Genomic DNA, 56,696 nt, shown 5'->3' with positions numbered 1-56,696 from the left:
CGACTTGAGAGCATTGGGGCCGGCAACGACAATGGAGTTGAAGATGAAACCCGCTGTGTCCGCTGCCCTGGCGGCAGCATTTTTCGCCGCGACGAGCCTCTCTGCCTTCGCTCAGTCCGGTAAAGCGCCCACCAACGACCCTTCGTCGAACGTGGAAAGGTGCGATCCCGGCAGTGCAAACTGCAAGATGGATTCAAGCAAAGATAAAGCGGTCTCCCGCGAGACCACCGGCAGCGTGAGAAGCGATGAGAGAAGCGCCTCTGATGAGGCGCAGGACGACATCAGCAACAAGGATTGCCCGCCCGGCCTCGCCAAACAGGACGTGAACCCGAGCCAGGGGCGGGATACCACCGGCTGCTGATCGCGCGCTTCGAAAGGTCGTCGATCGATCGGCATGAACACGGCCACCCGAAGGTGACAGGAGATGCCGCTCGGGGGTGGCCGCGCGATCTTCGCTCAGGTGCTCTTGATCGCGCCGTTCATGCCGTTCGGATAGAAGCCGCCCTTGTTCGTGCCCGGCTGATCGGTGAGATAGACAATCCGCAACACTTCTTCGGGCGTTCTCGTGAAGGCTACCGCGTCCGGTGTCGAAGGAACGACGTTGGCCTTTTCATCCATCCGGATGCCTTGATCCTTGTCGTCCGATCCATCGATCTTGTCACGCGCGTCGGAAACGGCGTTCGCCGCCTCCCATGCCTTTTCGCCCATTCTGTAGAGCGTCGAGCGAGCCATGCCCATGTGGTAGGCCTCGACGGCAAGAATGCCCGCGGCAGCGGCGAGAAAATCCTTGTTCTTCAAGACGGTTGCGGCGCCCGCATAGGCGGTCACGCCAACGTCTTCGAACAGCATTCCGCCGAGCACGAAATTCATCTCATTGCCGAAGGGGTCGAAGTCCTCGCCAAGGCCAGCGGCTTTTGCGACCGCGGCAAAGCCGGCGTCGAAATCGATCGCCGGCCGCGGCACGGCCTGGTCCCCAAGTGTCTTGCGGTAAAACTTGACATGCGCGAGTTCGTTGTCCGCCACCTCGCGCATGAACTCGCCTACGGCCGGCGTGTCGAAGGTGACCTGCTTGCCGCCGGTGACGGGGCCCGCGTCCGTACCCGCATCGGCGTCGTCGATTCCTTTGCCGGTCGTGCCGCGCAGATAGTACTCGGCTTCCATGTATTCGAGGTTGAGCGCGAACTGGAAAATATCCTCGTCCGCGGGGCCGCTTGGCTCGTCGGCGCGCGCAGGCCGAACGAGGCCTGACGTCGAGGCGATCGTCACACCGATGCCTAACTGCAAAAGGGGCGCGGCAGAAGAAGTGACGGAGTCGCACGGATCATGGCTTCCTCCCTTAAGCCCACCCGGCGTCAACTTTGGCACCTCCTTGAAGCGGGCCAATAAGGACCAACCCCGCCCCCGGTGAAAAGTTCCGCAACCCTCGGCCGCGCCGCCGCCTCGAGGATGTCCGGTGAATGCTGCACTGCGGCAGAAATCCCCCGATCGGCCATGAATTCACCAAAACTTCGCGACAGAACGCATTTGCTGGTTGTCCGTCGAGGACAGAACGTAACTTGCAGGCGGCAGGTCGGCGCTACCTTGCATGTCTTCAACAGCTTTCACGGGGATGACGGAACATGAAGGTCGTGGTCGAGAATACCGTCTGCTTGAACACCGGAGATGCGGCAATCCTGCTCGCCATCAGGCACATCCTGAAATCGGTGGCGAACGAGAACCTGGAATTCCTGGTGTTCGACAGCCAGCCGGAGATCGCGGCGCGGCTCTATCCGAAGGAGCAATATCCGGACATCGAGCTGCGAAAGCTCCCTTCTGAATCGATCTTCAAGTACAAATACGACGACAACACCGTCAAGAACGCCTTGAAGCAGGTCTACAACCAGGCCGTCTTCCAGGCCTTGCGCCATCTCGGCAGCGGCAATTATCTCGACAGGCGGTTCTTCAGCGACGCGGACCGCGAGAGCCTGGCGCTATACAGGGACGCCGACATGGTGATCACCACCGGCGGCACCTATCTCGTCGAAAACTACTCGCTCGAGCGGCGCATCAACCAGTTCAGGCTCGCGGAGATGCTCGGCAAGAAGACGATCTTTTTCACCCAGTCGCTCGGCCCCTTCGCAAAGCCTTACAACCGTCGCAACCTGCCCCCGGTCTTCGCCCGCAGTCCGCTGATCCTCCTGCGCGACGTTCGCTCGCGCGACCACATCCTCGATCTCGTCGACGATCCGTCGAAGTGCCATGTCGTCGCCGATTCGGTCTTTGCGCTCGCCGACGTCGAAAGGATCAGGGCGCTGCTGACGATCGGCCGCCTGGCGCCGACCGGCCGCGTCGGAATTTCCGTGCGGCATTGGCACTATGTGCAGGGCGGCGGCGACGGCATGAACCGCTACATCGATTCGGTGCGCGAGATTGCGACGAAACTCGTCCGCGATCATGGCAAGAAGGTCACGTTCATCTCGACCTGCCAGGGCGTGCCGGAATATGCCCATGACGATTCCAAGACTGCGAACCTGATCGTGTCGGGTCTGGCGCCTGAAATCGCCGAGCACGTCACCGTCGACGCCGCGTTCCATACCCCGGAACAGCTGATGGCGGTCGCGAAGGACCTCGATTTCGTTGTCGCGACGCGCATGCACATGATGATCATGTCGCTTTGCGTCGGCACGCCGGTGCTGCCGATCGCCTACGAGTTCAAGACCAAGGAAGTCGCCAAGCGCATTGGCGTGGAGGACGTCCTGCTCGACATCGATACGGTCACGCCGGACGAGGCGCTGGGCAAGCTCGGGCGCTTCGTCGGCGATCTCGATCGCTATCGCGACACGAGCCTCAAGTCAGTGCTCGAGGAGCATGCCTCGGCGATGTCGGCGGCGGATCTCATCCGCCCTCTCGTGGAGCGCTCATCGGCGAATGGCGCCGACGCCCTTGGAAAGGATGTCGAACAGGACCTGGCGCGGCTGGCGTAGGGCGAGGGCGAGGAGCAGCGCCAGCCCGTAGTTGAGGCAGACCGCCGAGGCGAGGGCGAGCAAGTCCGAGCCCCCGGTCAGCATCTCCGGGAGCAGCCGATAGCCGATCCAGGCGGCGAGCGCCGACAGGAGAAAGAGACCCTGCACGAGCAGGAAGTCGGCCGCCGAGACCGGCCCGAGCCTGCCGAGGAGCCAGGCAAGCACCGGCACGCGCAGGATGTAGCCGCTGACGGCATAGGCGGCCGCGACGCCGATCGCGCCCCATTGCAGCCCGACGACGAAGGAAAGCACCGTCGTCAGCGAGGAATAGACGCCCCAGCGGAACATCGTCTTCGTCTCACCCTGGCAGATGAAGAGCCAGCCGGTGGTGCTCGAGACCGGCTGCATCAGGCTCGCGATCCCCAGCCACGCGAAGATCGGCGCGACCGGCAGCCATTGCGCACCGAAGAGGAGGCTGACGGTCGGCTCGGCGGCGAGGGTCAGCGCCGCGATGCCGGGCATGGTCACCATTGCCAGCAACCAGTTGGTCCGCATGTAGATATCGCGGAAGCGGGGCTTGTCCTCCTGGATGCGGCTCATCAACGGGATCATCACCCGCGACAGCGGCTGGGTGATGTTCTGCAGCGGAAACAGGAGCAGCTTGTAGGCCCGGTCGTAGTAGCCGAGAGCGACCGGGCCCGAAAACCTTCCGATCAGGATGTTGTCGAGATTGCGCGCGAAGAAATTGACGAGATTGAAGCCGGTGAGGTTGGCGCCGAAGGAAATGATGTCGCGATCGATCCTCAAATTCGGCCGGCCCGGCATCCACCGCGTGGCGCACCACGCCGCCAGAAGCACGATGGCGGCGGAGGCCGCAGGCCCGATGACCAGCGACCAGTAGCCCATGCCGAAATAGGCGGCCGCGGCCGTGACGACCAGCCCGACGACCGCCGCATAGACATCGTTCAAAGCCAGTTGGCCGAACTTCAGGTGCCGGTTCAGGAGAGCAAGCGGCAGGGCGGCAAGGCTGCCGAGCAGCAGCGGCGCGGCCGCGGCAATGGTGATCGCGGTCATGCGCGGGTCGCCGTAGAAGACGGCAACGGCCGGAGAAAGCGCGACGACGAGAAGCGTGCAGGCGAGGCCGACGAGCGTGCTGATCCAGAACACCTGGTTGAGCTGCGCCTCGTCGATTTCCTTGCGCTGGATGACGGCCTGCTGCAGCCCGAGATTCTGGAAGAGCCCGACAAAGGCGACAATCGGGCTCACCGAGGCTACGAGGCCGAAATCCTCCGGCACGAGCAGGCGGGCAAGGACGACGACGGAGACGAACTGGATGAGCATGCGCACCGCCTGCGCGCCGCCCGTCACAAGGCCGCCGCGCAAGGCAGTGCGGCCGAACTGGATTTTTTCCGCGCTCAAGCGACCCGCCTCAATTCTGCGAACCGGCCGAGCATGGCGGCGAAATCGTCATCGAGCCGCTCCATGTCGAATTCGGCCTCGACTTTCCTCCTGGCGGCAAGCGCTATGCTCTCGCACTCGTCCGGGTGTTCGGCGATGAAGCGCAGCCGGTCCGCGAGCGTGTTCACGTCCCGCTCGGCGGCGAGAAAGCCTGTCTTGCCGTCTTCGATCAGCTCCGGAATTCCGGAATGACAGGAACTGACCACCGTCAGCCCGGCGGCCATCGCCTCCATCAGCGCCACGGGTATTCCCTCGACGTCGCCATTCGCTGCGGTGACGCTCGGCAGGACGAAGGCATGCGAACGCTGCAGCCATTCCTTCACGTCGCCGTGGGGGAGACTGCCGAGGAACGAGATATGCTCCGCAATGCCGAGTTCCGAGGCAAGCGCCTCGAGCCCCTGCCGCAATGGGCCATCGCCGATGATCCGGTAATGCCAGGCGAGGTCCGGCGCGTCGGCGCGGAGTTCCGCAAGCGCCCGCAAGGCGTATTCCACGCCCTTCTTCTCGGCGAGCCGGCAGACCGAGATCAGTTGTAGGGGCGCGCCGCGCCAAGACTTCCAGTCATAGGGGATTTTTTTCAGGTCGATCCCCATGTGGTGAACGGCGACCTTCTCGGCCGGTGCGCCGGCCTTCACCAGCACGTCGCGAAAATAGCCGTTCACGGTGAGGTTCAGCGTCCCGTGCCGGAAGAGGTCACCATAGCGGCCGAGGTCCCGCTCCTGCAGCGGCACACCGACATCGTAGCCGTGGAAGATCGTGATGATCGGCGGCGTCAGCCGCTTCCATTTCTTCAGCCGCGCGGCGCGGGCGCCGTTGTGACCGAAATGCGCGACGATGACGTCGCAACGATTGAGGCTTGCGGCCGACGAGATGTCGAGCGCGGTGGAGACCTTGTCGCGCAGCTGCGCCGGCAGCCCTGCGACCGCGGGGCGAAGACGCGCGGCCGCTCCCCACCAGTCACGGGTTCGCGGAAGCAGGGTCCTGAGCGGCTCCTGCCTGCGGTCCGGAAAGTCGTAATGGATCCCGTTGCACACCACCTCGACCGAAAAACCGCGCCGCAAGAGGCCGGTCATCTGGCCGATGACGAATGTCTCCGAGAGCTGCGGAAACTGACCGACGACGAAACCGATGCGCATGCCGTCTCAGGACGCCTTGAGTGCTGCGGGGCGGCTCGCCGCGGCGCGCTCGAGGACCTCGAGGAAGGCCGCAAACTGCCTTGCCGGCTGCATCAGCGGGCGCTCGGCAAATATCGATGCGGCTGCGGACAGCCTTTGGTACTCCGCCTCGTCGCTCCACAGCCGGCGGATCGCGCCGGTCCATTCTTCCAGAGGCGCATCGTAGTCGAGGGTGATGCCGCCTTCGCCGATCGCTTCCGGCAATCCGCCGCGGCTCGAGCCGACCACGGGAATGCCGCTGCAATGGGCCTCGGAGGCGACGCGCCCCCAGGCTTCCTCCCACTTGCTCGGCGCCAGCAGGATCTTCGTGCGCCCGTAGACCGTCTTCATGTCGCTGGTGCGGTTTTCCAGCCTCACGTTTTTCAACGGTGCGATGATCTTCTCGATCTCCGCGCGATGGTCGTCGGCGAGCTTCCAGCTTTCGAGGAACAGGAAGGGAATCTCCGGGCACTGCTCGGCGATCCGGACCGCGAGCTCGAACCCCTTTTCCTTATAGGGATTGATGAAGGTGACATATTCCCGCGTCGTCTCGGTCCTGTAGGCCTCGGGATTGATCGTGGGCGGGATGACGATCGAATCAATGCCGAACTTCTCCTCGTAGGCGCCGGCGGTGAATTCGGAATTGGCGATGTAGAGAGCGGAGGTCAGCTCCCGGAGGTCGCCGGCGAGCTCATGAAACTCCACGTTCCTCAGATAGACGACAAGCGGCACGTTGTGCACCTGCAGCGCCTTGCCGATCGGCACGGATTTGTGGCACTGCACAACGGCAACGTCGGGCTTCAGCTTCTCAACCGCGAACGGCGCCGCTTCCCAGGGATGCCAGGCGCGCACGACGGGATATCCGGGAAAGTTGTCGAGAACACCGCGTCCGCCGGATAATTTCAGCCTCACGCGTGCCTTGAAGCCGAAGAAGCCGTCGCCGAAAAGGGAGGCCAAAACACCGGCCTCGTGACCGCGGTCGCGCAATTGCTGGACGAGGTGATGGGTGCTCGACTGAACACCGCCGCTGAATTCGGGATAGTAACCGTTTCCGCCGGCAAACAGAACCTTCATACCGCTGTTTCTCCTTCATAGAGACGTTTTCGCCTCGACCGCTTCCGTCTTCCCCAAATGGTTAGGCGACGCGCATCAACGCCAGAATGACGGCAATTGTTGGGTCAGCCGGAAATCGGCCGGCTCAACCTGAGATATTGGCGGCGTCCCGGGCGAGGACGCGCGCCCGGGGCAGCCCGTGCCCGCAAACGTCCGGTGCAAGTTGAGCATTCAGCCACGGAAGTCATCCTCCATGGAGCAGGAAACAGCACGAAGCAGGCGCAACATTGCTGCACTGCAGCAGAGTGTCACGGCCAGCCCGAGCCGTCAACCGACGGTAATTCGACGGATTAGCCCGAAAGGCGTAGCTCTTATGCACTCCGGCCGCTTGCTTGACGCGGCGACGTTCCAAGGTCAGGCTCTACAATTAAAAAAAGAAGCGACGGGTGCATTATGAATGAGAACGAGCAGGCGCCGGAAACCAAGCTCACTTCCACCAAACGGCGCTGGGCGCAGGCAGGCAAGTTCCTGACCGGCCGTATCGCCCGCCCCGAGACCGATCGGCTCCCGCCGGGGCAGCGCCTCGTCAAGAACTGGCCGGTTCTGGACCTGGGGCAGCAGCCGCATCTCATCCTGGAGACCTGGCGGCTCGACGTGACCGGGCTTGTCGAAAACCCGCTGTCGCTCGACTGGAATGCGTTTCAGGCTCTCCCGCAGAGCGACAGCTCTTCCGATATCCACTGCGTGACCAGCTGGTCGCGCTTTGACAACCGGTGGCACGGTGTCCTCACGCGCGACCTGCTCGACCACGTCATGCCCAGGTCCGAGGCGGCCTATGTCATGCTGACGAGCTATGATGGCTACAGCACCAATCTGCCGCTGGCCGACTTCGCCGCCGAGGACGCAATTCTCGCGACGAGCTGGGAGGGCGAGCCGATCACCCGCTCCCATGGCGGACCGATGCGGCTCGTGGTGCCGCATCTCTATTTCTGGAAGAGCGCCAAATGGCTGAGGCGCATCGATCTGCGTGCCGCCGATTCGGCCGGCTTCTGGGAGCGGAACGGCTATCACATGCGCGGCGATCCCTGGCGCGAGGAGCGTTATTCCGGCGATTGAACGCCGCGATCCCTGACTGCAACTCCTGATCTTTGATGCTACAGTCCTCCCGGGTCGAGGGGGAATCATTGACCGGCAGCGTTCCTGCCGCAGGAGGAGAGCATGCGCAGCCCCAGCCTGAAGACCTTATCCTTTACCCTGATGCTCGCGCTCGGTGCGCTCGCGCCGTGGCGCGGCCAAGCGGCCTCGCCGGCGCCGGTCAAGGCCGAGCACGGCATGGTCGTCACCGCCCAGCATATCGCCTCGGACATCGGCGTCGAGGTCTTGACGAAGGGCGGCAATGCGGTGGACGCGGCGGTTGCCGTCGGCTACGCGCTCGCCGTCGTCTACCCGACCGCGGGCAATATCGGCGGCGGCGGCTTCATGACGATCCGCTTCAAGGACGGCAAGACGACCTTCCTCGATTTCCGCGAACGCGCGCCGCTTGCCGCCACGAAATCCATGTATCTCGACGACAAGGGCAACCTCGTCAAAGGCTTGAGCACCGAGGGCTATCTCGCCGTCGGCGTGCCGGGGCCGGTGGCAGGCTTCGAATTCGCCCGCAGCCGCTACGGCACGCGGCCGCTGAAGGAGCTGATCGAACCGGCGATAACGCTTGCGCGCGAGGGCTTCGTGCTGGAGCAGGGAGATGTCGCCTCGTTCGACGGGAACACCGAAAAACTGGCCAGGGACCCCGCCGCCGCTGCGATTTTCCTGAAGCCGGACGGCAAGCCCTTCGCGGTGGGCGACAGGCTGGTGCAGGCCGATCTTGCGAACGCGCTCGCAAGCATCGCCGAGAAGGGGCCGGACGCCTTCTACAAGGGCGCCATCGCAGACGCGATCGTCAAGGCGAGCGCGGAGAAGGGCGGCATTCTCGCCAAGAAGGATTTCGAACAATACCAGGTTCGCGAGCTCGAGCCGGTCAAGTGCAATTATCGCGGCTACGACATCGTCTCCTCGCCGCCCCCCTCGTCGGGCGGCGTGATCATCTGCGAGATCCTCAACATCCTCGAAGGCTATCCGCTCTCCTATCTCGGTTATGGTTCGGCCGAGACGGTGCACGCGATGATTGAGGCGATGCGCCACGCCTATGTCGACCGCAACACGGCGCTGGGCGATCCGGCCTTCGTCGAAAACCCGGTCGCAAAGCTCGTCGACAAGGGCTATGCGGAGGAGATCCGCGACAAGATCGACCCGTTCAAGGCCGGCACCTCCGAGGCGCTGATGCCCGAGGGCTTCGCCGAAAGCAAGGAGACGACCCACTACTCGATCATCGACGACGAGGGAAACGCCGTCGCCGTCACCTATACGCTGAACGGTTCTTTCGGCGCGGGCGTGGTGGCGCCGGGTACCGGCATCCTGCTCAACAACGAGATGGATGATTTCACCGCCAAGCCCGGCGCACCGAACCTTTACGGCCTCGTGCAAGGGGAGGCGAATGCGATCGCGCCCGGCAAGACGCCGCTTTCGTCGATGAGCCCGACCATCATCTCCAAGGACGGCCAGCCCTTCATGGTCATCGGCAGCCCCGGCGGCGCACGCATCATCACCATCACGCTGGAGGCGATCGTCAACGTCATCGACCACGGCATGGATATCCAGGAGGCCGTCGATGCGCCGCGCATCCACCATCAATGGCTGCCGGACAAGGTGTTCATGGAGCCCTACGCGCTCTCGCCCGACACGCGGAAGCTTCTCTCGGCGATGGGCCATGACGTCCAGGTCGACGAGAACTGGCCCATCTGGGGCCAGGCGACCGGCATTCTCATCGGCGGCGAAAACCTCGCCGAGATCGAGGCGGGTACCGGCGCCCGCTACAACGGCGCCGCCGACAGCCGCATCGGCGCCGGCGCGGCGAGGGGGTATTAGAGCATTTTGCAGTCAGGTGGAATCACCTGACGTCGCACAAATGCGGCAAACAAGCAGATAGAGCGGTGGCGCGAACGCATGTGAGTGCATTCCGCTCTAAATGCATGTCGCCCAAAAGTGCGCAGCGGTTTTGGGATAACGACATGCATGAAACAAAGATGCATGTCGCCCAAAGTGGGCAGCGGTTTTGGGCCAACGACATGCAGTAGGTCATGCCCCGAGCCTCTGCCGTTCGGCGACCCGCCAGGCGCGGGGCGTCATGCCGGTCCGGCGCAGGAAGAAGCGTGAGAAATAGGCGGGATCCGAAAAGCCCAGGCGCAAGCCGATCTCCTGGACGCTTTCGCGGGTGAAGACGAGTTCGTGCTTCGCCTCGTCGACGAGTTTGCCGGCGATGACTTCATGTACGCTCCGCCCGGTCATTGCCCGGACGACGCGGTTGAGATGGGTCGGCGAAAGTCCGAGTTCGCGCGCATAGAAGACGGCCGGCCGGTGCGAGAGATAATGCTGGCGCAGGAGCGCCTCGAAGCGTTCCAGGCGCCGCTCGTTCTCGCTCTCCCCGGCCGCGTCTCCATCCGCCGGCGTCTCCGCCAGCCGGGCCGTCAGCGTGAGCGCGGTCGTCAGATAGCCGTCGATGAGGCCAATCCGGTGGCTCCGCCGCGTTTCCCATTCCTGCGCGAGGCGCCGCAGCGTCTCGGCGATATAGCGACCGTCCTCGCTCCCGCCGATCCGCGTCAGGCACGGTCTTGCCATCCAGGCGCCAAGCCTGCTCCTTTCACCCGACGGAACCGGCAGATGCGAGGCCAGCACGGTGAAGACGAAGCCCTCGATGTCCTCCGAGAAACGGAAGCCATGGTTGATCGCCGGCGGGATGGTGATGACGGCGGGCGGCGCGATCGCGTGGGTCGTTCCGCCGAAGACCGCATCGCCCGCGCCGCCACCGATGTACAATATCTGAAAGAAACTCTCGTGCCGGTGCAGGCCGATCTCCCAGCGATAAAGGCTGCTGCGAGCGGAGATCGTTTCGCAATGCAGCCAGAAATCCGGCCTGCCGCCGGTTTCCTCGCCGTATAGCTCGTAGGTCGGCACGGTCCGTTTCATCTTCTTCACCCGGCGCTGGTGTTCGATTAGTGCAATTTCCTGGTGGAAATGTCCATTGAGAGGAGCGCCGGCGGCGCGCAGAATTCCTGACAAAAGACAGTTTCCGGAGCGGCGCGGCGGTGAAGCGGCCGCATGCGGCTCCGGGCAGGATCGAGGGAGGACATCATGCGTACCCAGGTTGCCATCATCGGCTCAGGGCCATCGGGCCTGCTGCTCGGGCAGTTGCTCAGTCTGGCGGGGATCGACAACGTCATCCTCGACCGGGCAAGCAAGGACCATATTCTCGGCCGGGTGCGCGCCGGCGTGCTCGAGGAGGGGACCGTCCGGCTGATGGACGAGGCGCGATCCGGCGCTCGCATGCATGCCGAAGGCCTGCTGCACGATGGTATCTCGCTCGCCTTCGACGGCCGCGATCACCGCATCGACCTCTTCGACCTCACCGGCGGCAAGCGGGTGACGATCTACGGCCAGACGGAGCTCACTCACGACCTGATGGATCACCGGGAGCAGTCGGGGATGCTTTCGATTAATGAGGCGGCGAATGTGACGCCGCATGATTTCGACGGCAATGCCCCCCGCGTCACCTATGAGCGGCACGGCGTCACCCACCGCATCGACTGCGATTTCATCGCCGGCTGCGACGGCTTTCACGGAGTGAGCCGCCGCTCGGTGCCGGACAAGGCGATCCGTACGTTCGAGAAGGTCTATCCCTTCGGCTGGCTCGGCATCCTTGCCGACGTGCCGCCGGTCAACGACGAGCTGATCTATGCCAACCATCCGCGCGGCTTCGCGCTTTGCTCGATGCGCTCGATGAGCCGCAGCCGGTACTACGTCCAGTGCCCGCTCGACGAGAAGATCGAGGAATGGGACGACCGGCGCTTCTGGGACGAACTGCGCCGCCGCCTGCCTGCCCATCATGCCGAACGGGTGGTGACGGGGCCGTCCTTCGAAAAATCGATAGCGCCGCTCAGGTCCTTCGTCGCCGAGCCGATGCGGTTCAACCGGCTGTTCCTGGTCGGCGATGCCGCCCATATCGTGCCGCCGACCGGCGCCAAGGGGCTGAACCTTGCTGCAAGTGACGTGCACTATCTCTTCGAGGGGCTGCGCGAACATTACCGGGACCGCTCGAACGCCGGTCTCGACGCCTACTCGCAGCGCGCCCTCGCGCGCGCGTGGAAGGCGGTACGCTTCTCCTGGTGGATGACGACGATCCTTCACCGCTTCCCGGGCACGGGCGCCTTCGACCAGAAGATCCAGGAGGCGGAGCTTGACTACTTGACCCATTCGCGCGCGGCCGCGACGGCGCTGGCGGAGAACTATGTCGGGTTGCCGTTTTGATCCGGCTGCGAAGCATCGCCGGCGGACGCTCAGCCCTGTCGAGGTTTGACCCGGAGATTGCAAGCGTGTTGGGTTGAAGATGCGGCAGGTCCGTAAACGACGATTCGGCCGCGGACCGTGAAGGGAGTTCTGAGCTCGAGATGAGGGTGATCTTCGGCGGACCGACATTCCATGGCGCGAACCTTTCCTCCAACTCCGACTATCAACTGCGCCCGCCGGCGAGGCAGGGCGACATTTTCAAGACGGTCGAGGAGGGCGCCAATGTGATCGGGCTCGTCGACGGGGTCTATGAGTACGTCCCCGCCGTCTGGCACAAGGAGATCCTCTTCGGTCTTGCTCAAGGCGTGCATGTCTTCGGAGCCGCAAGCCTCGGCGCCCTGCGCGCGGCCGAATGCGCACCGTTCGGGATGGTGGGCGTCGGACAGATCTATCGGGAATTCGCAAGCGGCGCCCTGGAGGATGACGCGGAGGTCGCGCAGTCCCACGGGCCCGCCGAGCTCGACTTCCTGCCGTTGAGCGAAGCGCTCGTCAATGTTCGCGCAACGCTGGCGCGCTGCCTGCAGCAAGCGCTCATCACGCCCGCCGAACATGATCTATTGCTGGCCGCGGCGCAGGCGACCTTCTTCAAGGATCGAACCTATAAGCGGCTGGTGTCGTCAGCGATTGCCGAGCGGGGGAGGGCCGAAGCGCTGCTTGCGATCCTGCGCGAAAACCGCATCGACCAGAAACGTCGCGACGCCGAAATGCTCATCGACGCTGTCGTCAGCACGCCCGACAGCCGCCATGTGCCGCAATGGCCCTGGCGTTTCGAGAAGACGAGCATTTGGGAAGCGATGTTCCCGTCGCGCTGATCGAGCGCCGGTCCTATGCAGTATCAGGTGGCCCCCGTAGCGGATTGACGATATCGAGCCCGACGAAATCTCTCGCGTTATCCGTTACCACGGCGCATTCGTTTGCGAGCGCCACGGCGGCAATGATCATGTCGAGCCCGCTGCGCGGACGCCCCGCGCTCTTTCCATCCGCCATGAGCTGCGCCCAAATGAGCGCCGCCCTGTCGTCAAATGGCAGGATACGGCCAGCAAACAGCGCCTGGGGACCCTCGGGACCGGAGAACCATCCGTCGAGCGCGTCGCGCCTTTTGCCGTGTGGTTTTTCCAGTATCCCGCGTTGGATTTCCGCCAGAGTCAGCGACGCGATGAACAGGTCTTCGTCGCGCTGCGCCGCCATCCAGGCGAGCAGCGACTCCGATGGCTGTGGCTTTACGATGTTGCTGATTATGTTGGTGTCGAGGAGATAGCGCGTCAAAGATCGACCTTGCGCCCCTCTTCACGGCCGCGGGAGAGATCGAGATCGGCTCCGACCAGGGGGGAGCGGCGAAGCGCGGCAAGAATGCCCCCGGGGCTGCTCGGCTTGCCGGCTACCGCCGTCTTCACGGCCGCCCGCACCTGCTCGGCGCTTGACCCGCCTTCGGCCAAGCGACGGGCTAAGGCGCGGATGAGCTCACGGTCGGCTTCGGGTGCCATGACCTCGAACCGCTTGACGCCGCGCCGCGTCAGACGGGCGCGATAGTTCTCAACCGCCTTCTTTTGTGCCGCATTGGTCATCAGCCATCCTCCAGATTATATCTGGATATATAATCCGGGCACTTGCCTTGAACAAGGGAGCGCACCACCGGAATCAGGTCTTCGCCATTGTCGCCCCCGCCGCCTCGCGGATCGTCTGCATCAGGATCGAGAGCGGCAGCGACGGGATCGCGTCGGTACGCATGGTGAGGCCCACCGGCCCGCGGGTTTCGCTGGTGTCGATCGGCAGGGTGGCGAGCAGCCCGTCCTCGATGTCGGTGGCGACGACACCGGTCGAGATGATCCAGATGGCGTCGCTGGAGCGCACGAAGGCCCGGCCGAAGGAATCGGAGACGGTCTCGACATGGTTCGGCAGGCCGGGGATGCCGTTGGCAATCAGGAAGCGCTCGACGAAGGGGCGGATGATCGAGGCGCGGGTCGGCATCAGCACGGGATAGTCGCTCAGATGCGCGAAGACCGATTGCCTGCCGGAGAGCAGCGGGTGGCCGGCGCGCACGGCGAAGACCACCTGCTCAGAATAGAGGTGCTCGAAGGAAAAGCCGGTCATCCTGTCGGGCGCGGCGAGCCGGCCGACGACGAGGTCGAGGTCGCCGACGCGCAACTGTTCGAGCAGTACCGCGTTTTCCCCGGTGACGATCTTGATGCGCGCGCCGGTCTCCTCCTTGAGGAAGAGCGTCATCGCGCGGGGCATGATGCGCGTCGAGACGGTCGGAAGCGCGCCGATGCGCACGGGCGGGCCATCGCCGGAGCGTTCCTGGGAGACGGAGTCGAGACCTTGCCGCAGCGCCGTCAGCGCCGCGCCGGCATGGCGCAGGAAGACCTCGCCGTAGCGGGTCAGCCTGATGCCGCGCCCCTCGCGCTCGAACACGGCTACGCCGAGCACCTCCTCGAGCTCCCGGATCGTCTTGGTGACCGCCGGCTGGGTGACATGCAGGAGCTCGGCCGCCTTGACCACGCTCTTCTGGCGCGCGACCTCGACAAAGGTCTGGAGATGGCGAAACTTGACCCGGGCGTCGATCATGGATGCATAACCTATGGGTTAATGAAAGACCGGAAAATATCATTTTACCTAACCAGATGAAACATCCAAATTGGCGAAGGAGGAGATTGGCCGTGCAATTCACCCGCATCAACGACATCACGATCCACTACCATGTGATTGGCGCCGTCGCGGACAAACCTGTGCTCGTCTTCATCAATTCGCTCGGCACGGATTTCCGCATCTGGCGCGACGTGGTCGTGCGCCTCGCCGACGATTTTGCGATCGTGCTCTATGACAAGCGCGGCCACGGCCTCTCCGATATCGGCCAGGTTCCCTATTCGATCGAGGATCACGCAACCGACCTCGCCGGACTTCTCGACCGCCTCGCAGTCAAGCGGACCTTCGTCTGCGGCCTTTCGGTCGGCGGCCTGATTGCGCAGTCGCTCTATCAGCGCCGGCCCGATCTCGTGCGGGCGCTCGTGCTTTCCGACACTGCCCACAAGATCGGCACGGCCGAGATGTGGGATGCCCGCATCGCGGCGATCGAGGCGGGCGGCATCGAGGCGGTCGCCGACGGCGTGCTCGAGCGCTGGTTCACCCCGGCCTTCCGCCGGCCGGAAAACCTCGCCTTCGCCGGCTATCGCAACATGCTCGTCCGCCAGCCGACGCCGGGTTACGTCGGCACCTGTGCGGCGATCCGCGACGCCGATTACACGGAAGCGGCCAGGAAGATCGCCGTGCCGGTGCTCTGCGTCGTCGGCGATCAGGATGGGTCGACGCCGCCCGACCTGGTGCGCTCCACGGCGCGGCTCATTCCCGGGGCGCGGTTGGAAGTCATCCGCGATGCCGGCCACATACCCTGCGTCGAGCAGCCGGAGGCGATGACCCGGGCGCTGCGCAGCTTCTTCGATTACGTGATGCAGGGAGATCCCCCCAATGAGTGATGCCTTCGCGCCGTCCGACCGTTACCGGCAGGGCATGGCGACACGCCGCGCCGTTCTCGGCGACGATCACGTCGACCGCGCGCAAGCGGCCTCGACGGATTTCGACCGGCCGTTCCAGGAACTGATCACCGAGGCGGCCTGGGGGCACGTCTGGTCGCGCCCGGGCTGGACGCTGCGCGAGCGGTCGATCGTCACCATCGCGCTGCTTGCCGCGCTTGGGCAGGACGAAGAAGTGGCAATGCATGTGCGCGCCACGGCAAACACGGGCGCGACGCGTGAGGATATTCGTGAGGCGCTCCTGCATGTGGCGATCTATGCCGGCGTTCCGGCGGCCAACCATGCCATCAAGATCGCCAAGCGGGTCTTTCGCGAAATGGATGCCGGCAAGGCCGCATGACGGCAAAGAGGTGAGGGGAGAGATAATGTCCGACAGGCAAGACACCAGGCCCGAGACGGGCGCCTTCTTCGCGCGCGACCGGAACCTGCACCCGCCGGCCCTTGCGCCCGGTTACAAGACCTCCGTCCTGCGCTCGCCGCAGCGGGCGCTGCTTTCGCTTGATGGCACGATCTCCGAGATCACCGGTCCGGTCTTCGGCCATTCGATGCTCGGCGAACTCGACAACGACCTGATCCACAACTTCGCCAAGGCCGGCGAAAGCGCAATCGGCGAGCGCATCATCGTCCATGGCCGGGTGCTCGACGAACGCGGCCTCCCGGTTCAGGGGGCGCTGGTCGAATTCTGGCAGGCGAACGCCGGCGGGCGCTACCGGCACAAGAAGGAAAGCTATCTCGCGCCGCTCGATCCGAATTTCGGCGGCTGCGGCCGCACGATCACCGACGAGAACGGCTATTATTTCTTCCGCACCATCAAGCCCGGCCCCTATCCCTGGCCGAACGGCGTCAACGACTGGCGGCCGGCGCATATCCATTTTTCGATCTTCGGCCACGGCTTCGTACAGCGGCTGATCACGCAGATGTATTTCGAGGGCGATCCGATGATCTGGAAATGTCCGATCGTCAATACGATCCCCGACCGGGGCGCGATCGAGCAACTGGTCGCGGCACTCGACTGGGCGAACACCATCCCGATGGATTCGCTCGCCTACAAGTTCGACATCGTGCTGCGCGGCCGCCGCTCGACGCTTTTCGAGAATCGTCCGGAGGGCAACTGATGGTCCAGGAGCTGAAGTATCTCAAGGAAACCGCCTCGCAGACCGCCGGGCCCTATGTCCATATCGGGCTGACGCCGAACTTCTGCGGCATCGGCGGCGTCTATGAAAGCGACCTCGGCGCGTCGATGGTCAACGACGAGACGCTCGGGCAGCGCATCACCGTGACGGGCCGGGTATTCGACGGCGCCGGAGCGCCGCTCAAGGACGCGCTCGTCGAGATATGGCAGGCGGATGCGGCCGGGCTCTACAATTCGCCGTCGGAGATGCGCGGGACCGCCGACCCGAACTTCACCGGCTGGGGCCGCTGCCCCACGAGCGCCGAAGACGGCGCCTTCGTCTTCGAAACGGTGAAGCCCGGCCGCGTGCCTTTCAAGGACGGACGCCTGATGGCGCCGCACATCACCTTCTGGATCGTCGCGCGCGGCATCAATATCGGCCTACATACGCGCATGTACTTCCCGGAGGAGGCGGCGGCGAATGCGGAAGACCCGCTGCTCGCCCGCATCGAGCATCGCCAGCGCGTCGAGACGCTTGTCGCGGGCGGCGAGCCGCCTAATTATGTCTTCGACATTCATCTCCAGGGCGAGAGGGAAACAGTCTTCCTGGATATATGATCGTTCGGCAGCCGTTCCCCCGCGTTGCCGCGTACTTGTGAGCGCTCGTTCCTCAAAAAGCGGCGCGAGACCTGGAGATGCGGCATGACCTATTCGGCCTTCGATCACCCCTATCTTTCCGGACTGCTCGGCGACGAGGCGGTGGCGGCGGAGTTCTCCGTCGCCGCCGATATTCGCGCCATGCTGGCCTTCGAGGCGGCGCTGGCCCGCGCCGAGGCGCGCCACGGCGTGATCCCTGCCGCGGCCGCCGATCGTATCACCGAGACCTGCCGCGCCTTCTCTCCGGACGTCGCGGCGATGCGCCGTGCCACCGCGTCGGACGGCGTCGTGGTGCCGGAACTCGTCCGGCAATTGCGCGCCGCCGTCGGCGAGGCGGCGGCGGAGCACGTCCACTTCGGCGCCACCAGCCAGGATGTCATCGACACCAGCCTGATGCTGCGGCTGAAGGCGATCGTCGAGCTCTTCTCCGGCCGCCTTGGCGGCGTCATATCGGCGCTCGAGGAATGCGACCGGCAATGGGGCGAGCGTTCGCTCACCGGCCGCACGCGGATGCAGGCGGCGATCCCGATCACCGTTTCGGACCGGCTGCGCAACTGGATCGAGCCGCTGCTCGAGCATCAGGACAGCCTCGATGCCATCGATCACGACCTCTTCGCCGTCCAGTTCGGCGGCGCTGCGGGCACGCTCGAAAAGCTGAAGGGCAAGGCGGATGCGGTCCGCGAGACGCTTGCCGAGGAACTGGCGCTGGTCGACTGCCCACAATGGCACAGCCAGCGCGCGGCGATCGCCGACTTCGCCCATCTCCTGTCGCTCATCACCGGCAGCCTCGGCAAGTTCGGCCAGGATGTCGCCCTGATGGCCCAGGCGGGCGACGAAATCGTGCTTGCCGGCGGCGGCGGCTCTTCCGCCATGCCGCACAAGCAGAACCCGGTCGGGGCGGAGGTGCTGGTCACACTGGCGCGATTCAATGCCACTCAGGTTTCGGGCGTCCACCAGGCACTGGTGCACGAGCAGGAACGCTCCGGCTCCGCCTGGACGCTCGAGTGGCTGATCCTGCCGCAAATGGTCGGCGCAGCCGGCGCGGCGCTCAGGCTTGCGACCGAGCTCGCGGGCAATATTCGGCGCCTGGGCGCTGCCTTTCCGGCGGAAAGCAGCCGAGAAGGCTGACCCCTTCGGCCGAAGCCGGAAAAACGTGCCCCTGTGCCACGCGTCCGAGCCTGGGCAGGGAACAGGGGGATTGCTTCCGCGTTGCTATAGACGCCGCATGCCGCCGGCCATCACCTCGGTCGCAAGGCATGCGGATGGCAACACCGCTGGTTTCTTTTGATGAGCGCGGAGCAACTCGACTTGGTCAAGAGCCTTGAGGCCGCGGAGCCGGGAAGGGGCCGCAGCGCCGATCGCCCGGAGGGGATACCGGCGAAGGGCCTGCGAGACGTCTTCTGGCGGGTCGTTTCCGAAATCTCCGAGGAGCGCGTGCTCCTGATCGCCGCAGGGGTGAGTTTCTATCTCCTGCTCGCCCTGTTCCCCGCGCTCGGCGCCCTGGTGTCGCTCTACGGCTTCTTCGCCGACCCGTCCGACATCGGCGAACACATGATTATTCTGGACGAGCTTCTGCCGCCCGGTTCCTATAGCCTCATTGCGGACCAGTTGCAGGCCCTTACGACGCAGAAGGCCGCGACGCTCAGCCTCGGTTTCTTCGGCGGCCTGATCGTCTCCGTCTGGAGCGCTGCCAACGGGATTGCCGCGCTCTTCGATGCGATGAACGTTGCCTATGGCGAAAGGGAAAAGCGGAGCATAGTGAGGAGGACACTGTTGTGCCTTGCCTTCACCGTCGCCGCACTCCTCTTCGCCATTGCCCTGATCATAGCGGTCGGGGTGATCCCGGCGGTTCTTGCCTATCTCTGGGTCGACCGCTGGGTGGAGGTCGTGACCCGAGTGGCGCGGTGGCCGGCCATTCTCTTCCTCGCGACGATCGGCACGGTGCTCATTTACCGTTACGGGCCCAGCCGGGAGCGGGCAAAGCTGCGCTGGCTCAACTGGGGTGCCGTGTTCAGCACCCTGCTATGGATCGCCGCCTCCTGGCTCTTTTCCTTCTACCTGGAAAATTTCGCAAACTACAACGCCACCTACGGCGCCCTCGGCGCCCTGGTCGGCCTGATGATGTGGGTATGGATTTCCGTCGCCATATTGTTGATCGGCGCTCTTCTCAACGCCGAACTCGAGCACCAGACAGCGGTGGATTCCACGACCGGGGAACCGCAGCCCATGGGCGAGCGCGGGGCCTACGTGGCCGATACGCTCGGGAAGGCGGCCGACTGACGCCGTCACGCGTCGACGAGCAAGGCGACCGGAAAGTCACGCAACATCTCGGCGATGGGCAAGCGCGTCCACGGCTCGATGGTGGCGCCCGTAAGAATATCGCGCAGGCGCCTCGGCGGGCAGTCCGAGGGCCAGGTGACCCGGGTGTCCCGCCAGAGATCCGCCCGGACGGAGAGCCTGGTTTCGTCCACATGGCCGAAGACGAGCCGCGGGACGATCGTGATCGACAGTCCGCCCACCCCTGAGCGCATGAATGCGGCGGCGTGGCGGGAGCCAGGCCCTTGGACCTCGAGGGGGCGATAGTCGCCGCCCGCCAAGAGCTCGGCGCCCCGGTCGCGGCGAAAGTGGAGGCATGTGCCGATCAGCCATTGCTTGCAATCTTCAAAATCGCCGGCGGTCGGAGTTCGCGGAAGCGCGGCCGGCGACGCGAGGGCCGAGAAGCTGCGGCGGTTGTCGGGATCGACGAGCGACAGGTCGAGACGCTCGCTGCCCTGATAGATGTCCGGGATACCCGGCGCGGTCAGCTTCACCAGCGTTTGCGCGAGGCTGTTGATCAGTCCGGCTTGAATGAAGGGCCGGGCCGTCCTGTCGAAATGCTCGATAAATGCCCGATCGCGCCGGTCGAGAAGCGCACCGACAAACGCCTCGATCGCCGTTTCGTATTGGTCGTCGGGAGAGTCCCAGCTGGTGCTCAGCTTTGCTTCCCGGACCGCCTTGATGGCAAAGCCGATCATGCGCTCGCGCAGCGAGGAGAGGACGGCGTCATCGCGAGGAGGTTCGACCGGCCAGACGCCGAGCAGGCTCTGGTAGAGGAATTGCTCGGCTGATGGTTCCGGCGCATCGCCACCGGGAAGATGGCGGATCCGGCCGGCGTTCATCCCGTGCCATCGCCGAACCGCATCCGTCCAGGCGTCCGGCGCCTCGCTGAGCGCATAGAGACGGGCGCGCGCATCCTCGCCGCGCTTGGTGTCATGGGTCGACGTTGCCGAAAGGCCATTCGGCATTTTCTCCGCGCGCTCCTGCATCGTCCGATGAAAACGGTCGACGCCGCCCGGCCGCCAGCATGGGTCGGCACCCACCTCGTTTGCCGCGAGATAGTCGCCCCGCCGGTAGAAGAAGGTATCCTCGACCGCCTTGGCCGTCACGGCGCCGCTCTGTTGCTGAAAGCGTGTCCGGAATGCGGATTGCGGTTCACTGCCGGCGAGCTCCCCCTTCAGCGCGGCAACGAGCAAGGCTATCTCGGCGCGGGCGGCGGGCACGAGCGCCGATGCTTGCGCTCCAATCTCGTCGAGGAGCCTCCGGTCGCGCTCACTCGCACCGCGGTCGCTCACATAGGTCCGGTAGACGGGCAGCGCCGTCATCAGTTGGCGAATGGCTTCCGCGGTGTGGTGGCGCGGTCGAACCTCGGCGTTGCCGAGCCGGGCGGCAAGCCTGGCGAGCCGCATGACCTCCGTGTTGAAGCCATGGTGGAGCGCCTGCAGCTTGCATTCCCTGACGGCATCCTGCGCCGCGGATATTCCGTCCTCGTGCCAAAGTCCGGAGGTCTCATCGGTCAGGAGCTCCGCCAGCGCCGAGATGAACTCGTAACCCGTGGTGCCGTCGACGGGCCAATCCGGCGGGAGCGCTTCGTTCGGCTGCAATATCTTCTCGACGACGATATAGGCGCGGTCGCCGGCCCCCTCCCGCAACCGACGGAGATAGGCTTCGGGATGGGCAAGACCGTCGATGTGATCGATCCTCAGCCCGTCGATAAGACCATCCCTGACGAGGGAGAGGGCGAGCCGATGCGTGTCCTCGAAGACGGCCGGGTCTTCGACGCGCATGCCGATGAGACCGGCGACCTCGAAGAACCGCCGATAGCTGAGATGGTCGCGCGCGGTCCTCCAGCTCGTCAGCCGCCAGGGCTGTATCACGTGCAGGCGGCGCATACGCTCCGTGTCGGCGGAGAACCGCGCGAGGAGATCCTCGAGCTCGGCCGAGGCCGCCGGAGACGGGAACGCAGCCGCGATCTCGGCGTGAAGGCGTGCGGCATCTTTCGGCTTCGCGGCGCCGGCCGTGGCGGCGATTCGTTCGAGCACCGGACCCCCGTCCCTGAGAATTGCCGCATAGGAAGCGGGGTTGAGCGGATAGGGAGCGTCATGATAGCGCAGCGACAGGCAATTGCGGGTGCGGTTCAAGGCGAGCCGCACGTTGCCGGCCGCAAGTTCCTCGTCAAAGGACCGGTCGAGGAAAGGAAGGGTCAGCGGGCCGTTCCAGTCTATGTCGAAATGCCCGGCAAAGGCGCTGGCGCGCCCCCATTCGACCACGCTGTGCCACCAGTCATTCTCGAGGTGAGCGGCCATGTGGTTCGGGACGATGTCGAGGATGATGCCGAGACCCTCGGCCTTGAGCGCACGGACGAGGCCGAGAAAGCCATCCTGGCCGCCGAGCACGGGGTCGATTTCGTTATAGTCGGTAATGTCGTAGCCATGCGTCGAGCCGCGCACCGCCGTGAATACGGGCGAGGCATAGAGATGCGATATGCCGAGCTCTACCAGGTGAGGGATCAGCGCCACGGCCTTCGCGAAGTCCATGCCGTTTCGAAATTGCAGTCGGTAGGTCGAGTCGGGCGGGCGCATGGCGGCGTGCTGGATTGTCTACCCGGTTCAACACGATGGGCGAGCGCTTTGTTCCCGGGCGTTCGCTCTTGCAGCCGTTCGCAGCGGTGATTGCCTTCGCGGCAATGCCGCGCCCTGATGAAGTGCGCGGCATTGCGACGGAGTCGTCAGGTTATCAGGTGGCGCGGGCGATGTTCCAATCAAGCCGGCGCACGTCCCGCTGCAAGTCCGTATAGGACCGGTACGGTAGCATGCCGTGATGGCGAGCCGCCACCTGCATCGCGCCGGCACGGATGCTCGCTTCCTCGCGACGCAGCCTGTTGAAGGCGACGCCGCTGAGCTTGCCCTGCGAGCGTTCCGCGTCCATGCGCCGATCAGCCGCGCGAAGCGCATGGAGGATGCCGGCGAGCCGGGGTCGCTCAACGACCGCAGCCGACGCTTCGGTCGCGATGATGGGCACTGGAGCGCTCATCGCGCCGTCATTGGGATAAAGACCCTGGTAATAGTCGCCGTTTTCGACTCGGTCCGACGACGGCATGTGCGTCTCGTGGCTTTGGGCGGCAAATGCGCCGCCGGCGGCGAACGCCAGGGCGAGGGTTGCAACTACGGATGTCTTGATGAGCGAGCGCATTTTTGCGTCTCCCTGATTTGCGGAAGCGACCGGCTTCCCGTCGAGGCCGTCTCATACCGTCGCGTCGTGGCCGTTCGGTCACCGGCAGTATTCAGCCTCGGCGATATAAATAACCAGGCAGATCGTCTGCGTCATGTTAAAAATGGTTAATGTATTTCTCGGACTGTTCTTCCGAAACCTCTAGTGAAATACGAATTTTCTGGGAATTCGATTTGAAAACAAATGAGTAGTTCATCCTGTTGTTGCGCTGGTTATGCTGCTGCTACACTCATGAAACTATTGTAATGTTTTTCGCCACAACTCTGCGCGGGACAATCCTCGGCGAGGACGTACGAAGCCGCCGCCCTCGGGCAGCGCGGCCGCAGAGGCCGGCATGGCCGCGAGCGCGCCTGTTTCGTTCGGCTTGGCCTGCGGGCGATTGCGTCGAACGCGACCATTGCGATAGCGGTCGGACGCGGCCGCTTGGGAATCCATAACCTGGCGATTATGGATTTCCGCCTATATTTCATTTCTGCATTACCGTTTGCCATGGCAGACTGGCCGCCGTTCAATCGCGATTGATCTTAAAGCGATGCCGGGTGGGAGTGGCCGGGCGTCGCGGGGAGGACAGATGAAACGGACCATCCTGGCTGCGCTCGCGGCCTTGGCAATGAGCGGTGCGGCCTGCGCCGACACGATCAAGATCGGCGTCATCGGGCCCTTTTCCGGCCCCTTCGCGCTGCAGGGTAAGAACTTCAAGGCGGGCATCGACGCCTATATGGCGATGAACGGCAGCAAGGTGGGTGACGACGACATAGAGGTCATCTACCGCGACGTGCCGCAGCCCGATCCGGCGCAGTCGAAGGCGCTCGCGCAGGAGCTGGTGGTCAAGGAAGGCGTGCAATATCTCGCCGGCTTCTATTTCACGCCGGATGCGATGGCGGTCACGCCGCTGCTCGAGCAGGCGAACGTGCCGCTCGTGATCATGAATGCCGCGACATCGGCGATCGTCACCAAGAGCCCGCTCGCCGTGCGCACGTCGTTCACGCTCTGGCAGACATCCACGCCGATCGCCAAGGTCACAAAGGATGCCGGTGTCTCGAAGATCATCTCGGTCGTCAGCGACTACGGCCCCGGCGTCGACGCGGAGAACGCGTTCAAGCAGGGTTTTGAAGCGGTAGGAGGCGAGATCGTCGAGGCGATCCGCATGCCGCTCTCGACCAACGACTTCTCGCCGATCATGCAGCGCATCAAGGACTCGGGCGCGGAAGGTGTCTTCGCCTTCCTGCCGTCCGGCCCGACGACGCTCGGCTTCGTCAAGGCCTTCAACGAAAACGGCCTCAAGGACGCCGGGATCAAGTTCTTCGCGCCGGGCGACCTGACGCAGGAATCGGACCTGCCGGCACTCGGCGAGGCCGCGCTCGGCATTCGCACGACCTTCCACTACGCCGTCTCGCACGACTCGCCCGAAAACAAGGCCTTCGTCGAGGCGGCCGCCAAGGCGATCGGCAATCCGGCGGAGCTCTCCTTCCCGGCGGTCGGCGCCTATGACGGCATGCATGTCATCTACAAGATGATCGAGGCGACCGGCGGCGAGCAGGATGCCGCCAAGGCGGTCGATGCGGTCAAGGGCCTCTCCTGGACGAGCCCGCGCGGGCCCGTGTCGATCGATCCGGAATCGCGTCACATCACGCAGAACATCTATCTGCGCGAGGTGGCCAAGGCCGATGACGGCACCTATTACAACAAGGAGATCCAGACCTTCGAGAAGCAGGGCGATCCCGGCCTTGCGGCGCTGAAGTAGGATCGATCGCCGATCCGGAAAAGGGGGCAGACCGGCCTCGCACCCCTGAAGGAACAGGATGGGCTGATGCAAACCATCTTCAGCATAGCGGTCGATGCGCTCGCCTACGGCATGGTGCTGTTCGTGATCTCGATCGGCCTCTCCGTCACCATGGGCCTCATGCGGGTCGTCAACCTCGCCCACGGGGCCTTCGCGATGATCGGCGGCTATATCGCCTCCTACGCGGCGCGCGATCTCGGCCTCGGCTACGGGTTGGCGGTACTGATCGCGGTCTTCGGCACGATCGTCATCGCCGTGCCGATCGAGCGGCTCCTCTACCGGCGCATCTACGGAGCACCGGAACTGACGCAGGTCCTGATGACGATCGGCATCACCTTCTGCATCATCGGCATCGCCAATTATGTCTTCGGCCCGACGCTCAAGACGATGCCGCTGCCGCCGGGCCTCAGGGGCTCCGTCGACCTCGGCTTCCGCTCGATCGCGACGCACCGGCTCTTCGCGATCGCCTGCGGCCTCGCCGTTGCCGTGGGCCTCTGGTACGCGATCGAGAAGACCGCCTTCGGGGTGAAGCTCAGGGCTTCCGTCGACAATGCGGCGATGGCGGCGGCACTCGGGGTCCGCACAGAGATCGTCTATGCGGTGAGCTTCGCCGTCGCCGTCGGGCTCGCCGCGCTCGGCGGCGTCGTCGGTGCCGAACTCTTGCCCGTCGAGCCCTATTATGCGCTGCGCTACATGGTGACCTTCCTCGTCGTCGTTTCCGTCGGGGGCGCGGGGTCGATCCCGGGAGCGTTGCTTGCCTGCCTGCTGCTCGGCGGGATCGACACGGCAGGGCGCTACCTGATGCCGGAGTTCGGCGAGTTCTTCTTCTATCTCGCCGTCATCGCCATCGTCTGCGTCTTCCCGCGCGGCCTGGCGGGAAGGACGAGATAATGACCATGGCGACGATGAACGACACGGTCGCGACGACGACCGCTCCGGTGAAACGGCGCAGCTTCGGCCGTGACCTGGCCGGCCTCGCGGTGATCCTCGCGCTCGCCGCGATCGGTTACCTCCTGTTTCCCAACAACCTGGCGCTTCTGACGCGCATCACCGCGATCGCGCTCCTGGTGCTCTCGCTCGATCTCGTCACCGGCTATTGCGGCGTGGCGACGCTCGGCCAGGCGGCGCTCTTCGGCAGCGGCGCCTATGCCGCCGGCATCGCCGCGGTTCATTTCGGGATCACCGATCCGCTGCTGATGCTCGTCTCAGGCGTCCTCGGCGGTGCGTTCGCAGGGCTCGTCTGCGGCGTGGTCATCCTGAGGGCGCATGGCCTTCCGCAACTCGTGCTTTCGATCGCCCTCATCCACCTGTTCCACGAGTTCGCCAACAAGGCCTCGTCCTGGACAGGCGGCAGCGACGGGCTTGCCGGTATCGCGCCCGATCCGCTGCTCGGTCTCTTCGCGTTCGACCTCTGGGGTCGCACCGCCTATGGCTTCGGCATCGGGCTCCTGGCCGTCGTCTTTGCGCTTCTGCGCCTGATCGTGCGCTCGCCCTTCGGCATGCTCTGCCGCGGCATCAAGGAGGACCCGATCCGTATCCGGGCGATGGGTGCCTCGCCGCGCGTGGCGATCGTGAAAATGTACGTCCTTTCCGGCGCGGTCGCGGGCGTCGGCGGGGCACTCAACGCCATCTCGACACAGGTGGTCGGCCTCGATAGCCTCTCCTTCACACTCTCGGCCGAAAGCCTGGTGATGCTCGTCCTCGGCGGCACCGGCTCGCTGTTCGGCGCGCTCGCCGGCACCATCGTCTTCATGTTCTTCGAGGACATCGTCTCGGCCGCCAATCCCTTCCATTGGCTGACCATGGTCGGGGCGCTCCTGATCGCCGTCGTCTTGTTCGCGCCGCGCGGTCTTTACGGAACGGCGGCCGCCTTCGTTGCGCGCCGGCGGGAGGCAGGCCGATGAGCGCGATTTTCGAAGTCAGGAACCTGAAGCGCTCCTTCGGCGGCCTCGCCGTCACCGACGACGTCAGCCTGTCGATGGCGCCCGGCGACCGCGTCGCCTTGATCGGCCCGAACGGCGCCGGCAAGACGACCTTCGTCAATCTCGTCACCGGCAATCTCAAGGCCGATGCCGGCGACGTCCGGATCGGCGGCGAAAGCGTCACGCACATCGATGCGATCGGCCGTGTCCGGCGCGGGCTGGTGCGCTCGTTCCAGGTGACGCGGCTGTTTCACGAGATGACGCCGGCCGAGCACGTGGCGCTCGCGGTCCTGCAGCGCGACGGCCGGGCGGGGCGTCTGTTCGGTCATTTCCTCGCCATGCCGGACGTCATGGCGGAGGTCGGCGACCTCCTCGGCAAGCTCGGCCTGCGCGAGCTGATGCACCGGCGCGTCAGCGAGATCGCCTATGGCCAGCAGCGGCTCCTGGAGATTGCGGTGGCGCTGGCGCTGAAGCCAAGGGTGCTGCTGCTCGACGAACCGGCGGCCGGCGTGCCGCAAAGCGACACCGGGCGCATCGAAGAGGCGCTCGCCGATCTTCCGGCGGATCTCGCCGTGCTGATGATCGAGCACGACATGGATCTCGTCTTCCGTTTCGCCAAGCGGGTCATCGTGCTTGCCGCCGGCGCCATCATCTTCGACGGCACGCCGTCGGAGGTGACCAGGGACCAGCGCGTGCGCGAGGCCTATCTCGGGAGCTATGCCAATGCCAGCCACGCCGCTTGAGGTCGAAAATCTCTCCGCCGGCTACGGGCCGACGCGGGTGCTCGAGGGGATCTCCTTCTCGGTGCCGGCCGGCGCGCGCCTTGCCGTGCTCGGCCGCAACGGCATGGGCAAGACGACGCTGCTTGCGACGCTCGCCGGCCAGACCCGCCGCTACGACGGGCGCATCCGCATCGGCGAGACGGACGTCACCACGCTGCCGAGCGCGTCGCGGGCGCTGAGCGGCCTCGGCTTCGTGCCGCAGGCGCGCTGCGTCTTCCCGACGTTGACGGTCGAGGAGAACCTTTTCGTCGGCCTCAAGGGTCGGCCGAAGACCGCGGTCGCGGAAGCCTACGAGATGTTCCCGCGCCTGTACGAGCGGCGGAAGAACCTCGGTTCGCAGCTTTCCGGCGGCGAGCAGCAGATGCTTTCGACCGCCCGCTCGATCCTCGGCCGGCCGTCGGTGCTGCTCCTCGACGAGCCGCTCGAAGGCCTTGCGCCGGTGATCTGCGAGGAGCTGATGAAGGCCTTCGCCGAGCTTGCAAGAACCGGGGACATGACGATCCTGCTCGTCGAGCAGCGCATCCAGAGCGCGATCGATTTCGCCGACCATGTCATCATCCTGGAGCGGGGCGGGCTTGCCTGGAGCGGCACGCCGGCGGCGCTCGCGAAGGATCAGGCGGCGGTCGAGCGGCTGCTCGGCGTTGGCGGGTTGCATTAGCCTTATAAGCGGCGCGGATGCGCCCCTCATCCGGCCTGCCGGCCACCTTCTCGCGCGAGCGGGGCGAAGAGACGAGCGGCGCGCGTCTGCTCCTCACTTCAGCCCGCAGGCGGGAGAGAAGGTCAGGGTGGGTGCGGCATTGTCCCTTCTCCCCATCACGATGGGGAGAAGGTGGCCGGCAGGCCGGATGAGGGGCGCATCCGCTCAGCCCGAGAGCCGCTGGCGTTCGCGCTCGTAATAGCGCTCGAGCGATGGCAGTTCCTCTTTGAGCGCGTCGAGCAAGCCGTCGTCGAGAGTGATTTCACCTTTATATTTTCGCGCGACATAGGCGTGATGGCGTTGGAGCGCCGCGTCCGAAGCGCCTTCGGCGACCGTAAAGACGGGCGAGACCGCGTTGCGCCCCTTGACGGTGATCCGGTCTAGCTCGGCGATCGGGAATTTCGGCGCGGCAAGTACGGCCGTCCGCTCGCCGAGGAGGAGGGGCACGCCGTAGTCCTTCGAGGCACCTTCGAGGCGGGAGGCGAGATTGACGGCGTCCCCCAGCGCCGAATAGTCGAAGCGGCGGGCGGAGCCCATGTTGCCGACGACGCATTCGCCGGTGTTGATGCCGATGCCGATGCGGAGCGTCTTCGGCGGGCGTCCCGCCGCCCTAACTTCGGCCTCCAGTTCTGCGTTCAGCCGTTTGAGCGCGGCGAGCATGTCGCGCGCCGCCGCAACGGCATGGACCGCATGGTCGGGATCGTCGAGCGGCGCGTTCCAGAAGGCCATCAGGCAGTCGCCGATATATTTGTCGATCGTGCCGCCTTTATTGAGCACCGCCTCCGACAGCGGCGTCAGCAGCCGGTTGATCAGCGTCGTCAGCCCCTCCGGGTCGTCCTTCATGTCCTCCGAAATCGTCGTGAAGCCGCGCACGTCGCAGAAGAGGATCGTCAGCGTGCGCCTTTCGCCGCCGAGCTTCAGCTGCGACGGGTCCTGCGCCAGACGCTCGACGAGGGCCGGCGAGAGATATTGCGAAAAGGCGAGCGTGATCTCGCGTCGCCGCCGCCGCTCCTCCGCATAGTCGAGCCCCGCCTGGCCGATCGCGACGCCGAGGAAGGCCAACCCGGGACCGAGCGGCGAGACGAACACATGGCCGACGCGCATCAGCCCATAGCTCGCAAGAAGGATGAGCGTGAGCGTGAGCGCGCCGTATCCGAGGGTCCGCCAGTTCGTCGACTTGCGAACGGTCAGCGCGGCGGCGAGCGCGGCCAGAATGATCGCCGGTATGATGACCGCGCCGCGCGCCTGGCTGATGAAGAGCCGGTGCACGAGATTGTCGTAGATGCTCGCCTGGATTTCCGCGCCGGCGACGAGCCCGCGCGAAAAGACCGTATCGGAGGTGGCGAAGGCATCCGCGCCGCCATCGGCGATCGACGGTGCATTCTGCAGGCTCAGGCCGACGATGACCACGCGATCGCGGAAGGTGCCGTCCGGCAGGAAGTTTTCGGGATCGAGCGCCTGGTAGTAGGAAACCGTCGGATAGGTGCGCGCCGGGCCGAAGGTCTGGATCAGGGCCCTGCGCGGCGGCGGCTCCGGGTCGGCTCCGGCGACGGTCGCAAGCGTCAGGGCGAACCCGTCCGGATAGGGTGGGATCTGCCTCAGCGTGCCGTCGCCGCTGAGATTGACCGAGGCGATGCCCACTTTCGCGCCTTTGTCGGTGAAGAGCGGCAGCGGCTCCGTGCGGACGAACTGTTCGGCTTGCGGCGTCTGGATCACCGTCTGGTCGCCGGCAAGCACCACGTCCGGGCCGAGAGCCTTGGCCAGAGCCTCATCGTTTTCGGGCGCTGCTGCCGGCTCCGCGAAGATGACGTCGAAGGCGATCGCCTTCGCACCGGCCTTCCTCAGCGCCTCGATCAGCCGGCCATGGAGCGCCCGCGGCCACGGCCACTGGCTGCCGATCTCGGCCATTGACGGCTCGTCGATCGCGACGATGACGGGCCCGTCCTGAGGCAGCGCCGGGCGGCCAATGATCGAGAGATAGTCGTAGGCCCTGAGGTCGGCGAGCGACCAGGAGCCGGTGAGCGACGCAAGCGAGACGAAAGCGGCGACGAATGTGGTCAGGGCGGCGAGCTTGGTTCGCCGCCTGGAGAGGCGAAGTCGATCGATCACGGCAAAGGCGTGTCGACGGGCGAGCGCTGGACGAGGGGCGTTCATCAGAACCGCACTTTGACCGTGCCCTTGACGGTGGGACCCCAGCCGGGAAGGCCATTGCTCAACTCGAACTCCTCGTCGAGGAGGTTATAGCCCGCCAACTCGACCTCGATGCGCTTGTCGAAGGGCTCCCATTGCAGCGCGGCATCGAGGGTCCAGAAATCGTCCAGCGTAGCCGCCCCGTCGCGTCGCTCGCCAATATAGTTTGCCGCGATAGTCGTCTTTATGTTCGCCGTATTGACCCAGGTGAGTGCGACCTGGCCGGAGTTCTCGGGGAGCAATGGTAGATCGCCGGCTGCGTTGTTGCGAAACTCCGAGAGGTCTTCGCTTTCGGTGCGCGCGAAAGTCGCGGAAAGACCGAGGCCGTGGCCGAGTGCCAAGTTGGCAGTGAAGGCGACGCGATCGAGACGGGCCTTGTCGAACCTGTACTCGTTCGCCGACAACGGAAAGTCGACGATGCCGTCGCGGATCTCCTGATGCTGATAGTCGACCGCGGTGAAAAGCCAGTCGTTCCATTCTGCATCCCACCGAAGAGCCAGCGTATCGGCATAGCCACTGGTGCTGGTCAGGAATTGGTTCGGCTGCAGCCCGACGATGCCGACGGGCGCAAGCGTCGCCGCGCCAAAGTTGTAGCCCTCGCGCTGGACGGCTGCCCTCAGCCAATGCCCCGAGATTGGCGCCCAGGCGATGCCGAGCTTCGGTTCCAGTCGCACGTTGTTGTTGTGGACATCTTCGATGTAGCGGGCGAACAGCGCGCCTTCGACCTTGAGGTCGGGCGTGATCTCGTAAAGACCATCGATATAGGCCTTCATGACGGCCTGTTCCGCCGACGCGGATATCGAAGTTATGGTCGGCGGACTGGAAACGTCCTCAAAATAATCGAAGCGGGAATCGGAGACGATCGCGCCGCCCTCGATCCCGTAGCGCCAGGTCAAGTCTCCTTCACCGTAAAGATGGTTGACTGCGGCGACATAGCTCTTCTGCTTCGACTCCTGCCTTATGCTTTCCCTGTTCTGGAACGGGCCGCTGGTGAGGACGGTGTTCTCGTTGTAGGTCTGCTGCTCGTCACCGTAAAAGAATGCCGCGTTGACGATGTTGCGGTAGCCAAAGGTATGGCTCCAGGCGATGCCACCCAGTAGACCTGCGGAATCATTGCCGATCGAGATGTCCGACGTGAAAAACGGTGTGGGCGCCCTTATCCATTTCTGCAGGTCGTCGCCATCCGCGTAGTTGACATAGGCGACGATGCGGTCATCGGGCGCAGGCGTCGCCGTCAGAAAGCCATTGGCCTCGATCAAGCGGATGTCGCGTTCGATACGATTGCCCGCACCCTGATCAATGGTGTCGCGCGGCTCTTCCCATTGGAAGTTGCCGAAGACGCTGATCGGGAAGGGCGAAACGGTAAGCCCGCGAATCTCCGCTTCCCCGATCCAGCCGGTGTGGTCATCATCCGCGATGACACCACCGCCGAGTTCGGCCTCGAAGAACGGGGATTGCAGCAGATTTGCCGTGCGTTCCCGACCGGCGAGCATGTGGGGCTCGATCAGGAGCCCCTGGAAAAAGGCGGAGAAGGTCGACGGATTGCGCGAGTTGACGATCGAGCTGACAGTGAAATCATAATTGCTGAAGAGCGGATTAACGCTGCCGCGTACCGCTTGGTCGATGTAGCCGGCGCCGGTGAACGCATCGAAAACGACGTCCCCGTAATATTGCCCCCAGGCATCGAGGCCCTGCAGACGGAAGGCGTCGTTTAGGGTCGAGCCGGCAGTCTGGTTCGCTCCGAGCGCCGCGTTGTCGCCGCCGCGCGCCCGTGTGCGACGCATGGCTTCCTGGGCGTTGAGGATGGCGCCGTCCGCGTCATAGGCATCAATGGCGATGGCGGTACGTACCGTCGCCACGACCGGATCGTTCGGATCGAGCCTATCGGCATTGTCGAGCGCCTGGGCGGCGGGTACCCGGTCGCCTTTTTCGTAATGTGCTGCCGCGAGCAGGGTCTGCGCACCGGCATAGCCCGGATTGGCGGTCGAGCCGGCGAGCAGGTCTTCGACCGCCTTGTCCACGTCGCCGTTCTGCAGGTGATAGCGGCCGCGCGCGACCAGCATCAGGTCGAATGAGGGATCGATGGCAAGCGCCGCGTCGATCTCGCGCTTTGCCTCGGCGATTCGCGACTCGTCCAGGTACTGGATTGCGAGATTCGCGTGATAGAGCGGATCACCCGGATCGAGTTCAATCGCCCTCTTGAAGGCCCTCTCTGCGGCACGATTGTCGCCGCGGTCGCCCTGGACGAGGCCGATCGCGTTCCAGAGGGATGGGGAGCCCGGTGACGTCTCGAGCGCGCGTTCGAGATCGGCGAGCGCGTCGTCCTTGTCGTTGTCGATGAGGAAGCGGTAGCTGGCGCGCGCTTCGAGCGCGGTCGGATTGTCGGGGTCGATCGCTAGTCCCTTTTCGATGCCGTCGCGCATCTCGTCGCGATCGTCGAGCAGCATGGCGAAGTGTGCGCGGGCGGCGGGCAGCGTCGGATCGTCCGGATGCTGCCGCTCCGCCTTCGTGATCGTTTCGATCGCCGCTCGGATATCGGTGCGGAAGCCCGCCGTCCAGGCCTCCGCCAATGCGCCGTAAGCGCCGGAGGCTTGGGCGGGTGGGCTTTCGACACGGTCGGGATTGGCGAGCGCGCGGGCAAAATATCCGCCATAGGCAGCAATGGAGCGGCGTTTGGCGTCCAGTCCGCGGGCGGCCTTGGCAAAGAGCTTCGCTGCCTCGCCGTAGCGGTTCTCGGAACCGGCGATGAGCGCCGCAATGAGGTCTGCCCGGGCCGCTTGCGATCGATCGAGGCCGTGCCGGCGGGCTTGCTCCAATGCCGTGTGAGCTCGCTGCCGGCCGTCGAGCGTGAGATAGATTTCGGCAAGCGTCAGCCAGTCTTCGGCAGTACGGGAGGCTTCCGGTTGTGCCTCGATCCGCGCGCGCTGGCGGCGCATGTCGGGCATCTTCAGCGTTGTCGCCGGCATCCACACGAAGGCGTCGCGGAGCGCCAGGTGGAACAGCATCTGCTCGCGGTCCTTGGGCGTGACGATGACGATTCTCGTCGGCGCCTTGCCGATCGCGGCCACCGCACCCTCGCCCTGCTTCACCGTCACGCTGCCATAGGCATTCTTGAGTTCGACGACCCCTTCGAGGACGATCAGCGACGTCTTGCCGTCGCCACCGACAGTCAGCGTCCAATCCGTGCCGCGGATGGCGGCGGCTGCGGCCGGCGTGTCGATCACCAGGCCCTTGCCGCCGCGTTCGGCGCGCGCCCAGATCGTGCCCGATTGCAGTTCCAGCCTGGAGTCGCCCGCTCCGATTTCCTTGACGCGCAGGGCCGTGTTTCGCCCGAGCCGAATCTGTGTGTGATCCCGAAACAATACGGCGAGCGCCCCGGTCGCATTGGTGCGCAGCACGTCGCCGGGCAGCAGGTCCTGGGCGAGGTCGACGATCCGCCAGTTGGAGACGTCGACGAAGCGCACTTCCTCGCCGGACTTGCGGGCGATGACGGAGCCGGCGGCGGGCGCCGCGCGCTCTACCGGTTCGCCGAACGCCGGCCACGGCGCAAAGAGCGCCATTGCCGCAAGCAATGCTCCGGTTCTTGGTCTCCGCATCGCGCGATATGCCCCTCGTTACCGATGAATCCAGTGAATTTCGGGGGAAGAAAAGTCAAGAGCCCACTTTTGGGCGGATTTTGTTGCCCGCCCATGTAGTAAAGAGGTGGCGAGAGGGAAGGGGACGCGAGATGGACGCCGTGGGAAATCTGCACAAGTTCGAGCCGCCAGGCGAAGGAGCCGGGCAAGCCGGACCGCCGAGCGCCTATTACGACCATATCCGCAAGATCAATGACGTCTTCTACGATCAGATCAAGATGTCCGACCAGAAGGCGGCCTATATCTTTACCTTCATGTTCGCTTTTCTGGTCACGTCGCAAGAGGGGCAGGGCGTCTTTACCTGGCATCGCTATGTAGAGGGGGATGTTCTGCCGGTGATATTCTCGGCCGCGGTGGCGCTCGCTTCGATCTTTTCGATCATATCGGCGATCCTGGTGGTCCTGCCGAGGAAGAGCGCTACCTCGACGACGCTTTTCTGGGGCGCCTGGCTTGCGCATCGCAACAGCTTTTTCGAGGCGGCCGCTGCCGGCGATTCCAGCTATCTTTTCCGCCAGTACGCGGAGAACGCGGACGCGCTGTCGGCGATCGCCTGCGGCAAATACCGCTGCGTCACTTACGCCTTCCGCGGACTGCTCGCCACCGTGCTTGCCTATATTTGTCTCCTGGCGGTGAAGTGACAGGCGGCGCCTTGCGTCGTCGCGGTGAACGGATGAACGTTGCGATATTGCGCGGCCGGCCGTAACCGCGTCGCTCGCTTCGCTCCCGCCGGCTCAAAAACGCCGTGGAGACGTCGCAACCGGTCTGGCGAATCGCACCGCGGCCGTGCTCTACTCATGAGCGCTTGAGGTGCTGACCGGTTCATGCGACCGGTCGGAGAATTGGGAAGCCGGTCACGAATCCGGCGCTGCCCCCGCAACGGTAGCAGAACTGAAATGCGACAGAACCCACTGGGCAAGATGCCTGGGAAGGGGTCGCATGGGTCCGAAAGGACGGTTCTGGAGCCCGGAAACCAGCCTCGGGATTTTGAACTCGACTGATCGCGGTGGGCGGTCAAGAGGCGGATGACCGTGTTCGTCGGCGCTTCCAGTCCGAGGAGCATGGGCGCACGTTTCCCTTCATGTCCGCCATGCCCAGTCCTTGGAACCGACGAGGACCGACCATGGATATCCCCTCCGATATGCTCAGGCGGCTGAGGAACTGCAAGCCCGGCCACTGCCTGGACCAGCCCCTCTTGCTCTGCTCGCGACCAACGCCTGCCGTGAATATGGAGGCGTGACATGGAGCCGAGAGCAAGGATGCAAAGCCTCGGCACCCCGGAAGACATGTTCCTCGCCTGGTTCTTCGGGCTGCCCGATGGAGCCAATGTCGGACATGCGGCGCAGTCAGAGATTGCCCGGATCGACGGCATCGCCACACCCACCGGCTTGCTCCTGTCGTTCAGGAGCCTGCTGCACCAGGCCACGCTCAACATAACCCATCAGACGCGGCGCCGCCGCCGTCGCCATTGAGCCACGTAGCGGGAATGACGACGGCTCCGAGCAGGAGCCGCCGCGCGATGGGCACTCAGAAGAGCGCCGCAGTCTTCTGCAGGGTCTCCCAAACGCCCCAGAGAATTGGGATCACAACCACGGCCCAGGCCAGCAAAACCGTACCGTCCAGGCGGTCTCGACCAATGCCGAACGAGCCGGTGGGCCCCGACTGGGCGGTGGCGGATTTCGCTTGCAATGCCGAGATTTCCTCCGGTTGTAGAATGCTCTAATCCGACGCGCTTCCGCTCGTTATTCGTAGATGTCGCCCCAATACCAGGCGCTTTGGGCGCCTGCGTCAGTCCTTTTTTGTTGGCGTACCCTCAAGCGGATTCGAAAACCATCCCTTGTGATTTTCGAAGATGCAAGTCAATCGGCCCGCTCTCTAACTCGGGCTGGCGGCGAGAGCGCCGTTGGGACGGCCTTGCCCACGCTCAAAGCGAGCTGATCAGGCGGAAGATCTCACCCGGCGCATCGGTGGTGATCTGGCGCACCTTCGCCTCCACCAGCGTGCGCAGAATTGAATCGGTGATGTCGCGGCCCGGATTGACGGTCCAGGCGTCGGTCTCGATGCCGAGGTCGAGGAGGCGCCGGACGAGCGGGAAGCCCTGGTTTTCCGCTGCAACGACGGCATCGAAGCGGAGATAGGCGAGGCTCACGCTCACGCCGGTGCTGTGCCGCTCGATGTGGCGCAGCAGCCGTTCCGGATCGCGCAGGTCGGGCCGGCGGGACGCGGCGAGCATCGGGTCGTAACCGAGCCGGGCCGCGGGAATGGCGGCGGAGAGGCGGCGTGCATCGTCCAGATAATGGGAACCGATGACGATCGCCTCCTCGATCCCCGCGACGGCGGCGGCCGCATCGGCAATGGCGCTATCGGGAAGCCCCTGTCCTTCGAGGAGCTTGAGGTCGAGCTGAAGGCTGGCCGAGACCGCTCGCGGCAGCTTTCGCAGCGGAGCCACGAGTTCGGCGAGCGAGAGGACCGGTGCGTCGGGATCGGCGGCCCCCCTGGCGTCCCGGTGGAAGAGCCCGCTCATCGACGCGATCGGCATGCGGGAAGCGCGGCCGCGCCCCGTCGTCGACGGGCCGAGCGTCGCATCGTGGAGAACGGCGAAGCGCCCGTCGGCGGTCGCGAGTATGTCGACCTCGAGGCTCGCGCCGAGCCGCCAGCCGAGGGCGAGGTTCGAGCGCTTGAAGGGCGCCTCGGCGAGGTGCCTGCGCAGTTTGTGCCACTTGAGCCGGACAGGCCCATGCGGACCCTCGACTGCCACCGGCGTTTCGGGCCCGCCGCTCGTCTCGAATGCTGTCATCCGCGCCTGTCCTCTCCGCCTTCAGAAAAGGGCGGCTTTCGCTTGCCTTGTCAATCCGGCGCGCGGACATGGGCGCCCGCAATGAGCTTCTGCCGCTCCGTCTCGAACACAAGCGAGTTTTCCGGCAGGAAACTGACCTTTACCTCTTCGCCCGTCGAATGCCCGGCGGACGACCCCTGCTCCAGAACGCGAACGGCGCCCATGCCGGTTTCGACGACATAGAGGATTTCGCGGCCCATCGGCTCGATCTGCGCGATACGGCCGGGGAAGCCGGTGTCTGCGAAGCGGAGGTGCTCCGGCCTCAGCCCGACGGTGAGCCGACCCGACGCGCCCTCGACCGGAAATCGGGCCCCGTTCACCGCGACCATGCCGCCCTCGGCGTCGCCGGCGATGAGGTTGATCGGCGGCGAGCCGATGAAGCCGGCGACGAACAGGCTCGACGGCCTGAGGTAGAGGTCGTCCGGCGTCCCGACCTGCTCGATCCGGCCGGCGCGCATGCAGATGATGCGATCGGCCATCGTCGTTGCCTCGATCTGGTCATGGGTGACGAGGAGTGTCGTGACGCCGAGCTGGGCGTGGAGGGACTTGATCTCGGTGCGCATGGAAAGGCGAAGCGAGGCATCGAGATTGGAGAGCGGCTCGTCGAGGAGCAGGAGCTCAGGCTCCTTCACCAGGGCGCGGGCAAGCGCCACGCGCTGCTGCTGGCCGCCGGATAGCTCGCCGGGGCGACGGTCCAGGAGTTCCTCGACCCGGACAAGCTCGGCAACGGCCTTCACCCGGGCGAGCGCCTCGTCGCGCGGCGTTTTCTTGAAGCGCAGCGGGAAGAGGATGTTGTCGCGCACGCTCATGTGCGGGTAGAGCGCGTAGGATTGGAAGACGATGCCGACATTGCGGTCGCGCGCCTCCACCTCGTTGACGACGCGGCCGTCGAAGAGGAGTTCGCCGCCGCTCGGCAGATAGATGCCGGCGAGCATGAAGAGGCTCGTCGACTTGCCGCAGCCGGAGGGGCCGAGAAGGGCGACGAACTCGCCGTCGTCGATGACGAGGTTCATGTCGGGGATCACATCGACGGCGCCGAAGCGTTTCACCACGTGCCGGAATTCGATCTTCGCCATCGCCTCAGCCCTTCACGCCGCCGATCGACATCTGCATGAGATAGCGTTGCGCGGCCATGTAGAGGATGAGACTCGGGACGAGATAGAAGACGCCGACCGCGGAGACGACGCCGTAGTCGACGCCCATCACATCGTCGCGCACCCAGTACATGTAGAGGCTCATCGTCCAGTTGCTGTTTCGGATCAGGAAGGTGAACACGAAAATATATTCCTCCCAGCCGCGGATGAAGGTGAAGACCGCGATGGCGAGGATGCCGTTCCTGACCTGCGGTAGCACAACGCTCACGAATGCCTGCCGCCGTGACGCGCCGTCGGTCAGCGCGCTCATCTCGATGTCCCACGGCACCGCGTCGAAGAAGCCCTTCATGATGAAGATCGCGAAGGGCAGCTCGAAGGCGACGAGCACGAGGATGACGCCGAAAAGCGTGTCGAGAAGCCCGATCCAGTAGAGCATCAGGAACATCGGCACGATCAGCGTCAGCACCGGGAAGGCGTGGAGCACCAGGAGCGAGCGCAGCATCGCCGAGCGCCCGGGGAAGTGGAAGCGCGACAGGTAGTAGGCGGCCAGTGAGGCGACGGTGACGACGATGGCGGTCTGCGCGCCGGCGATCAGGATCGAATTGGCGAAGGCGTGCCAGACATTAGGAAACTGGACCGCGCCTCGGACTTCGCCCACCCGCGACCGCACCACCGAGGCGAAGTCCGGTTCCCAGAGGAAAATGAAATTGCCGAGGTGCAGGTCGGGCCCGACCAGCAGCGCGAAGGCGAGGCTGGCGATGACGGCGACTGCCGTAATGCCGGTCCACAGCTGCCGCCGGCTTTGCGCGAGCGCGGCCGTGAGCCAGAAGGCGATGACGGCGGGCACCACCACGCCCATCGAGCGCCACAGGACCGCCGTCTCGGCAACGCCGGTCCGGGCCGAGAAGGCGATCGTGACGAGCCAGAAATAGGGAAGGATGATCGGCAGCGACACGGCGATCAGGAAGGCATAGAGGACTGCCGCCTTGCTGCGCCGGACGAGGCGCGCCCGCGCGGCCAGTGCATCCCAATCGGCGGTCGCCGGCGCCACCATCTCACTGCACCTCGATGCGTGGGCGCTGCAGCAGGCGCTCCATGTCGAAGAAGCGCCAGCCGATGAGCGCGACGACGACGCCGATGACGATCAGGAAAAGCGCCAGCGCGGCCCCGTAGCCGTATTGGCCGCTCTCGAAGGCGCGGCGGTACACGTAGAGCGCATAGACGGTCGTGTCGTAGAACGGACCGCCCTTGGTGAGGAGCAGGATATATTCGAAGCTGACCAGCAGCGACAGCGTCTGGTAGATCGTCACGAAGCTGATCGGCCAGCGCAGCGCCGGCAGGGTGATGAAGCGGATCGTTGCGAATGTCCCGGCGCCGTCGACTGCCGCGGCATGGAAAAGGTGCTCGGGTATGCCGCGGATGGCGGCGGTGAAGATGATCATCCCCATCGAAGCGCCGATGAAGCCGTTCGAGATGATGATGAGCGCGATCGGCGCCGAGGTCAGAAGATCGAGCGGCGCGTCGAGGCCGAACACCTGCATGAGGACCTGGTTGACGAGGCCTGCTTCCGTCGGGCTCACCGCCCAGAGCCAGAGCAAGATGTAAAGGACCGACGGGCTCATCCTCGGCAGCAGCCACACCCCCCGGAAGAAGCTTCCGGATACGTTCCTGATCGCCGTGGTCGTGATGGCGAGGATCAGGCCGAAGGTGACGTTGAAGATCGCCAGCGTGCCGAAGACATAGATGAAGGTCAGTCCGATGACCTGCGACAACCGGCGATCGGTTCGAAAGACCTTCTCGTACTGCTCGGTGGTGAATTCGGTGATGCGCAGCGACCGGCTGAGGTCGGTGAACGATACCGCGATATCGATGATGACGGGCACGACGAAGAAGAGGACCGTCAGCACGATTGCCGGGCCGAGAAAGATCACGGAGTTCGCACGCCTGCGCGTCGCCGACCCCGCATGGCCGCGCCGCTCGATCATGAGTTCATCCGCTGTCGTCGTCATCGTTCGGCTCGCACGCGCGGACGTCTTGCGACCATCAGCCTTCCGCCGGGCCGATGGTCGCAACCGACCGGACCTATTTGACGATCACGTCCTCGAGGGTGGACGACGCCTCCTCGACGACGAAATCGGCTGCCTGCTCGGCCGTCAGCCGTCCCGATTCAATGCCCTGGATTCCGGCAAAGATGATGCCGTTGAGCTCGCCGAACTGCGAGTTGTTCGGCAGGAACTTGGTGATCTTGAGCATTTCGGTTGCCCTGGCGAGCGGCCAGGCGTCGGCGTAACGCTTGTCTTCGAGTTGCTCGGGCTTAATGCCGAGATGTGTCGTCGTGACCGCGTGATCGGTGTTGAGGTCGGCGGCCGAAGCGTGGCCGATGAGGCGAACGGCGAGTTCCGGCTCCTTCGTGTCGGCGGCGATCGCATAGACGATCGGATGGGTCAGACTGACCGGCGCGCCGCCCTTCTCAGGCGCCGGACCGGCGATCCAGCCCCAGTCCGCGAAGAACGCCTTCTCATCCTGCGGCAGTCCGTAGGTCGGGAAGGCGACGCTGCCGAGATCCCAGATGCCGTACATCCAGAACGCGGCATTGCCGGTGTAGAATTCCTTGCGCAGCGCATCGAATTCCATCGCCGTGTTGTTGGCCGGGATGACCCCGTCCTTCACCCCGCGCTCGAACCAGCCGAAGGCGGCAGCGAGCTTGTCGCGTTCGAGGAGCAGTTTTCCGCTTTGCGGATCGACGAAGTCGTTGCCGTAGGCGTTGAAGACCATGATGTAGTCCGGTCCCTTGTTCGGCCGGTGAAGCACGCCGTATTGGGCTTTCGTCTTGTCGACGACCTGCTTGGCGATATCGAGCACCTCGTCCATCGTCAGGTCGCCGGACAAGGTCCGCTCCGGCATGGCATCGATGAAGGCGGCGTCGTAGCCCGCTTCTCGCAGGAGCTTCTTGTTGTAGAAGAACATCCTCGCTTCGGCGTCCTGCGGGATCGCATAGGTGCCGTCCGGGCATTTCGCCGACGACCAGAGCGACGGAAAGATCGTGCCGAAGTGCTGAGGGTACTTGGCGATGTAGTCGTCGAGCTTGAGGACGAAGCCGTCCTCGTGGAACGCGCAGACCCATTCGTGCGCGGCGATGAAAATATCCGGGCCTTCGCCGATGCCGAAGACCTTGAGAAGTTGCAGCGCGTCGTCGTCGAAGCCCTTGGCGGGGCTCTCGCGCACGGCAACCTCGACGCGCTTGGGCGAGCCTTCCGCCTCGAGCTCCTTGTTCAGCCGCTCGGCGGCCTTGACCACGTTGCCCGGGCGCAGCGGCCCCGATGGGTCCTGGCGTGACCAGAGTTCGAGCTTCACGGTTTCTTGCGCGAACAGCGGTGTCGCTGCGATGAATGCTACGATGCCCGCCAGAGTTGCAGTGAGAAGCGCAGCAGTTCCAAATCTCCAGTGAATCATGGTGATTTCCTCCCGTCGCGGCACGCTTTTGATCGCGCCGTCATTGATTGTTGCAATGCTGCAACAGAGAATTATGAATGCGCTTTGGGGAATGTCCAGCTATGAATTCGGGGGAGATGCGCAGCGGCGTTGCTCGCCGCTCAGCAAACGCCCCGGCTGGCAGGCCAGCCGCGTTGAGACGATGGAGGATCGACGATGGCATTCAGCTTTCTTGCCCGCGAAGCGGGACGCGTCCATGTCTGCGGCCATCGCGGTTACAGCCTGCATTTCCCGGAGAATACCTTGCCAGCACTCGAGGCGGCCAAGGCTGCGGGCGCCACCACCGTCGAGATCGACGTGGTGCTGACGGCGGACGGCGAGCCGGTCATTCTGCACGACCTCAGCGTCGACAGGACGACGGACGGACACGGATTTGCGGCAGACCTCAGCCTTGAAGAGATCCGCGGGCTGGATGCGGGGGTTCGGTTCCATCCCGCTTTCGCCGGAACGAAGATACCGACCGTCGCCGAGGCGCTCGATTGGGCGGAGGCGGGCGACATGGGGGTCGTGCTCGAGATCAAGGAGGCGGAGCGGCCGGACATGGCCGTCGATCGCGTGGCGGCCTTGCTGCAAGCAACAGGCACCGGTGACCGGGTCATCGTCATCGGCTTCGACCACGTCATGCTGAAGCGCGCGGGCGAGCGTCATCCGGGTCTCAGGACCGAGGCCATCACCCACGCCCGCCACGCCGACCTCATCGGGGTGTTGAGGGCGTGCCGCGCGAGCTCCGCCTCGATCGAGCTCGACATGTTCCACCCCGACGATGCGAGGGCGCTCCATGAGGCGGGCCTCGGCAACCGCGTGCACGTACCGCGTCCGGACGTGCTCGCCGAATACTGGCGGGGCGGGCGCGATCCCTTGCCGGACCTCGTGCAATGGATTGCCCACGGCCTTATCGACACGATCTCGGGCGATGACGTGCCGTTCATCGCCATGCTCGTCAAGCGTGCCGGCCGCGCCGGCTGAGGTCTTGATCGTCTTCCCGGGCGGCAATCCGAAATCCGGTTGCGGCCGGGTTCGTTTCGGCGACAATGGGCGGCGGTGTAAACAAGGCTACGCCGCGATCGGCAGCCCTGAAGGGGGGACAGCCCGATGAAGGCCGTCTTCGTCCTGTTTGATTCACTCAACCGGCACCTGCTCGCCCCTTATGGCGGAACGCGGGTGGCGACGCCCAATTTCGCCCGGCTGGCCGAGCGCAGCGCAACGTTCGAGCGGCATTATGTCGGCAGTCTCCCCTGCATGCCGGCGCGCCGCGACATGCAGACCGGACGGCTGAGCTTTCTCCACAGGAGCTGGGGACCGCTCGAGCCTTTCGACAATTCCTTTCCCGAGCTTTTGCACCAAGCCGGCACGTACAGCCATCTCGTCACCGACCATTTCCACTATTTCGAAGACGGCGGCGCGACCTATCACACCCGCTATGACAGTTACGAGTTCATCCGCGGGCAGGAGGGCGACCCCTGGAAGGCGATGGTGCAGCCGCCATGGGAGCGCCTGAGCCAGATGTATCACGAGCGGCAGTTCAGCCGGTCGGCACGCGACAAGTTTCGCCGCAACATCGTGAACCGCGAGTTCATCAGGGACGAGAGCGAATTCCCGTCGGTGCGCTGCTTCGCCGCCGGGCTGGACTTCCTCGAACAGAATCGGACGGCCGACGACTGGCTGCTGCAGATCGAGACCTTCGACCCGCATGAACCCTTCACCGCGCCCGAGCGATTTCGCGAGAAGTTCACGACCGGCTGGAACGGTCCGGTTCGCGACTGGCCGCGCTACGGCCGCGTCGACGAGCTGCCGGAAGAATGCGAGGAACTGCGGGCCAATTACTATGCGGTCGTCGCGCTTTGCGACTTTCTCCTCGGACAGCTTCTCGACCATTTCGACCGGCACGACCTTTGGCGCGACACGGCGCTCGTGGTCACCACCGACCACGGCTTTTTGCTCGGCGAGCACGATTTCTGGGCGAAGAACCGGATGAACATGTACGAGGAGATCGTGCATATCCCGCTCTTCCTCCACGATCCGCGCCGGCCGACAAGCGCCGGCGTCCGGCGGTCGGCGCTGACCCAGACGATCGATCTCGCGGCGACATTCCTCGACCTCTACGACGTGCCGGCCGTTGCCGAGATGGAGGGGCATTCGCTCCTGCCGCTCCTCGATGCCGAACGCCCGCTGCGGCAGGGCGCGCTGTTCGGTTATTTCGGCGGTGCGATCAACGTGACGGACGGACGCTATACCTATCACCGCTTCCCGCCCGACCCTCGCGCGCAGGAGCTTTATCAATACACACTGATGCCGACCCATATCTGGGAACCGTTCACCCCGGAGGAACTGGCCGGAGCCGCGCTTGCGCGGCCGATGCCGTTCACCAAGGGCGTGCCGGTCCTCAAGATACCGGTGATCGAGCGGTCGCCCATGTTCGACAACTACGGTCCCGGTGCGCTTATCGAGAGTGAAACGCGGCTCTACGATCTCGCCGATGATCCAGGACAGAGCAGGCCGCTTTCCTCCCCGGAGGTCGAGGAGGCCATGACGCGCCTCATGCGGGAGCTCATGCATGCCAATGACGCTCCTCCGGAAGCTTACGCGCGCATCGCGATTGATCCCTAAGCGCTGCTCATCGCGAGGGGACGCCTACCCGGGCAGTTCAGTTCACTTCTGTTCCTTCAGCCAGTCTTGCAGCTCGGCTTCGGCCTTTTCCAGAGCGCTGTAGTTCAACAGCTTGCGCAGGAACGCGACGGTAACGGCGCGGGCGCGAAGATTGAATCTGCTGTCGAGAGGGTCTTCGGCAACGGCCTGGTAGACGTCCAGCTTGTCGTAGAGCTGCTGCAACCGGTTCTGAACGCTGCGCAGCGACAGGCTTCGGCGCTTCGCGATTGCCCGGTCCGTCAGGCCGAGCGCGATATCAACGAGGATCTCGTATTCGGAATCGGTGAAGCTGTTGGCGCGGCCGATACTTTTCTGCTGCAGGCCGCGTACTTCGCGGTCGATCACGCATTGGCTTTCGATGAAAATCGAGCGGAGCGCCAGCTTCAGCCTTTCGTCGGAAGCGGACTTCAGCACGTAGCCGTAGGCGGCTCCATCCGGAACGATGCGCGAGACGCCGCGCACATATGCCTCGTCGGAATAGTTCGACCAGAAGAGGATGCGCGTGTCCGGACGCTCCTTCCAGATGGTGCGGGCCGCCTCGATGCCGTTGCGGCTCGCCATCTGCAGGTCCATGACGATATGTGCGGATTTATGCTCGCGGGCGAGCTGCTCGCCGGCAACGCCGTTTTCCGCCTCGATGACGGTGTCGCATTCGGGCAGGGCCGAACAGACCGCCTCATGCAGGTATGAGCGGTGAAGCGGGTCGTCCTCCACGATCAGGATCTTCATCGGCTGTCTCCCCACCTCATTGCCGGGCCTCCGCGTCCGGCGCGGACTGCCCGAGCGGCAGCACGACGCTGACCGTCGTGCCGCGATTGTTGCGCCCCGGCCCGATCGCGAACCTTGCCGAGATGAGCCGCGCGCGCGTCTTCATATTGTCGATGCCGCCGCCGAGGCGTCCACGCGCCCTCGCAAGGCCGCGTCCGTCGTCCGCTATTTCGATCGCAAGTTGACTGGCCTGGACCCGGAGCCGGACCGTGATCGCCATCGGCTGGGCGTGGCGAACCGCGTTGTTGATCGCCTCCTGGGCGATGCGGAACAGCGCGACGCTCACCGTCGGCTCCAAGCCGTCGAGCGCCCCAGCCGTCTCGTCGGCGAGCGCCCACTCGATCGGCATGGCGCTGTCGCGCACCGACCGGTCGAGATGGTTCTCCACCGCCTGGGCGAGACCGAAGAGCTGCAGGACCGAGGGTTTCGCTTGCTCGATGATCTGCCTGAGATCCTGCATGCAGTGGTGCAGGCCGCGCGAGACGGGCTCGAGCGCCTCGCCGCTCAGTTCCCCCGATCGGGCCAGCCGGTCGATGCGGCGCGACAGACGCGTGAGATCGGCGAGCGTCTGATCATGGAGGTCCATGCCGATGCGCTGACGCTCCTGCTCGAGCGCTTCGGTCAACTTCAGCGCTCCCTGCCGCAAGCCCTCCTCGCGCGCCCGCGCTTCCGCCTCGACGATCGCCGATTGCTGGGCCTGCTCGGCGGAGCGGAGCGCGAAGAAATAGGGCGCCAGGAGGTCGGCGATGATGCGTGCCCGCGCGACGTCCTCCATGGTGTATATCCCCGGGGTCTGCGACGAACAGCTGAGCGCGGCGATGATCGTGCCCTGAACCTTCATCGGCACGTGCAGGCGGCTGCGCAGCGACTGCTCGATGATCGGCCGCTTGAAGGCGCCCTCGAAATGGAAGCGCGCATCATTGATGGCATCGTCGGTGAGCAGGTAATCCACCTCGCCCCAAAGAAGGGAGCGTATCGGACTGTTGACGACCGGCGTCGAGGCGACATTTCCCCAGGCGGTATCCATGCCGGTCTCGTAGGCGGTATGGTAGTTGCCGTCCACCATGAGAATGCAGACGTCGAGGTGATCGTGCGGGATGATGTGCGCTATCTCTGCCGCGACTGCGCGGATCGCCGAGCGGAAGTCGAGCTGGCCGGCGAGCAGCCGGGATATGCCAAGATAGTGATCGACCGTCGCGGCCGGCGCCATGTGCGGCATGTCCGCAATTCCTCCCCGATCGCTCTCGTCTCCTCCGATGCGGCGACCGCCGCCTCCATTAAGCGCCGGGCGGCGCGTCCGCGTCCTGCATAAACCCGCAGGCGATTGTGCAAGACCCCGCAAACGTCTTGCCGTATGCCGTCTATACAGGCTGGCAATTCTCCCTCATCCTGCCCTTACTGAGAGGAGGAAGCTCAGTGCAAGAACTATTTTCGGCCGTCCGCAGCCAGCACGGCCGATGAAGCGATCCGACCGGGGGATCCAGAGGGAGGAAATCATGACATTCCGTAAGATGCTTCTGGCGTCAGTGGCCATCGCATGCGCCGCGATACCGGCTTCGGCCCTAGCCGACACGTCAGGCAAGAAGATCGCGCTTTCCAACAACTATGCCGGAAACTCCTGGCGCCAGGCAATGCTGACGAGCTGGGAAAAGGTTACCGGCGAGGCGGTCAAGGCCGGTGTCGTGGCCGCTGCCGATGCCTTCACCACGGCGGAAAACCAGGCGACCGAGCAGGCCGCGCAGATCCAGAACATGATCCTGCAGGGCTATGACGCGATCGTCCTCAACGCCGCCTCGCCGACGGCCCTGAACGGTGCGGTCAAGGAGGCCTGCGACGCCGGAATCACCGTCGTCTCCTTCGACGGCATCGTGACCGAGCCCTGCGCCTGGCGGATTGCCGTCGACTTCAAGGAAATGGGCCGCAGCCAGGTCGAATATCTGTCCAAGAAGCTGCCGAACGGCGGCAATCTGCTCGAGATCCGCGGCCTCGCCGGCGTCTTCGTCGACGACGAGATTTCCGCCGGCATCCATGAGGGGGTGAAGCAGTTCCCGCAGTTCAAGATCGTCGGTTCGGTCCATGGCGACTGGGCGCAGGACGTCGCCCAGAAGGCGGTTGCCGGTGTCCTGCCGAGCCTCCCCGAGGTCATCGGCGTCGTGACCCAAGGCGGCGACGGCTACGGTGCGGCCCAGGCGATCGCGGCCGCAAAGCGACCGATGCCGGTCATTGTCATGGGCAACCGCGAGGACGAGCTGAAGTGGTGGAAGGAGCAGAAGGACGCGAACGGATACGAGACGATGTCGGTTTCCATCGCGCCCGGCGTCTCGACGCTCGCCTTCTGGGTCGCCCAGCAGATCCTCGACGGCAAGGAGGTCAAGAAGGACCTGGTCGTGCCGTTCCTGCGCATCGATCAGGACAACCTTGAACAGAACCTGGCCAACACCCAGGCCGGCGGCGTCGCGAACGTCGAATACACGCAGGCCGATGCGATCAAGGTGATCGAATCCGCGAAATGATGCCTCCCGGCCCGTCGCGCGGCCCTCTAGCGCCGCGCGACGGTTCTCGCAATCAGCAAGACAGCAGCAATGACGGGTGGAAATGCCGAAGGCGATAATCGAGGTTGCTGACGCCAAGGTGAGTTTCGGGGCGGTCAAGGCGCTCGACGGCGTGACGCTCGCCATTGCGCCCGGCGAATGCGTGGGGCTCGTCGGCCATAACGGCGCCGGCAAATCGACGATCGTCAGCGTCATCAACGGCGGCCTGGCGCCGCATCAGGGCAGTATTGCAAGCGACGGCGAGGTGCTCGCGCGCTACGGCATCAACGCCGCGCGTTCACGCGGCGTGCGCTGCGTTTTCCAGGAGCTGTCGCTTTGCCCCAATCTCACAGTCGTCGAGAACACGCGGATCCTCCACCGTCACCTCGGTGGCCTCGGATGGCGCCGACGCGCGAAGCAGGTGATCGAGCAAAGCCTCGACGCGATCTTTCCCGGACATGATATCAACACCGACCGGACCGTCGGCGACCTCTCGATCGCCGAACGGCAGATGGTCGAGATCGCCATGGCATTCTCGGACGCCGGCATAGCGCCGCGCCTCATCATCCTCGACGAACCGACGTCCTCACTCGACGCGAGCCTCGCCGAGCAGATGTTGGCCCACGTCCGGCGATTTGTCGCAAGCGGCGGTTCGGTCATCCTGATTTCGCATATCCTCCATGAGATCCTGACGACGGCGAGCCGGATCGTGGTCATGAAGGACGGGCGCATTGTCGCCGAACGACCGGCCGCCGCCTGGACCGAGCATGGCCTGGTCGAGGCGATGGGCAGCGTCGTCAAGGGCGAGGCGCACCGGCGCGCGATGCGCGATCTCGCCGACGCGCCGGTTGCCATCGAGCATGTCGGTCGCGGCACGCCCTTCCGTGCCAGGCGCGGCGAGATCGTCGGCCTTGCCGGCCTCGCTGGACATGGCCAGACGGAGATGCTGATGAGGCTACATGCGGCAAGCAGCGCCGACTGGCTGCCACGCCGCGACCCGGCCGTGACCTTCGTCGCCGGGGACCGGCGCCTCAACGGCATCTTCGAACTCTGGAGCATCCTGAAGAATCTCTCCGTCGCCGCGCTCGGCGATCTTGCGCAGCACGGCGTCGTCAAGGGCGATGCGGAAGCGGAGCGTGCCGGGGAGTGGAAGCGCCGCATCGAAATTCGCACGCCGGACATGGCGAGCCACATCCTGTCGCTTTCCGGCGGCAATCAGCAGAAGGTGTTGTTTGCGAGAGCCCTCTCGACGCGCGCGCCGGTGGTGCTGATGGACGACCCAATGCGCGGCGTCGACGTCGGCACCAAGCAAGAGGTTTACGAGATCATCCGCCAGGAGGCCGCCCGTGGCCGGACCTTCGTCTGGTATTCGACCGAAATGGAGGAAGTCTGCCTCTGCGATCGCGTCTATGTCTTCCGGGAGGGAGCGATCGCTGCAGAGCTTCAGGGCGACGCCGTCACCGAGGAGAACATTCTTGCCGCGTCCTTCGCAGGGTTGGCAGCATGAGGCGCACACTTTCCGCCGATGCGATGCGGTTGGCAATTCCGGCTCTTTCCCTGACGATCCTGCTTGCAGCAGTCTTCTGGCTGCAGCCGCGGGCGATGAGCTATGTCGGGCTCAACCTGCTCTTCAATCTCGCCGTTCCGATCGCGCTCGCGACCATCGCCCAGATGCTCATCATGTCGGTGAACGACCTCGATCTCTCGATGGGCACCTTCGTGAGCTTCGTCGCCTGCGTCACGGCGACCTTCCTGCGCGAGGCGCCGCTCGTCGGAATGCTCATCCTCTTCGGTGTGGTCGTCGTCTATGCCGGCCTCGGCGTCGTCATTCATCTGCGCAACCTGCCCTCGATCGTCGTCTCGCTTGGAATGAGCTTCGTCTGGGCGGGGCTTGCCGTTCTCCTGCTGCCGGCCCCTGGCGGCCAGGCGCCGGATTGGGTGCGGGCGCTGATGACGATGAAACCGCCCGTCGCTCCGATGGCGATCGTTGCCAGCATCCTTATCGCCATCGTCGCGCATTTCGTCGTCATGCGTTCCTCGCTCGGCGTGCTCATCCGCGGCGTCGGCGGCAACCAGCGTTCAGTCGAGCGGGCCGGCTGGTCGGTGGTGGGCGCGCGAGCCGCTGCCTATGGGCTCGCCGGCGTCTTCGCAGTTCTGGCGGGCGTCGCGCTGGTCGGTCTCACGACGTCGGCGGATGCGAACATCGCGCTCCGCTACACGCTGCTTTCGATCGCGGGCGTGATCCTTGGCGGTGGCGAGTTCATCGGCGGGCGCGTCTCGCCGATCGGGGCGGTGATCGGGGCGCTGACGCTGACGCTCGCCGGTTCGTTCCTGTCCTTCCTGCGCATCTCGCCCGACTGGCAGATCGGCGCGCAGGGCGCGATCCTCATCATCGTCTTGGCGCTGCGCCTGCTGCTCAACCGCCTGGAAAAGCGGGAGAAGCGGCGATGAGGTTGCTTGATCGCATTTCACGCAGGCCCTGGATATGGTCGTGGTTCGCGGCGTTCCTGGCCTGGTTCGCGACCATCGTCACCGGCGGCGCCAGCACGCTCGGCCTCTCGCAGGCCGCGCTGACCTTCGCCGCCTTCTCGATCATCGTCGGCATCGGCCAGATGTTCGTCATCACGCTCGGCCCCGGGAATATCGACCTGTCGGTTCCCTCCACCATGACGCTCGCCGGCACGGTCGCGCTGAAGCTCATGGATGTCGACAACGCCATGATCCTGCCGGGGCTCATGATCGCGGTCCTGATCGGGATCGCGGTCGGCGTGTTCAACTACGCGCTCATCAAGGCACTGCGCATCCCGCCGATCATCGCGACGCTGTCGATGAGCTTCATCATTCAATCGGCGGCAATCTGGACCAATCGCGGCCTGCGCATCAAGCCCCCGAGCGTCCTGGCGGATTTCACGACGGCCACGACGCTCGGCGTCCCGAACGTCTCCCTGGTGGCGCTGGTCATTTCCGTCTGCGCCTGGTTCCTGCTTGAAAAGACCATCTACGGGCGCTGGATCTCGGCGATCGGACAGAGCATGCCGGCGGCGCGGATGGCGGGCATTCCGGTCGACGGCACCCGCTTCGTGACCTATCTTTTCTGCGCCGTGCTCGCCGCGCTCGCCGGTTATCTGCTCGCCTGCTTCTCGGGCGGGGCTGCCCTCAACATGGGGACAGAATATCTGCTGATGTCGATCGCTGTCGTGGTCCTCGGCGGTACGGCGGTCGCGGGCGGCGACTCGAATGTGCCCGGCATATGGGGCGCGTCGCTCTTCATGTTCCTCGTCGTCTCCATGCTCAATACCTACGGCCTCGGCGCAGGCATCCGCCTGATCATGACAGGGCTCATCATCATCAGCGTCATCATGCTCGCGGGCGGCCGTCAGCCCGGCGCGCGGTAGGAGTCGACGTGAGATCGCGCTACCTACCCCCTCTGGCCTGCCGGCCATCGGCCCCACAAGCGGGGAGACGAGATGTGGCACCGCATTCGCCTCGTTTGGACGCCCCGCTTAAAGCAGCGCTTCGGCAGGAGCGAGGAGCCCGCCGCCCGGGTTCTCCCCTCTTTTCGGCCCTTTTGCGGGGGGAGGTGGCGGGCAGGCCAGAGGGCGTCTACCCTCCCACTCTTCCAAACATCAGAAAGCATTTCACATGGCCAGGAACCCGATCTATCAGATTCACGACCCGCGTTTCATTCGCTTGATCGTCGGCAGCGCCCGTCTCGAAGAGCTCTATTCCGGCTGCCGCTGGGCCGAGGGGCCGGTCTGGTTCAGCGATGCCAACCAGCTCGTCTGGAGCGACATTCCGAACCAGCGCATGCTGCGCTGGGCCCCGGAGGGTGGCGTCTCCGTCTATCGCCAGCCGTCAAACTTCGCCAACGGCAACACGCGAGACCGGCAGGGGCGCCTGGTTTCCTGCGAGCACGGCAGCCGACGGGTAACCCGCACTGAGATCGACGGCTCGATAACCGTGCTCGCCGAAAGCTATCATGGCAAGCGGTTGAATTCGCCCAACGATGTCGTCGTCCGTTCGGACGATACGATCTGGTTCACCGACCCGACTTACGGCATTCTTTCCGACTACGAAGGCTATCGGGCGGAGCCGGAGCAGGCGAGCCGGAACGTCTATCGGCTGAAACCGCAAACCGGCGAACTCGACGCCGTCGTCACGGACTTCAACCAGCCGAACGGCCTTGCCTTCTCGCCTGACGAGAAGATCCTCTATGTTGCCGACTCCGGTGCGAGCCATGACGACAGCCTGCCGCGCCATATCCGCGCCTTCGACGTCGTCGCCGCAGGGCTTGCCAATGGACGCGTCTTCGCAACGATCGACAACGGCATTCCGGACGGGATCCGCACCGACGTCAATGGAAATCTATGGTCGAGCGCCGGGGACGGCGTCCACTGCTTCGCCCCCGACGGTACGCTCATTGGCAAGATCCTCGTGCCGCAGACCGTCGCGAACCTCACCTTCGGCGGTCCGAGCCGCAACCGCCTCTTTATCGCCGCGACGAATTCACTTTATTCGCTCTATGTCGCCGCCACCGGGGCGCAAGTGCCCTGACAGAAATGCGCGAGGCCCGGGCGAAGCATGGGCGAACCATTTGGGCTAACCCGGAGGGAGTACGAGGCGGGCTTCGTTCTCGATGCGTTGCTTTGCCGTTCGTAATTACTTGAGCCGTTGTTTGCATAGGACGCGAAATTGCAGACGGGCATCCCGTAGCCGATCCCCCTTTGTTCATCACCCGTGCCGCATCAGGAACTCTTCGGCCGTCAACGCGCGGAAGTCGTCGAGCGCTACGCTGAGCCTGTCGTCCGCCTGGACGGATTCTGCCATTTACGCGATGGATGAGCCGGCACGTCACACGTCCCGCATGCCGAGCGGGACTCGAAAGAAGCCCGGATCGCTGTGATCCGGGCTCAGTCATGTCCAAACTGTATCTGTTGCAACATAGAGCATCGGCACAGCAATACTTCTCCCCTTGCCAAAACAGCAAGTTCCATGGGCAATTCGGGGAAGATGTGTCGTCGCAGTAATGATATTATCCCAAAGTCTTATAGAAACAATTAAAAATAAGGGGCTCTGCATTCATCATACTTTTACGCGCATTCGTCTCGACGCGGCGGTAAGCTCCCTCGAGGGCTCGGACCGCCGGCGGCAAGAGGCGCAGTGACATCGCCGCTGACGCTGCGCCTGAACATCATTCGTTCCCGACGGATATTGCCCGAAGGCTAGAAGGGCGGGTTCCGCCGCGCCCGGCTGCCGCGAGTTCGCGGCGGGGTGACCTCGCAGATTATCTCGCATGCGGGGGACGAACCATCTCCGCGCGACGAGCGTTTTGGGTCCAAGGTAGCGTGTTGGAGCGGCCCGGATCATGGAGGATCTGAAGCAAGGATCGGCCCGCAAGGGGGAGGAACGGCCCGGCGCCTTCGCGGCGTTTCCCTATGACAGGATGACCGTCGAGCGCTTCAGGGAAGCCTTCCCGCGGGCCAGGTGGGACGAGGACCGCCGTAGCTGGTTCGTGCCGGGGAAAGCGGCTCGCCGGCGGGTGGAACGCTGGTTGGCGCGCGAGGCCGAGCTTCAGGATGTGCATGGCGATGCCAAGGGCCGCGACGCCTATGCCTTCGATCCGATTGCGAGCCCCTATCTGGAGGTCGGCGACGACCTGCGCGTCCGAACGCCCTACTCGAGAACCGTGCTCGAGCAGATGCGCGCCATTCCATGGGCGCGCTGGGACGAGGAGCTGGGCATTTGGCGTGTGCCGTTCCGGTCCTACGAGGAACTGCGGCGGCGCTGGCAGACGATCGAAAGGGCGGCACGACGGAGCGAACCCGAAGCAAGGAAAAGGCATCGCCAGGAAAAGAAGGGCTCGGAGGAGGAAAAGGTCGAGCGCCTGCGCGCGGCCGAACGCCGGCGTCGCCGCTATCCGCTCGCGGCCGAAGACCTGCCGCCGCTCGACCGGCCCGTCGCGACACATCAATACGGCATTGTCGTCTTCACGGAAATATCCGGCGAGATCGTCGAGCCGTGCTCCATGTCGGATATCTACCCTCATACGCGTGAGGCCCAATCGGATTTTGTCTGGGGAACCTGGCGCACGCCGACGCTGGCTGAGCTGGTGGCGACCTGGCCCGCCAGGCACGAAGCGGCGCTGCACGACCATTTCCGCGGCTGGTGGCAGCCGACGCTCGCGGAACTCAGAACCGCCCGCCGGAATGCACGCTCCCTGGAGCGTCGCAGGCAAATGCGGGAGCGTCACCGCTCTTTCTGATCCTCGGTTCGGCAGTCAAATGCGGCAAGCGCGCCGCATTTCCGACGACTTTTTGCCGCATCTCTCAACGCTGCATCAGGACCACGCATCTCTTCGCATGGGGGAGAAACGAAATGGCGACGTGGCGACCCGATCCTTCCTTCTATCCATCTCCGCGAATGGCAGCAAAGGCTCCGAGGGAGACGCTCGCCTATGTCGCCGCCTTCGACCCCGACCGGCAGCGCCCGGACGCGATCGCCGTCGTCGACGTCGATCCGGCTTCGGCGAGCTATTCCCGGATCGTCGGTCAGGTGGACATGCCGAATGTCGGCGACGAGCTCCATCATTTCGGCTGGAACGCCTGCTCGTCATGCCTCTGCCCCAATGCGCCGCATCCGCATGTCGAGCGCCGCTATCTCGTCGTGCCGGGCTTGCGGTCGTCGCGGCTCCACATCATCGATACCAAGCCGGACCCGCGGAAGCCCGAGATCGTCCGCGTCATCGAGCCCCAGGAGATCGCCGAGAGGGCTAATTACTCGCGCCTGCACACGATCCATTGCGGACCGGAGGGCATTTACGTCAACGCGCTCGCCGACCGCGAGGGCAATGCGCCGGGCGGCATCTTCCTGCTCGACCACGACAGCTTCGACGTGCTCGGCCAATGGGAGATGGATCGCGGGCCGCAGAAGCTCGCCTATGATTTCTGGTGGCATCTCGGCCATGACACGATGATCACCAGCGAATGGGGCACGCCGGACACGTTCGAGAACGGCCTCGTGCCCGAAGTGCTGCTCGGTTCGCGCTATGGCCGCCGGCTGCATTTCTGGGATCTCCACAAGCGCAAGCATGTGCAGGAGATCGACCTCGGCGAGGAGCACCAGCTCGTCTTCGAATTGCGCCCGGCTCACGATCCGACCAAGGCTTATGGCTTCGTAGGTTGCGTCATCTGCCTCAAGGACCTCTCGGCGTCGATCTGGACCTGGTACCGCGACGGCAGCCAATGGGTGGTGAAGAAGGTGATCGAGATCCCGGCGGAGCCTGCCGATCCGGATCTGTTGCCGCCGGTTCTCAAAGGCTTCAAGGCGGTACCGCCGCTCGTCACCGACATCGATCTGTCGATGGACGACCGCTTCCTCTACGTCTCCTGCTGGGGCACCGGCGACATGATCCAGTACGACGTTTCCGATCCGCTCGCGCCGAAGGAGGCCGGCCGCGTCAGGATCGGCGGGATCGTTGCCCGCGCGACGCATCCGAAGGCGACGAACGGCGCGCTCAATGGCGGGCCGCAGATGGTGGAGATCAGCCGCGACGGCAAGCGGGTCTATTTCACAAATTCGCTCTACGGCGCCATCGACCCGCAATTCTACCCCGAGGGGATCGACGGCTGGATGGTGAAGCTCGACGTCGGCGACAATGGCGGCATTGCCTTCGACGAGAATTTCTTCATCGACTGGCCGAAGAGCCACCGGCCGCATCAGGTCCGCCTGGAAGGCGGCGATTGCTCCTCTGACTCTTACTGCTATCCTTGAGAGCCGCGGGGTTCTTTGAAGGGGTGATGTGAGGCAGGCGTCCGCCCTTCATCCGGCCTACCGGCCACCTTCTCCCCGCGGGCGGGGCGAAGGGACTCGCGGCGCCGCCTTGGTCCCCTCTCACCGCGTGCGGGGAGAGGGCTAGGGTGAGGGGCAGCCGTCCTTCCCGCGTGTTTAACGGCCGACTGCGAATGAGGAGAGCGGACCGTGCGGCCGCACATGAGCAAATGACGAACGTCTGGCCGTGGCTCTCGCTTGCCGGCCTCGGCGCGTTCCATGGCGCCAACCCGGCGATGGGGTGGCTCTTTGCCGTGGCGCTCGGCCTTCACCGGCAAAGCGCGCGGGTCGTCTGCCTGTCGCTGGTGCCGATCGCGATCGGCCATGCGGTTTCGATCGCGATTGTTCTGGCCGCGGTCGTCGCCTTCGGCACGGTCGTGGATTTGCGGAGCCTGCAGCTCGTCGCCGCCGTGCTGATCCTCGGGCTTGCCGGCTATTATGGCCTCTACGGCCATCGCCACCGGGTCAGGGTCGGCATGCGGACCGGCATGGCGGGTCTGGCGCTCTGGTCCTTTCTGATGGCGACGAGCCACGGCGCGGGGCTGATGCTCGTGCCCGCGGTCCTGAGCCTCTGCCTCGCCGATATCGCCGTCGCGGGGATGGCCAACTCGCTTGCGCTCTCGCTCGCCGCGGTCGTCGTGCACACCGGCGCCATGCTTGCCGTGATCGCGGCGATCGCGCTCGTGGTCTTTGGCTGGCTCGGCCTTGCGGCGCTGCGGTCCACATGGATCAACTTCGATCGCCTCTGGACGCTCGCCCTCGGCGCGACCGGCATCGTGCTCCTTGTTTCGTGAGCCCATCCGCTCAGGCGGTGCCGGTCAGTTCCTCCTGCCTCTGGGCCTTAACATAGTCGATATAGCCGCGCACATCCGCGGCGGGCTCGGAATAGGCGGTGCCGAGCGCTTGCTCGATCGCCGCCAAATACGTCGTCGCCCAGGCCGGCAGCGGATAATCGATCACCTCGAGAAACTCGAGCGTCGCGGCGAGCCTTATGTCGGCGATCGATGGTTTGTCGCCGCCGATGAAGTGCTTGTCGCCCACATAGAATTTGTGGAAGACCTCGAGCTGTTCGGCGAGCGCGTCCGCGGCGGCCTTGCGGGCCTGCTCCTTGGCGTCGTGGTCGGCATCGCTATAGCCGACTTCGCCCGGATATTGCGGGAAGTTGAGGAAAGGGTAGGTGGCGCGCGCGAGGTGAGGATAGAACGTGCCGATCAGGTAGAACATGGCGCTGTCGATCATCGCGCGCCTCTCGGGATCCTTCGGATAGAAGTCGTCGAGCCCGTGCTTGTTGCAGAGATACTGCATGATCGCGCAGCTTTCCCAGAGCGCGCCCCGGGGAAGGTCCGGCGTCTCGATCATCGGCGTCAGATGCGAGGGGCAGCGCGCGAGGTATTCGGCGGTGCGCGTCTGCCCGTAGACGTCGTGCTCGCTGAAATCGAGCTTCGCCGCCCTCAGGAACACCCGCACCGTCATGTTGTTGACGCTGGGCTTGATGACGTTGAGCTTGATCTTCGTCATGGAATCGTCCTCCTAGCAGGCTGCTGAAAATCGTGTTGCGTTACCGCAAGCCATCGCGGTGGGTGCGATTTTTTGGCGGATTTCGGCAGG

General features: G+C 64.7%; 48 protein-coding genes, 2 pseudogenes and 1 riboswitch. Of the genes and pseudogenes, 29 read left to right on the top strand and 21 right to left on the bottom strand.

The features are described from left to right. Window positions 1–43 precede the first annotated feature (43 nt). Window positions 44–361 (top strand): hypothetical protein, encoded by a 318-nt coding sequence (locus tag ATB98_RS04685; RefSeq protein WP_153435886.1) that lies wholly within the window; start codon window positions 44–46, stop codon window positions 359–361. A gap of 95 nt (window positions 362–456) precedes the next feature. Here the strand turns inward: ATB98_RS04685 and ATB98_RS04680 are convergent. Then, window positions 457–1,325: pseudogene (locus ATB98_RS04680) on the bottom strand (ferritin-like domain-containing protein). A gap of 294 nt (window positions 1,326–1,619) precedes the next feature. Between ATB98_RS04680 and ATB98_RS04675 the strand changes: the two are divergent. Then, complete coding sequence (locus tag ATB98_RS04675; RefSeq protein ID WP_066869767.1) at window positions 1,620–2,963, top strand: polysaccharide pyruvyl transferase family protein; 1,344 nt, start codon at window positions 1,620–1,622, stop codon at window positions 2,961–2,963. Here the strand turns inward: ATB98_RS04675 and ATB98_RS04670 are convergent. Genes ATB98_RS04670 through ATB98_RS04660 form a run of 3 tightly spaced genes read right to left on the bottom strand, consistent with a single transcriptional unit; the run spans window position 2,898 to window position 6,628 of the window. Continuing rightward, a complete protein-coding gene (locus ATB98_RS04670) occupies window positions 2,898–4,361 on the bottom strand; it encodes a lipopolysaccharide biosynthesis protein (RefSeq protein ID WP_066869764.1) in 1,464 nt (487 codons plus the stop codon). The two genes, ATB98_RS04675 and ATB98_RS04670, sit on opposite strands and share 66 nt — an antisense overlap. Continuing rightward, window positions 4,358–5,536 carry a glycosyltransferase gene (locus ATB98_RS04665; protein WP_066869761.1) on the bottom strand — a complete coding sequence of 393 codons (1,179 nt, stop codon included), beginning with the start codon at window positions 5,534–5,536 and terminating at the stop codon, window positions 4,358–4,360. The genes ATB98_RS04670 and ATB98_RS04665 overlap by 4 nt, the downstream gene beginning before the upstream one ends. Before the next feature lie 6 nt (window positions 5,537–5,542). Further along, a complete protein-coding gene (locus ATB98_RS04660; RefSeq protein ID WP_066869758.1) occupies window positions 5,543–6,628 on the bottom strand; it encodes a glycosyltransferase in 1,086 nt (361 codons plus the stop codon). 432 nt (window positions 6,629–7,060) lie between these two features. Here ATB98_RS04660 and ATB98_RS04655 point away from each other — a divergent pair, with 432 nt between their 5' ends. Together ATB98_RS04655 and ggt are read left to right on the top strand one after the other, a co-directional pair. Continuing rightward, entirely contained in the window at window positions 7,061–7,723 is a 663-nt protein-coding gene (locus ATB98_RS04655) for a sulfite oxidase-like oxidoreductase (protein ID WP_066869756.1), read from the top strand. A gap of 102 nt (window positions 7,724–7,825) precedes the next feature. Then, window positions 7,826–9,571 carry a gamma-glutamyltransferase gene (gene ggt, locus ATB98_RS04650; RefSeq protein ID WP_066869753.1) on the top strand — a complete coding sequence of 582 codons (1,746 nt, stop codon included), beginning with the start codon at window positions 7,826–7,828 and terminating at the stop codon, window positions 9,569–9,571. 210 nt (window positions 9,572–9,781) lie between these two features. On the opposite strand, the gene ATB98_RS04645 is transcribed toward ggt, so the two are convergent. Then, complete coding sequence (locus ATB98_RS04645; RefSeq protein WP_066869798.1) at window positions 9,782–10,669, bottom strand: helix-turn-helix domain-containing protein; 888 nt, start codon at window positions 10,667–10,669, stop codon at window positions 9,782–9,784. Window positions 10,670–10,834: 165 nt separating this feature from the next. Between ATB98_RS04645 and pobA the strand changes: the two genes are divergently transcribed. After that, window positions 10,835–12,007, top strand: a complete 1,173-nt coding sequence (gene pobA, locus ATB98_RS04640; protein WP_066869750.1) for a 4-hydroxybenzoate 3-monooxygenase — start codon at window positions 10,835–10,837, stop codon at window positions 12,005–12,007. A 140-nt stretch (window positions 12,008–12,147) separates the two neighbouring features. Beyond that, on the top strand, window positions 12,148–12,858 hold the full coding sequence (locus tag ATB98_RS04635) for a TfuA-like protein (RefSeq protein ID WP_066869747.1): 711 nt from the start codon (window positions 12,148–12,150) through the stop codon (window positions 12,856–12,858). A 13-nt stretch (window positions 12,859–12,871) separates the two neighbouring features. Here ATB98_RS04635 and ATB98_RS04630 read toward each other — a convergent pair whose 3' ends face one another. From ATB98_RS04630 to pcaQ, 3 genes are all read right to left on the bottom strand, one after another. Next, entirely contained in the window at window positions 12,872–13,312 is a 441-nt protein-coding gene (locus ATB98_RS04630; RefSeq protein WP_066869743.1) for a PIN domain-containing protein, read from the bottom strand. Then, window positions 13,309–13,611 (bottom strand): hypothetical protein, encoded by a 303-nt coding sequence (locus ATB98_RS04625; protein WP_066869740.1) that lies wholly within the window; start codon window positions 13,609–13,611, stop codon window positions 13,309–13,311. The genes ATB98_RS04630 and ATB98_RS04625 overlap by 4 nt, the downstream gene beginning before the upstream one ends. Before the next feature lie 73 nt (window positions 13,612–13,684). Continuing rightward, window positions 13,685–14,611 carry a pca operon transcription factor PcaQ gene (gene pcaQ / locus ATB98_RS04620; RefSeq protein WP_066869737.1) on the bottom strand — a complete coding sequence of 309 codons (927 nt, stop codon included), beginning with the start codon at window positions 14,609–14,611 and terminating at the stop codon, window positions 13,685–13,687. Between the two features lie 92 nt (window positions 14,612–14,703). On the opposite strand from pcaQ, the gene pcaD reads away from it, so the two are divergent. From pcaD to ATB98_RS04590, 6 genes are all read left to right on the top strand, one after another. Continuing rightward, window positions 14,704–15,516, top strand: coding sequence for a 3-oxoadipate enol-lactonase (gene pcaD, locus ATB98_RS04615; protein WP_066869795.1), 813 nt, complete (start codon window positions 14,704–14,706; stop codon window positions 15,514–15,516). Further along, on the top strand, window positions 15,509–15,913 hold the full coding sequence (gene pcaC, locus ATB98_RS04610; RefSeq protein ID WP_066869734.1) for a 4-carboxymuconolactone decarboxylase: 405 nt from the start codon (window positions 15,509–15,511) through the stop codon (window positions 15,911–15,913). The genes pcaD and pcaC overlap by 8 nt, the downstream gene beginning before the upstream one ends. Window positions 15,914–15,938: 25 nt before the next feature. Next, window positions 15,939–16,688: a protocatechuate 3,4-dioxygenase subunit beta gene (gene pcaH, locus ATB98_RS04605; protein ID WP_066869732.1), complete on the top strand. Its 750-nt coding sequence runs from the start codon at window positions 15,939–15,941 to the stop codon at window positions 16,686–16,688. Next, entirely contained in the window at window positions 16,688–17,302 is a 615-nt protein-coding gene (gene pcaG / locus ATB98_RS04600) for a protocatechuate 3,4-dioxygenase subunit alpha (protein ID WP_066869728.1), read from the top strand. The genes pcaH and pcaG overlap by 1 nt, the downstream gene beginning before the upstream one ends. 84 nt (window positions 17,303–17,386) lie before the next feature. Then, window positions 17,387–18,469 (top strand): 3-carboxy-cis,cis-muconate cycloisomerase, encoded by a 1,083-nt coding sequence (locus ATB98_RS04595; RefSeq protein ID WP_066869725.1) that lies wholly within the window; start codon window positions 17,387–17,389, stop codon window positions 18,467–18,469. Window positions 18,470–18,628: 159 nt separating this feature from the next. Beyond that, window positions 18,629–19,621 carry a YihY/virulence factor BrkB family protein gene (locus tag ATB98_RS04590; RefSeq protein WP_066869722.1) on the top strand — a complete coding sequence of 331 codons (993 nt, stop codon included), beginning with the start codon at window positions 18,629–18,631 and terminating at the stop codon, window positions 19,619–19,621. Between the two features lie 5 nt (window positions 19,622–19,626). Here the strand turns inward: ATB98_RS04590 and treY are convergent, their stop codons facing one another. Beyond that, complete coding sequence (treY, locus tag ATB98_RS04585; protein ID WP_066869719.1) at window positions 19,627–22,239, bottom strand: malto-oligosyltrehalose synthase; 2,613 nt, start codon at window positions 22,237–22,239, stop codon at window positions 19,627–19,629. A gap of 154 nt (window positions 22,240–22,393) precedes the next feature. Next, window positions 22,394–22,849 carry a hypothetical protein gene (locus ATB98_RS04580; RefSeq protein ID WP_066869716.1) on the bottom strand — a complete coding sequence of 152 codons (456 nt, stop codon included), beginning with the start codon at window positions 22,847–22,849 and terminating at the stop codon, window positions 22,394–22,396. A gap of 610 nt (window positions 22,850–23,459) precedes the next feature. On the opposite strand from ATB98_RS04580, the gene ATB98_RS04575 reads away from it, so the two are divergent. The 5 genes from ATB98_RS04575 to ATB98_RS04555 all read left to right on the top strand — a co-directional run bounded on the left by ATB98_RS04575 (window position 23,460) and on the right by ATB98_RS04555 (window position 28,033). Then, window positions 23,460–24,632 (top strand): ABC transporter substrate-binding protein, encoded by a 1,173-nt coding sequence (locus ATB98_RS04575; RefSeq protein ID WP_066869712.1) that lies wholly within the window; start codon window positions 23,460–23,462, stop codon window positions 24,630–24,632. A gap of 66 nt (window positions 24,633–24,698) precedes the next feature. Beyond that, on the top strand, window positions 24,699–25,562 hold the full coding sequence (locus tag ATB98_RS04570) for a branched-chain amino acid ABC transporter permease (protein WP_066869709.1): 864 nt from the start codon (window positions 24,699–24,701) through the stop codon (window positions 25,560–25,562). Between the two features lie 5 nt (window positions 25,563–25,567). After that, window positions 25,568–26,575 carry a branched-chain amino acid ABC transporter permease gene (locus tag ATB98_RS04565; protein ID WP_066869792.1) on the top strand — a complete coding sequence of 336 codons (1,008 nt, stop codon included), beginning with the start codon at window positions 25,568–25,570 and terminating at the stop codon, window positions 26,573–26,575. Next, window positions 26,572–27,336 (top strand): ABC transporter ATP-binding protein, encoded by a 765-nt coding sequence (locus tag ATB98_RS04560; RefSeq protein WP_066869706.1) that lies wholly within the window; start codon window positions 26,572–26,574, stop codon window positions 27,334–27,336. The genes ATB98_RS04565 and ATB98_RS04560 overlap by 4 nt, the downstream gene beginning before the upstream one ends. Beyond that, window positions 27,317–28,033: an ABC transporter ATP-binding protein gene (locus ATB98_RS04555; RefSeq protein WP_066869702.1), complete on the top strand. Its 717-nt coding sequence runs from the start codon at window positions 27,317–27,319 to the stop codon at window positions 28,031–28,033. Before ATB98_RS04560 ends, ATB98_RS04555 begins: the two co-directional genes overlap by 20 nt. A 204-nt stretch (window positions 28,034–28,237) precedes the next feature. On the opposite strand, the gene ATB98_RS04550 is transcribed toward ATB98_RS04555, so the two are convergent. Together ATB98_RS04550 and ATB98_RS04545 are read right to left on the bottom strand one after the other, a co-directional pair. Beyond that, window positions 28,238–30,226, bottom strand: coding sequence for a CHASE2 domain-containing protein (locus ATB98_RS04550; RefSeq protein WP_066869699.1), 1,989 nt, complete (start codon window positions 30,224–30,226; stop codon window positions 28,238–28,240). After that, the gene (locus ATB98_RS04545) at window positions 30,226–33,858 is read right to left on the bottom strand and encodes a FecR domain-containing protein (protein ID WP_066869696.1); all 3,633 of its coding nucleotides are present in this window, start codon (window positions 33,856–33,858) and stop codon (window positions 30,226–30,228) included. The genes ATB98_RS04550 and ATB98_RS04545 overlap by 1 nt, the downstream gene beginning before the upstream one ends. Before the next feature lie 131 nt (window positions 33,859–33,989). Between ATB98_RS04545 and ATB98_RS04540 the strand changes: the two genes are divergently transcribed. After that, window positions 33,990–34,535, top strand: a complete 546-nt coding sequence (locus tag ATB98_RS04540; RefSeq protein WP_066869693.1) for a Pycsar system effector family protein — start codon at window positions 33,990–33,992, stop codon at window positions 34,533–34,535. Window positions 34,536–34,685: 150 nt separating this feature from the next. Continuing rightward, window positions 34,686–34,890, top strand: a riboswitch (cobalamin riboswitch). A gap of 245 nt (window positions 34,891–35,135) precedes the next feature. Continuing rightward, window positions 35,136–35,366 carry a hypothetical protein gene (locus ATB98_RS04535; RefSeq protein WP_153435883.1) on the top strand — a complete coding sequence of 77 codons (231 nt, stop codon included), beginning with the start codon at window positions 35,136–35,138 and terminating at the stop codon, window positions 35,364–35,366. 55 nt (window positions 35,367–35,421) lie between these two features. Here ATB98_RS04535 and ATB98_RS28725 read toward each other — a convergent pair. From ATB98_RS28725 to ATB98_RS04510, 6 genes and pseudogenes are all read right to left on the bottom strand, one after another. Continuing rightward, window positions 35,422–35,595: pseudogene (locus ATB98_RS28725) on the bottom strand (MFS transporter small subunit); the annotation flags it as partial. Between the two features lie 223 nt (window positions 35,596–35,818). Continuing rightward, window positions 35,819–36,691, bottom strand: a complete 873-nt coding sequence (locus tag ATB98_RS04530) for a glycerophosphodiester phosphodiesterase (RefSeq protein WP_066869687.1) — start codon at window positions 36,689–36,691, stop codon at window positions 35,819–35,821. 50 nt (window positions 36,692–36,741) lie between these two features. Next, on the bottom strand, window positions 36,742–37,806 hold the full coding sequence (locus ATB98_RS04525; RefSeq protein WP_066869684.1) for an ABC transporter ATP-binding protein: 1,065 nt from the start codon (window positions 37,804–37,806) through the stop codon (window positions 36,742–36,744). Between the two features lie 4 nt (window positions 37,807–37,810). Next, window positions 37,811–38,878 (bottom strand): carbohydrate ABC transporter permease, encoded by a 1,068-nt coding sequence (locus ATB98_RS04520; protein ID WP_066869681.1) that lies wholly within the window; start codon window positions 38,876–38,878, stop codon window positions 37,811–37,813. 1 nt (window position 38,879) lies between these two features. Next, window positions 38,880–39,833: a carbohydrate ABC transporter permease gene (locus tag ATB98_RS04515; RefSeq protein ID WP_066869677.1), complete on the bottom strand. Its 954-nt coding sequence runs from the start codon at window positions 39,831–39,833 to the stop codon at window positions 38,880–38,882. Between the two features lie 73 nt (window positions 39,834–39,906). After that, window positions 39,907–41,277, bottom strand: coding sequence for an ABC transporter substrate-binding protein (locus ATB98_RS04510; RefSeq protein WP_066869674.1), 1,371 nt, complete (start codon window positions 41,275–41,277; stop codon window positions 39,907–39,909). 195 nt (window positions 41,278–41,472) lie between these two features. On the opposite strand from ATB98_RS04510, the gene ATB98_RS04505 reads away from it, so the two are divergent. Both ATB98_RS04505 and ATB98_RS04500 read left to right on the top strand, forming a co-directional pair. Further along, window positions 41,473–42,282 (top strand): glycerophosphodiester phosphodiesterase, encoded by an 810-nt coding sequence (locus ATB98_RS04505; protein ID WP_066869671.1) that lies wholly within the window; start codon window positions 41,473–41,475, stop codon window positions 42,280–42,282. A 126-nt stretch (window positions 42,283–42,408) separates the two neighbouring features. Further along, the gene (locus ATB98_RS04500) at window positions 42,409–43,923 is read left to right on the top strand and encodes a sulfatase (protein ID WP_066869668.1); all 1,515 of its coding nucleotides are present in this window, start codon (window positions 42,409–42,411) and stop codon (window positions 43,921–43,923) included. Between the two features lie 42 nt (window positions 43,924–43,965). Here ATB98_RS04500 and ATB98_RS04495 read toward each other — a convergent pair whose 3' ends face one another. Then, the gene (locus ATB98_RS04495) at window positions 43,966–44,691 is read right to left on the bottom strand and encodes a response regulator transcription factor (protein WP_066869665.1); all 726 of its coding nucleotides are present in this window, start codon (window positions 44,689–44,691) and stop codon (window positions 43,966–43,968) included. 16 nt (window positions 44,692–44,707) lie between these two features. Beyond that, window positions 44,708–45,949 carry a GAF domain-containing sensor histidine kinase gene (locus ATB98_RS04490; protein WP_066869662.1) on the bottom strand — a complete coding sequence of 414 codons (1,242 nt, stop codon included), beginning with the start codon at window positions 45,947–45,949 and terminating at the stop codon, window positions 44,708–44,710. A gap of 277 nt (window positions 45,950–46,226) precedes the next feature. Between ATB98_RS04490 and ATB98_RS04485 the strand changes: the two genes are divergently transcribed. The 8 genes from ATB98_RS04485 (at window position 46,227) to ATB98_RS04450 (ending at window position 55,882) form a co-directional block, all read left to right on the top strand. Next, entirely contained in the window at window positions 46,227–47,243 is a 1,017-nt protein-coding gene (locus ATB98_RS04485; RefSeq protein WP_066869659.1) for an ABC transporter substrate-binding protein, read from the top strand. An 82-nt stretch (window positions 47,244–47,325) separates the two neighbouring features. After that, on the top strand, window positions 47,326–48,768 hold the full coding sequence (locus tag ATB98_RS04480; protein ID WP_066869654.1) for a sugar ABC transporter ATP-binding protein: 1,443 nt from the start codon (window positions 47,326–47,328) through the stop codon (window positions 48,766–48,768). Continuing rightward, window positions 48,765–49,712, top strand: a complete 948-nt coding sequence (locus ATB98_RS04475) for an ABC transporter permease (protein WP_066869651.1) — start codon at window positions 48,765–48,767, stop codon at window positions 49,710–49,712. The genes ATB98_RS04480 and ATB98_RS04475 overlap by 4 nt, the downstream gene beginning before the upstream one ends. Then, window positions 49,709–50,656 (top strand): ABC transporter permease, encoded by a 948-nt coding sequence (locus ATB98_RS04470; protein ID WP_066869649.1) that lies wholly within the window; start codon window positions 49,709–49,711, stop codon window positions 50,654–50,656. The genes ATB98_RS04475 and ATB98_RS04470 overlap by 4 nt, the downstream gene beginning before the upstream one ends. 247 nt (window positions 50,657–50,903) lie before the next feature. Further along, a complete protein-coding gene (locus ATB98_RS04465; protein ID WP_066869647.1) occupies window positions 50,904–51,815 on the top strand; it encodes an SMP-30/gluconolactonase/LRE family protein in 912 nt (303 codons plus the stop codon). Between the two features lie 811 nt (window positions 51,816–52,626). Continuing rightward, a complete protein-coding gene (locus ATB98_RS04460; protein ID WP_066869644.1) occupies window positions 52,627–53,523 on the top strand; it encodes a hypothetical protein in 897 nt (298 codons plus the stop codon). Window positions 53,524–53,636: 113 nt separating this feature from the next. Continuing rightward, window positions 53,637–55,031: a selenium-binding family protein gene (locus ATB98_RS04455; RefSeq protein WP_066869641.1), complete on the top strand. Its 1,395-nt coding sequence runs from the start codon at window positions 53,637–53,639 to the stop codon at window positions 55,029–55,031. A gap of 227 nt (window positions 55,032–55,258) precedes the next feature. Beyond that, window positions 55,259–55,882: a hypothetical protein gene (locus ATB98_RS04450; protein ID WP_066869639.1), complete on the top strand. Its 624-nt coding sequence runs from the start codon at window positions 55,259–55,261 to the stop codon at window positions 55,880–55,882. Window positions 55,883–55,892: 10 nt separating this feature from the next. On the opposite strand, the gene ATB98_RS04445 is transcribed toward ATB98_RS04450, so the two are convergent. Beyond that, entirely contained in the window at window positions 55,893–56,606 is a 714-nt protein-coding gene (locus ATB98_RS04445; protein ID WP_066869636.1) for a glutathione S-transferase family protein, read from the bottom strand. Between the last annotated feature and the right edge of the window lie 90 nt (window positions 56,607–56,696).

It is taken from the genome of Sinorhizobium saheli (assembly GCF_001651875.1).
GTDB classification, from domain to species: Bacteria; Pseudomonadota; Alphaproteobacteria; order Rhizobiales; family Rhizobiaceae; genus Sinorhizobium; species Sinorhizobium saheli.
Note: the sequence above shows the minus strand (reverse complement) of the source record. Positions and strands in the feature narration are given on the sequence as shown.

Bases quoted from the DNA above. Each gene is read 5' to 3' on its own strand.
- ATB98_RS04560 (WP_066869706.1), top strand. From the start codon at position 26,572: ATGAGCGCGATTTTCGAAGTCAGGAACCTGAAGCGCTCCTTCGGCGGC.
- ATB98_RS04475 (WP_066869651.1), top strand. From the start codon at position 48,765: ATGAGGCGCACACTTTCCGCCGATGCGATGCGGTTGGCAATTCCGGCT.
- pcaG (WP_066869728.1), top strand. From the start codon at position 16,688: ATGGTCCAGGAGCTGAAGTATCTCAAGGAAACCGCCTCGCAGACCGCC.
- ATB98_RS04520 (WP_066869681.1), bottom strand. From the start codon at position 38,878: ATGGTGGCGCCGGCGACCGCCGATTGGGATGCACTGGCCGCGCGGGCG.
- ATB98_RS04530 (WP_066869687.1), bottom strand. From the start codon at position 36,691: ATGACAGCATTCGAGACGAGCGGCGGGCCCGAAACGCCGGTGGCAGTC.
- ATB98_RS04455 (WP_066869641.1), top strand. From the start codon at position 53,637: ATGGCGACGTGGCGACCCGATCCTTCCTTCTATCCATCTCCGCGAATG.
- ATB98_RS04510 (WP_066869674.1), bottom strand. From the start codon at position 41,277: ATGATTCACTGGAGATTTGGAACTGCTGCGCTTCTCACTGCAACTCTG.
- ATB98_RS04480 (WP_066869654.1), top strand. From the start codon at position 47,326: ATGCCGAAGGCGATAATCGAGGTTGCTGACGCCAAGGTGAGTTTCGGG.
- ATB98_RS04685 (WP_153435886.1), top strand. From the start codon at position 44: ATGAAACCCGCTGTGTCCGCTGCCCTGGCGGCAGCATTTTTCGCCGCG.
- ATB98_RS04450 (WP_066869639.1), top strand. From the start codon at position 55,259: ATGACGAACGTCTGGCCGTGGCTCTCGCTTGCCGGCCTCGGCGCGTTC.
- ggt (WP_066869753.1), top strand. From the start codon at position 7,826: ATGCGCAGCCCCAGCCTGAAGACCTTATCCTTTACCCTGATGCTCGCG.
- ATB98_RS04660 (WP_066869758.1), bottom strand. From the start codon at position 6,628: ATGAAGGTTCTGTTTGCCGGCGGAAACGGTTACTATCCCGAATTCAGC.
- ATB98_RS04635 (WP_066869747.1), top strand. From the start codon at position 12,148: ATGAGGGTGATCTTCGGCGGACCGACATTCCATGGCGCGAACCTTTCC.
- pcaH (WP_066869732.1), top strand. From the start codon at position 15,939: ATGTCCGACAGGCAAGACACCAGGCCCGAGACGGGCGCCTTCTTCGCG.
- ATB98_RS04465 (WP_066869647.1), top strand. From the start codon at position 50,904: ATGGCCAGGAACCCGATCTATCAGATTCACGACCCGCGTTTCATTCGC.
- pcaC (WP_066869734.1), top strand. From the start codon at position 15,509: ATGAGTGATGCCTTCGCGCCGTCCGACCGTTACCGGCAGGGCATGGCG.
- ATB98_RS04580 (WP_066869716.1), bottom strand. From the start codon at position 22,849: ATGCGCTCGCTCATCAAGACATCCGTAGTTGCAACCCTCGCCCTGGCG.
- ATB98_RS04470 (WP_066869649.1), top strand. From the start codon at position 49,709: ATGAGGTTGCTTGATCGCATTTCACGCAGGCCCTGGATATGGTCGTGG.
- ATB98_RS04490 (WP_066869662.1), bottom strand. From the start codon at position 45,949: ATGCCGCACATGGCGCCGGCCGCGACGGTCGATCACTATCTTGGCATA.
- pobA (WP_066869750.1), top strand. From the start codon at position 10,835: ATGCGTACCCAGGTTGCCATCATCGGCTCAGGGCCATCGGGCCTGCTG.
- ATB98_RS04540 (WP_066869693.1), top strand. From the start codon at position 33,990: ATGGACGCCGTGGGAAATCTGCACAAGTTCGAGCCGCCAGGCGAAGGA.
- ATB98_RS04545 (WP_066869696.1), bottom strand. From the start codon at position 33,858: ATGCGGAGACCAAGAACCGGAGCATTGCTTGCGGCAATGGCGCTCTTT.
- ATB98_RS04575 (WP_066869712.1), top strand. From the start codon at position 23,460: ATGAAACGGACCATCCTGGCTGCGCTCGCGGCCTTGGCAATGAGCGGT.
- treY (WP_066869719.1), bottom strand. From the start codon at position 22,239: ATGCGCCCGCCCGACTCGACCTACCGACTGCAATTTCGAAACGGCATG.
- ATB98_RS04500 (WP_066869668.1), top strand. From the start codon at position 42,409: ATGAAGGCCGTCTTCGTCCTGTTTGATTCACTCAACCGGCACCTGCTC.
- ATB98_RS04645 (WP_066869798.1), bottom strand. From the start codon at position 10,669: ATGAAACGGACCGTGCCGACCTACGAGCTATACGGCGAGGAAACCGGC.
- ATB98_RS04495 (WP_066869665.1), bottom strand. From the start codon at position 44,691: ATGAAGATCCTGATCGTGGAGGACGACCCGCTTCACCGCTCATACCTG.
- ATB98_RS04595 (WP_066869725.1), top strand. From the start codon at position 17,387: ATGACCTATTCGGCCTTCGATCACCCCTATCTTTCCGGACTGCTCGGC.
- ATB98_RS04505 (WP_066869671.1), top strand. From the start codon at position 41,473: ATGGCATTCAGCTTTCTTGCCCGCGAAGCGGGACGCGTCCATGTCTGC.
- ATB98_RS04460 (WP_066869644.1), top strand. From the start codon at position 52,627: ATGGAGGATCTGAAGCAAGGATCGGCCCGCAAGGGGGAGGAACGGCCC.
- ATB98_RS04535 (WP_153435883.1), top strand. From the start codon at position 35,136: ATGGAGCCGAGAGCAAGGATGCAAAGCCTCGGCACCCCGGAAGACATG.
- ATB98_RS04625 (WP_066869740.1), bottom strand. From the start codon at position 13,611: ATGACCAATGCGGCACAAAAGAAGGCGGTTGAGAACTATCGCGCCCGT.
- pcaQ (WP_066869737.1), bottom strand. From the start codon at position 14,611: ATGATCGACGCCCGGGTCAAGTTTCGCCATCTCCAGACCTTTGTCGAG.
- ATB98_RS04445 (WP_066869636.1), bottom strand. From the start codon at position 56,606: ATGACGAAGATCAAGCTCAACGTCATCAAGCCCAGCGTCAACAACATG.
- ATB98_RS04525 (WP_066869684.1), bottom strand. From the start codon at position 37,806: ATGGCGAAGATCGAATTCCGGCACGTGGTGAAACGCTTCGGCGCCGTC.
- ATB98_RS04590 (WP_066869722.1), top strand. From the start codon at position 18,629: ATGAGCGCGGAGCAACTCGACTTGGTCAAGAGCCTTGAGGCCGCGGAG.
- ATB98_RS04655 (WP_066869756.1), top strand. From the start codon at position 7,061: ATGAATGAGAACGAGCAGGCGCCGGAAACCAAGCTCACTTCCACCAAA.
- ATB98_RS04550 (WP_066869699.1), bottom strand. From the start codon at position 30,226: ATGAACGCCCCTCGTCCAGCGCTCGCCCGTCGACACGCCTTTGCCGTG.
- ATB98_RS04485 (WP_066869659.1), top strand. From the start codon at position 46,227: ATGACATTCCGTAAGATGCTTCTGGCGTCAGTGGCCATCGCATGCGCC.
- ATB98_RS04570 (WP_066869709.1), top strand. From the start codon at position 24,699: ATGCAAACCATCTTCAGCATAGCGGTCGATGCGCTCGCCTACGGCATG.
- ATB98_RS04565 (WP_066869792.1), top strand. From the start codon at position 25,568: ATGGCGACGATGAACGACACGGTCGCGACGACGACCGCTCCGGTGAAA.
- ATB98_RS04665 (WP_066869761.1), bottom strand. From the start codon at position 5,536: ATGCGCATCGGTTTCGTCGTCGGTCAGTTTCCGCAGCTCTCGGAGACA.
- ATB98_RS04515 (WP_066869677.1), bottom strand. From the start codon at position 39,833: ATGACGACGACAGCGGATGAACTCATGATCGAGCGGCGCGGCCATGCG.
- ATB98_RS04675 (WP_066869767.1), top strand. From the start codon at position 1,620: ATGAAGGTCGTGGTCGAGAATACCGTCTGCTTGAACACCGGAGATGCG.
- ATB98_RS04555 (WP_066869702.1), top strand. From the start codon at position 27,317: ATGCCAGCCACGCCGCTTGAGGTCGAAAATCTCTCCGCCGGCTACGGG.